Here is a 49,222-nt window from a genome sequence, read left to right on the forward strand (position 1 = left end):
CTAAATCTCCCTATTATACAAGCAGAGTGGACTAGTATAAAATCGGGGGTATGAAAATATATAATGAGCAAATTTTTTAGAACGCCAATAGAATAGAAACGAAATGATATAGGAGTGGGGTAAAATGAATCGAATTTCAATTTTAATAACTGATGACGAAGCGGAAATTGCTGATTTAATTGCGATACATTTAGAAAAAGAAGGGTATCATGTTGTAAAAGCGGCTGATGGGGAAGAGGCGATTCGAGTTATTCAGTCTCAGTCAATAGACTTAGTTGTGTTAGATATTATGATGCCAAAAATGGATGGATATGAAGTGACGAGGCAGATTCGTGCGAAACATCATATGCCAATCATTTTCTTAAGTGCGAAAACGTCTGATTTTGACAAAGTGACAGGTCTTGTACTAGGCGCGGACGATTACATGACGAAACCTTTCACCCCAATTGAATTAGTTGCGCGTGTAAATGCACAACTACGCCGATTTCTTACGTTAAATCAGCCGAAAGTGGTGGAGAATAAATCCGCTTTAGAAGTAGGCGGAGTTGTTATTGACCGTGAGCAAAGAACAGTAAATGTGTACGGAGAACAAATTGGGTTAACGCCAAAGGAATTTGATATTTTATACTTATTAGCGAGTCATCCGAAGAAAGTGTGCAGTGTGGAATATATATTTCAGCACGTATGGGCAGATGATTTTTATGAAGGTGGGAATACAGTTATGGTACACATTCGTACGTTGCGGAAGAAGCTTGTGGAAGATAAAAGAAAGAATAAGTTAATAAAAACAGTTTGGGGAGTAGGGTATACTTTCAATGGCTAAAAAGATGAGAGGTTTTCGTTCGGAGATGGTTATGCTATTTGCGTTAAGCATGATATTAGCTGCTGGCGTAACGTATATGATGCATGAGGGATTACGACTCTATTATAAATTAGGAGTTCGTTATGAGGATCCCTTAGCTCAAATTCGCTCAATGATAAGGCAAATTGGGGATATTAATTTCTTTTTAATTATATTTATCCCTCTATCCATTATGTTTTTCTTCTTCCTTACTAGACCGTATTTAAAATATTTTGATGAGATTTCTAATGGGATTCACCATCTTGCAAACGGTGATTTTACAAATCAAGTTCGTGTTACATCCAATGATGAGTTTGGATATATCGCCCGCGAAATTAATGTAGCGAGTGAGAAATTAAAAGAAGCAGTTGAACGAGGAGATTTTGCGGAAAGTAGTAAGGATCAGCTTATTATTAACTTAGCTCACGATTTAAGAACGCCGTTAACATCCGTTTTAGGTTATTTAGATTTAATTCTTAAAGGTGAGAATTTGACGAAGGAACAAATTAAACATTTTTCCACAATTGCTTTTACGAAATCCGAAAGACTGGAAAATTTGATTGATGAATTATTTGAAATTACGAGAATGAATTATGGGATGCTGCAGCTTGAAAAAAGACCGATTGATATAAGTGAATTGATTATACAGTTAGATGAAGACTTGTATCCGTTATTAGAAAAAAAGGAGTTAGAGGCGAGATTGAATATGGATCCTCATTTACCTATTAACGGTGACGGGAAATTATTAGCCCGAGTATTTGAAAATCTTTTAACGAATGCGATTCGCTATGGGTATGATGGAAAGTTTGTTGATGTGAACGGATATATTGAGAGTGAAGAGGTAGTTGTACAAATTATAAATTACGGAGATAGCGTTCCAGAAGAGGAGTTACCGTATCTTTTTGATGTGTTTTATACAGGTGATAAAGCTAGAACGGAGCAGAAAGGTGGTACAGGCCTTGGGTTATTTATTGCAAAAAATATTGTCGAGCAGCATAATGGTACTATTTCTGCTGAAAGCAATGTAATTAGAACAACATTTGAAGTGAGATTGCCAAAAGAGGAGAGCGAAGCAATTTAATAAAAATTTAAACTTTACCCCACTTTTTATTTTAATAATTTCTTCTATTCTATACGTAAGTTACGTTAAGGAGGAACTAGAAATGAAAAAGTGGGTATTTATTTCTCTTTTTATATTATGTATAGTCTGGGGAGGCTTTTATATATCACCATTATTTCAAAAGGAGATTGATGTTAAAATTGCAGAAAAAGATGATAAGGAAAAAGCTGCAAATATTAAAAAGATAGAGGTTACAGAAGAACAAATTTATAAAGGGGATTTATTATTAGTTAACAAAGATTATTCAGTTAAGGAAGATAGTGTTAGGTCTGATATTATAAATGTAGCTCAAAATAGTGAATTAGTAAGAGGCTATGGTGTATTGGATAGAAATATTCGCTTATCAAAGGATATTGTGAATAAGTTTTTGAACGTTATAGATGCGGCAGGAAAAGAAAGTGTTAATCATTTTTTGATTAGTAGCGGCTATCGGGATTTTCAAGAGCAAAGACAGTTATATGAAGAAATGGGCTCTGATTATGCACTCCCACCAGGATATAGTGAACATAATTTAGGGTTATCACTGGACGTTGGGTCAACTCAAGAGAAAATGGAGAAAGCTCCTGAAGGAAAATGGATTGAAGAAAATGTGTGGAAGCACGGTTTTGTGTTACGCTACCCGAAAAATAAAAGTAACATTACAGGCATTCAATATGAGCCATGGCATATACGTTACGTCGGTTTGCCTCATAGCGCAATCATGCAAGAAAAGAAATTTACTTTAGAAGAATACTTAGATTTCTTGAAGGAAAAAAAGGAGATTTCAACTAATGTTGAGGGGGAAGAGTATAAAGTTTCTTATTATAAAGTTTCAAACAATACGACCATTAATGTCCCGATAAATCAGCATTATGAAATTTCAGGGAACAATATGGACGGAGTAATTGTGACGGTTCATCAATAGTAGTTTATACTTTAAAAATTAAGCCAATATCATTAACTTTAAAACATTTGAGTGGTAAGATTTTTTTATTTTATCTTTAGACATAAAAACTTTATGACGAAGTAGAGAGGATTCTTAAGCTGATGGGCATGGATCACCATATCAAAAAAAGAAAATTGTTCGTTTGGACACAACTTATAGTAAGCGACAGCTAGTCTATAAACAAGCCATTTCTACAATTGCTACGTAATACATACTGGATTTATGTAAATATGTCCCGATATTATACTATTACTATATAAACTATAATATAAGTAATTCTTTTTATTGTTATATATCTGTCATTTATTGTTAAAGAATCCTTATAATAAGGATTCTTTTTTTGCATTAAATTTCTAAAAATAAAAGCTAGACCAATGCTAGTTTATTTACATAAATTTCGTTATCAGAAGTAAATGGAAACTGTTTTATAAATTTAACCACTTTTTATTATTATCATGACTACCCTTTTTATTTTTCCTAAAAACCCTAAAAACACATGTAAAGCCTGTATATACCTCCATATGCGTTTTTATAACGAATTAGACCAAATTACATCAAATTCTTCATCAAAAAGCAAAATAAACAAATTTGAAAAGTCGTTTTTAAATCAAGCCTCATTTTTTTAATACATTCTTTCAAAAAAAGGAAAAAGGGCTGGATTTTCATCACAGCTCACGTATTGATTGGCTCTGTATGTGTACATGTAGGATATTGAGAACAGCCATTAAATTTAAGCAAGAATTTTTTTCTTATTACCCTCGATACCATTAAGAATCCCTTTATATTTTCTAGAAAATATAATTGATAACATTACATAATTAAAAAATAAGTTAATAAAAACACCAAATATATTCAAGTTGAACACATAAATGGTCATAACCATCATTACAAAAGTAATTAAATTTATTATATCTGTTTTTATTAAAACATAATTACTTTGCCCTATAGTTTGTAAAGCATATTTATAAACATTATGTAACGGATTAAAGATATTGGCTATTATAATAAAGGTAAGTATACTTGTAGCATAATTAATTAAATTTGTATCATTTGCAATAAAGGCTACAACCTCATATTTTAAAAATACAAAAATAATACTTAAAACTATGTAAAATACCATAATAAGTCCTAAGGTCACCCTAGGAAGTTCCTTTAAATCCATTAATTGTTTAGATCCATACCTTTCATTAACTAGAGTTAAAATGGAAGAATAATACATATACATTGAAATTAAAATAATACTTAAAATTTGAGAAATTAATAAATATCCTGATAACTGTATATCTCCTGTTCGAGCAATCATAGCATTTACACCTATAATGAAAATACCGCCTTCTAAAATCTCTTGACCAACTAGAGAAGTGCTCTTTTTACATAAGAACTTTAAATTATTAATATATATTTTAAAGTTTAGAAAAGTAATTTTTAATTGTTTTCTACACAAATACATATAAAAAATTAAATTTATACTTAAAGCAATTATAGTTGCTATTGCCGAACCACTTATTCCTAATTTCGGAAAACCAAAGTTACCAAAAATCAGAAGATAATTTAATATTACATTCAGGATTGAGGCCACCGTTGAACCAATAAAAATCCATTCACATTACTAAAAGGTGAAATAGAAAAATTTGCAGACGGTGTTCGCGACTATGGACAGCAACTTACTGCCATGCAGGAAGGATTTAAAAACAGACTACCTGAATATAAACAAATGGCCAGTGATTTACGCTTAGTAAATCAAAATTTTCATAAGTTTGGAGATTCAGTACAAAAAACTGGGGCATCACTTCATAAACAAGCAGTAATGGCTGATGGACTAATTAATAGTGTCTCAACGCATGTTGCAGAAGCTCAACAAGCATTTCCGACACTACATACAGATATTATGTCTGGATTAGATGCTGCTAATAACATGATGGACTCTGATAATAAAATTGCGAGTTATAAAATTGATGTACCTGCAGCATCCAAAAACATTGGAAATATTGACTTGAGTAATGCACTATGTGATTTAGGTGGTGATCCATCTAGAGTATATGATTGTAAGAATGATGGAGATTTATCTTTCGTATTGGGTATTACGCCTATAATTGGTACAGGAAAAGAAATTGGACAACTCATAAAAGGGGAAGACTTAGTAACAGGTCAAAAATATGGTCCAGAAGATTATGCATGGGGGACACTGGCTGTCGTATCTGGTGGTACAACACGAGTTGTTGGTAAAGTTTTTGGAAAGGTTGCCGACCTTGAGAAGAAAGGTAAAGCACTAGAAGCGGCTGCAAAGAATACAAAACATGAAGTGAAAATATTAGGAAGAGGCTCTACAGGTAGAACTACTGCAAATACATTAGAAGAGCGACTTGCAATAATACAGACTCGATTATAAATTTAGAAATCCATAAGGAATATGTGATTTATGGTATTAGTTCATTTGATGGAGAATTAGACTATCTAATCTTAGGTGAAAATGAAAACTTGCCTTTTGGTACCCAGCCGAATTATTTGAAGTATCTAATCCTTTACAACCTTTAGAATGGTATTTTGCGGATCATAAAGATAGTAAAGCGACAACAATAGAATATATATGGGGTTATAAAGAATTAGCTTTAAATGATAGACATGCTCTTGGTTTAATGGAAAGAGATAATAAAGATATTGAAATATTTTTAAAGCGTAAAGCTGAAATTGATAAATTTGAAGAGTTGTAATAGTAATAAATCTGATTAACTTATAAAAGAGGTAGGAATTAAATATTCCTACCTCTTTTATACATAGCATTTAAATGAACACCTTATTTATTGAAAAAGTAGAAGAATTAAATTTTTATTGATGGCTTGGTGTATAGGACTTCAGATCATTATAAAACCCTTACCGAGATAAAATAGAGAGGATATTCATTATGGAAACGATACAATTAGATGGACGTAAATTTACTAGCAAAGAGATGCTGCATAAAATTTAAAAAGATCAATTAGACTTACCTGATTATTATGGGGAGAATGCTGATGCTTTATGGGATTGTCTTACTGGATGGATCGACACTTCTGTAAAAATAGAATGGGAATTTTTTAGAGAAAGTAAAGAAATGCTAGGTTCATATGCTGATTTAATTTTAGAAAATTTTCAGGATGCACAAAAAAAGTCCAGATGAGTACTATATTGTTGTAAAATAACTAAAAAGAACTTAGGTAAACATAAAAAACGTAGAAATAATTATTTTCTACGTTTTTTATTGTATCAATTTGAATACTTTCCCAGAGTGGCCCTTCATACCTCGAATCGTTTCCGTACCCCAATTACCTATGAAATTAGGTGATTTTTCTTTGTTATATAATATCTATATAGTGATAATATAATTTAGCAAAGCAGACCATGGATCCTTGTAACCATCCCATATCTCAAACATTTTTTCATAGCTAAAATATTATACACATACGTTTGGTTAATTTCCCCATAACTAACTTCTGTATCATTTAAGAAAAAAGATAAAGAAAAACCATTTACATATATTCAAGAATTATTTTTAGTTATAACATAAAATTAATTTTCTTATAGTTAATTAATCCTAAATTTAATTCCAATAATGATTGTTGAGAAATAAAAATCTTATTGTCACAACAAAGCAGTAAGCCCTAATTAGCTAATTGCTTGCTGTACAAAAGAAATTAGGCCCTAAAAGCGCGGGTATGTAACTTTAAATTACAGTTATAATATGTACAAGACATAACATTTTATGTGGAAATAACATAATAAAAATTTCATTTTATAGAAAATCAACAAACTAAAACGAGCACTTGTGCCAGAGTTCTCGTTTTATAAAATGCCGTCATTCATTATGTTATGTTTGTGAGTCATGAACAATTGAATGATGCGAAAAGTAAGGTTCAAAATAGTTTATGTCGCTGCTATTAAGTAGGTGTCCGTACTAAAAAACAGCTAGCAAAAAGCTAACTGCTCTAAAAAAAGAAGTGAAGAAATACAAGGGAGGATTATTTGAGTACCGGCTTATTGCCCATGTATAGTATGCGATATGTATTAAAGGGTATTCAGATTTGCAAAAATAAAAAGAGCACCTTTGAACAGTGCTCTTTCCTTGAGTGTATATTGCAGGGACTTTCAGGAAGGTTTTTAAGGAATAAAATGAATAAGCTCGACTCTGAATGGAAGCGGCCTCACAATAACATATGAAAAAGTCGTAGTAGGAGTGACAATGAAAGTATTCAAAACTCAACAAAGTGATCCTTTTAAGCAGCATATAAATGTTTTTGTAATTTCATAGCGAAAAATATTTTATCAAAATTGGTAGGATGCGCTAATTTACTGTCGAATTGGTACATGAACTAGAAGGAGGGAGTACAATATATGCTATATCATTTAATAAAATTAGGGGAAGCATTAGAATCTGAGGTAAAGCAATCCGAGGATAGATTATATTTTGATTCAGTAAATTTTGGAGTTTGGGCGTCAAAAAGTATTTTGTATATAGAGAAGTATCATAAAGGCTCTTTTATAGTAAATCAAATGAAGAAAAGTTATAAAGAAATAGATTATACAAATAATTATACATTTTACAAATTGATGTTAAGTACATTGAAAGTAATACAAGATGAAGAAAATGAAGAAATAAAGGAAGTTAAAGCATAATTTAAAATTAATTGAAGGGAAAGTAAAGCGTGTATCATATAAGTTTTGAGTAGAAGAATGGAAAAAAGTCCGGCTAGAAAACTAGAGGACACCAATTTTTAAAACAGTTATTACAGCTGTCTTAAGAAATGGTGTCCTCTTTTATTTTGAAAGGGGGGATGGGGAAATGAAGTCACTAAGAGATCAGCTATGTGAATGGAAAAAGCAATCAAAACAAGTTAAAAAGAAAAATAAGAAAAAACGAAAAGAGAAATTAAGCGCTCGTGAAATTGAAGATTTAATGGGGAGGAATAGATTTTGTTAGGAACGTAGACGTTGGACGTTAAGACAAAAGTAATTTAATAATACAAAGGAGTGGTCATACATAACTAAACAATTATCTTTCTTTCTAAAAATCGATAGAGAAGCAACACAAGAGGAATTAGAAAGCGTGTTGGAAAGTGTACGTATACATAGACAATTTGGGATGATGCGTAAAGAAATGAAAATCTCTCTTTCTTATGAAATGCGTGAGCACGTTCCTACACATGCAGTTGGTAAGCCATTAGAAGATGTTTCCATGACAAATATTCAACAAAGTAAACAAGAAGAATGCCTTGAAAGAATATCATTACGTATTGATCAGTTTATAAATCCATTAGGAAACGGGCATGTAGGAATTATCCAAAGGGATAATATTTATAAATGTTATTTAGAAGAAGAGGATGTATGTAGTTATATGTTTTATAACGAAATTGAAATGTAAGAGCGTACTTATAGACGTTAGAAGTCCAAAGCTTTTTATAAGCTCGCTTTTGTACTTGGATTAGAAGTTTACGAGAGAGAATGAAGGTAATGGATAATGAAATTTTTCAGTCGATACATGATCCAAAGGAAATAAAGCAGCTAAAAGAGTATTATAAGGAGAAGAGTGTACGAAATTATATTTTATTCATTATGGGCATTAATATGGATCTCAGAATATCAAATATTTTGAAATTGAAAGTAGGGGATGTCAGAGGCAGTCATATCTTTATGAGGGAAAAGAAAACAGGGAAACAGAAACGAATACAAATTACTGCAGCTCTTAGAAGCGAACTTAGTTGGTTTATTGAAGAAAGAGAAGACAATGAGTATTTATTACAAAGTGGACAATGTAGGAGTCGTAGCGTGACATATAAGATAGTAAACGGAGCAGCATCAGAGTTTGGATCAGATGAAATAGACACACATACGTTGAGAAAGACGTACGGGTATCACATGTACATGCAAGCCAAAAATGTATTACTCATGGAAATATTCAATCTCTCGTCATAGAAGGTCACGTTACGTTATATAGGTGTAAACTAAGATGTAATGGATAAAGCAATGACTAGGTTTAAAATCTAAGCATTGCTTTTTAAAAAAATCTATACAGTCACTCATAAATTGCGTACTGTGCAATTCAAAAGAGAAAGTTAAATGAATTTAATAATATCAAGGGATTCAGCGAAGTGCTCAGTTAAATGCAATATAAGATATGTGTAACTGACAAGCATAAAATGATGAGATTCTGTATAGTAGTTAAATATACTTAATATGAGGTGATGATGGATTGGCTTGCGAAGAGCTACTGTGTGAATTGGTTGAGTATAAAATGTTGCAGGGCGAAAAACCGAATCTTTTAAGGATAAATCCAAATTATTATAGAATGATATTAGAGGACTTGGCTTATCCAGAGTGGCTAATTAGAAAAAAACAAAAGGCAAAAGAGCATGAGTTATTAGGGATTAGAGTGCAAATAACAGAGCAAATTGAAAAATTTGAAATGAGAATAGTGAAAAAGTTGGCAGAGTCTTGACTGTTTCTTGGCAGAAAATGTGCCGGTTATTTTTGAATTTCCGTGTTATAGTTGTATTGTGAGAAGTGGCGGAAAACACACCTCATACAGATTTTCTGTATTTTTCCTAAACGACCTATAGTGACGGCATATAAAATCCGAAACCAGATTTTGATGGTACCAGGTTGAATGTAACCGTTGAAAAAAGAATATCCTTGAAGTGACCCCTAAAAGTTAGACACGGTTATTTCATTAGGCAGCTTGATAAAAGTGAGTCCGGTATTGTACCGGGCTCATTTTTAATTTTGCCTTAATCCGTTTCGTATTATAATAATCTATATATTTTTCTAATTCTATTTTAAAGTGCTCTACATTTTCAAATTCTTTTATGTAGAGGAACTCCGACTTCATAATCCCAAAGAAATTTTCTATTACTGCGTTGTCGTAACAGTTTCCTTTTCGAGACATACTCTGGACGATAGCTCTTGATTCAAGTGTCCGGACGTACTGTCTCATTTGATAATGCCATCCTTGATCCGAATGCATCAGTAGCTGGTGGGTTTCGGGTAAACGTTCCAATGCTTTCTCTAACATGTCTGAAACAAGCGAATACGTCGGTCTAGAACCAATTGTATAGGTAATAATTTCACCATTATACAAATCTAATACAGGTGATACATACAGTTTTTCTCCAAACAATTTAAACTCTGTGATGTCTGTTACCCACTTTTGATTCGGTGCATCTGTATGAAAATTACGCTCTAAAATATTAGGTGCAATTCTACCGACTTTTCCTTTATAGGATTTATATTTCTTCATACGCACAACACACTTTAACCCAAGCTCTTTCATAATGCGCTGAACCTTCTTGTGGTTCACTTTCTGGCCACGATTCGTTAATTCATCACGAATGCGACGGTAACCATAACGACCTTCATTTTCCTCATAAATCGCTTTAATCTCAGCTTTCAAATCGGCATCTACATCTGGACGATTCATTTTCTTTACTAAATCATAATACGTGCTTCGAGGAATAGTAGCTAGCTCCACGAGTGCCTTGACCGAATATTTATGCCTTAATTCATAGACTACTTGCGCTTTGTCTTGTTTTGTGATTTTTCCTTGTTTTGAACTAAGGCATTTAACTTTTTTAAGTACTCATTTTCCATCTCAAGCTGTTTAATGCGTGCTTCAAGTGCTTCGACTGACCCTTCAGTTAAAGGTTGTTTTAATTGTTTATTTGAATCTTTTTTCATGGACGGACGCCCCTTTTTCTTAGATTGAAGAGCATCAATTCCTTGTGTTTCGAGCTGTTTTTTCCAAACAGAAATCGTTGAAGGGGCAGGAATATTAAAGATAGCTGCCGTCTTAAATAAGGACATACCGTTTTCAATCATAAAGTTTAGTACGTCTAAGAAAAGCTTCCAGACCATTCTGTTTATATTGGTTTACCCAATTCAAAATGATTGTGTCACTTATACCGAGCGATCTACCCAGTTCTCGATAACTTTCATTTCCGTTCAAATAACGTAGAACGATTTGTATTTTTTCATCAGCTGTAAATTTAGCCATAGAAAAACTGCACCTCCAATTGTTAGACTGTGTCTAACAATTGGGGTGCAGTTCACAATAAAGTCCTATACATACATATATCATTGTATGAGATAAATCTTAACGAATTATTTCGTAAAAAAACCAGTTACGGGATCTCAATGATTATTAGGTTTATTATTATCGCGATGGAAGGTTATATTTTTTTTGCAGATACATTTTTTTGTCCAGTAGCATTCTTTCTCAAAGCGAATACATTTTGTAACACATTTACGCTGTCTCACGCGAACACGCTTTGTAACAAACGTACATTTTTTTTCGCGAATGCGTTTTGTTACAAATGTCCATTTCTTTATACGAGTACATTTTGATACAAACGTCCATTTCTTTACATGATTACATTTGGTTTTCGGGCATCTACAGCTTTCTTTTGAGGAACAATCTTCATCGCAATCAAATTGACAGGGATCCTGATGTAAAAAATCTTCCATTCCTGCACTTTTTAGTTCCTCAACTGCTTTTTGAATATCACGTTGCATAGAAATTTCCCCTCTTTCTATTTAGGATTTACATAACTATGATGTGAGAATAAGGCACTAAAAGTTTAGGACAGGAGTTTATATGTGAAAAAATGAATAAAATTTATGTCATGAAAAGAGAACAGAAATTTAAACGTGTGATGTAGCAAAATAATAATTTTGAGAGAGATTTTTTCCATATGAATCTTTTGCTCATTAATTGAAGTGAACTCCGGAAACAGTCGGTTTTCAAGTAATTGTACAAAAAAAGACACCCAAAGGTGCCTTCCTCCGACTTGAAGACCCTAATTTTTAAGCCTGTTTTGAATGTGTTCTTTTATTGTATATTTAGAGGATATTAAGGGATTTGATGCGAAATTAAGGAAATTAAAGAAATGAAAGTAAATCTTAATAAATCGATTAAGGTGAACATGGTATTTCTTTTTCACTATCTATATAAAAGCCAAAAGTATGATTTTTTTGGGATTAATATTATATGAAGTTTCATCCTCATACAACGAATCAACAATTACATCTAAAAACAAGAAAAAGACACCCACTTGATTGTCTTTTTCTGATTTAAATTACTTTTATTTAGCCCTATTTTAAACTTAAATAAAGCTTGTTTATTCTTACTCTCTATATAAGGAACAAGGTTGTATTTGCCAAAAATTTTTTCGGCTGGTTTTTAACTTTCGCTAAGCCGAATAGGGGCAAGTTGCTTGAATTGGATTAGCAATTGTACCAGCCGAATTGCTTTTTCTGTTCAAAGTACAATTCCTTTTTCATATAGTCAATGCTATGTGGAGTTTCGCCTTTACATGATGAGCCAGCACTTACACCCAAAAACAGGGGGAAGGATAATTTCAAGGTTTAATTTAGTATTTATTTTTTTGAGTAGATTTTCTCCAATCATGAAAAGATGTTGGAAATCCAGAAATCCGATTTTGTTTTGCAACAATTGTTTTTTTATTCGAGTTTTTTTCTTCAAGAGATGTCAGCTTTAATTGTAATTTTTCTAACTGTTCTTTCAATTCTTGGTGTTCTATCTTCAAATCTGTAAGTAAACGTAGCATCATATCTGAATTATTCATAAATAGCCTCCTCGTTATCACAGCATAAAATAGAATATGTAAATCACACATTTACTGTGACAAAAGCCTCCTCTTTGTATATGAATGTCTTATTTATTATGTGGGATTAATATAAAGTATTTTATCGGCAGCAAAAAAAAGCAAAATTTTGGTTCTGCTGCAAAGTTTAAAAAAAGTATACATAGGTCGATACATTAGGGATAGAATTTAAGCCATCATCATTAACTGTTGTAATTCCTGGTATGCCGAAAAGGCGAAGTCTTGTGAAAAACTTCGCCTTCGTTTGTAAAGGGCATGAATGGTTTCGATTCCTTTGATTGTACGTGAAGCATGGCGGAGGTTTTGAAATCCTGCGGATTTGACAAAACGTCGCTTGATATGTCTATGATCTTGTTCGATGAGATTATTGAAATGCTTAACAGTACAATGTTTCGTATGCACATAAAAACCATTATTTTTCAGTTTTTTGAGCGCACAAAGTAGAGCTGGAGCCTTGTCTGTTGTGAGAACTGTTGGTTCTCCAAAAGCTTTCACTAACCTTTTCATAAACATATAAGCGGCTTGATGTTCCCTTGTTTTACGAAGTTGAATATCCAAGGTGTATCCTTTTCGATCAATCGCACGATAAAGATAACACCACTCTCCTTTGACTTTGATGTAGGTTTCATCTAAATGCCATGCGAAATGTGCTGATTTATTTTTCTTCTTCCAAATTTGATAGATCAAATTGCCATATTCATGCACCCAACGCATAATGGTTGTAGGATGAACCGATATTCCACGTTCTCTCAAAAGTTCAGATACATCTCGATAACTTAAAGAAAAACGACAGTAGTAGCCGACGGCTACCAAAATAATATCTTTCTTGAACTGTTTTCCTTTAAAATATCTCATGCATCATGCTCCTCGAATCATTTTTCTTACATTTTAATTTCGTTTAGAAAACTTTGCAACAGAACCCTTGTCCGTTTTCTAATGGTAATGCGAGCTTTTGAATAAATTGAATGCGGTCTAATATTTTATGAAAAATTTTAAGTGAAACCGTTCCAGGTGGTTTTCTTAACCAGGATAAATTCGTAATATGTTTGTCGGCAGACTTTGTTAATAGCTGGTCTAATTGTAAAAGTTGTTGTGGAGATAACGCTTTTGTTAACTTTTTAAACGTTTGCCTTTCTGCACGTTCACATACTGCCCAAACTAAATGTTCTATGGCATACATGGCAGGAAGAAGGATTTTTCTTTTTCGCATTTCTTGTATTAAAAGATCAACCAAAATTAGGCCTTTCTCGGTGCCCATAGCAGTTGGAAGAAGCCAATTTGCTAATTCTCGATATTCTCGTAAGGTAAAAGAACGGAATCCAAAATGTTTTCGAATTTTGCTGATGTGTTCTCTCCTTGTTGTATCGCGAATTTTCGCATAATTATGTATAGCTGCAGGCACGATTCCTAATCTTTTTGCAAGTAACGAAACAAGAAAATCGGGTATTTTTTCTCCAGAAGCGAATGGTCGACCAGGAAATCGTAAATAGGCCAATTGAACCGCAAAACCTAATTGATTCGTTGCGCCACGTTGCTGACGGATGATTTGTATATCTTCTTCAGATAATGTGTAGTATCGTATCCGCTCTCGTTCACTCATCTGTTCTGATAATTCATAAAAGTATTCTCGTTGTGCTTGAGTAAGAACCTCTCTCGTCGCCATCTGAATTTCCTCCTATTTCTGTAAATAACGATACACTGTTGTACGAGAAATCTTTAATATTTGCGCAATATCTTTAATGGGGGTTTTCTTAGACACGAGTGTTTGTATCATTTGTTGTTCTTTTTCTCCTAATTTTTCAGGTCTTCCACCAAAACGTCCCCGAGCCCTTGCAGCAATTCGTCCCGCTTCTGTCCGTTCACGAATGAGGTTTCTTTCAAATTCTGCAAAAGAAGCAAATAAGTGAAACATTAATTGTCCTGTAGCGCTAGAGCGATCCATCGTGATATTTTCTTGTACACTATAGAAACTAACGCCCTGTTCATTTAATTCATTTACAATTTGGATAAGATGATGCATCGTTCTCCCTAAACGATCAAGTCGCCAGACTACAAGAGAATCACCAGGTCTCACATATTGAAGAGCTTTTTCAAGGCCGGGCCTTTTTCCAGCGATGCCACTCAACTTATCTTCAAATATTTCATCACATCCATACGCCTTTAAAGCATCTATTTGTAAATCCAAATTTTGAACTACAGTTGATACACGAACATAACCAATTTTCAATTTGTAGTCTCTCCCTGTTTAATAATTTAATTTTAGATGGATATCTGAACATACATAATTGTACACTGTTTATGGACACAGGTAAAATGCCCATAATTCGGGTTTCCCTAGAAAAAGTAAAATAAGTCCAATACATGTTCGGATTTATTTTCTACAATTTCTTTCAATGACGAATAATTAGATATCTACAACACTCTATTTCGTATCCCTCTCTTTTTTCGAGGAATGGGAAGAAACATCCAAGTGTGAATTTTGTTCATATAAAAGTGAATGCATCTTTCCTCACCCTTAAAAACAACAAAAAAATTGCTCTACAGAAATCTGAGGCTTTAATAAGTACATGCAATACATAAAGAGAAGGTTTAAAAGATTAATACCCTTACTAAAAATAATGGACTTATTTGTAGAAACATTGTTACAGGAATACATAGGGGCATTACGAATATATAAAAAGGCACCTGGCATATACTTGTTAGGTGTCTTAAGAATAAGGACTATATAAGGAGTGAAAAAGATGAACTCTTATCAAAATACAAATGAATATGAAATATTGGATGCCTCACAAAAAAATTCTACTATGTCTAATCGTTATCCAAGGTGCCCACTAGCAAATAATCCACAAGTTCCTTTACAAAATACAAGTTATAAAGATTGGCTTAATATGTGTCAAACTATTACTCCACTTTGTACTCCTGTAGAGACTGATAGTGATTATGTCGCTGCCTTTATAGGGGTACTTGGCTCTATATTCGGCGCTATGCCTGGTCCAGGAGCAGCTGTAGGATTATTTTTAAGTAGTTTTTCAACAATAATACCTATTCTTTGGCCAAATGACACAACACCGATATGGAAAGAGTTCACAAAACAAGGATTGCAACTTTTCAGACCGGAATTAGGCAGAGATGCAATAGAAATTATAGGGAATGACGTACAGGCAGAGTACAATGCGCTAAAAACCATGATGCAGGACTTTGAAACTAAGTTTGCAACTTGGGATCTCAATAGAACTCGAGCTAATGCAATAGCTGTCACAACTGAATTTAACTCTGTTAAAAATCAAATTATCCGACTTCAAGAGCGATTCTTAATAGCTGCCGAAAATAGACCCGCTTTTCTAAATCTCTATGCACAAACTGCTAATATTGATTTGATTTTATACCAAAGAGGGGCCGCAAATGGAGATAAATGGTTAGAAGATATAAATAACAGATCTATATCTCCGTTTAGTTCAAAAGACTATTATCAAGATTTAAAATTGAAAATAAAAAATTATACTAATTATTGTGCAGAAACATATAGAAACAGTTTAAATATCCTCAAAAATAAATCCGATATCCAATGGTCTATATATAATGGATATCGTAGAGTGGCGACTTTAGGTGCATTAGATTTAGTTGCATTATTTCCAAATTACGATATATGTATCTATCCAATACAAACACAAACAGAACTTACTAGAAAAGTTTATATGCCATCATTCTATTCAGAAAGACTTCCAAAAGGTAACATAGAAACATGGGAAAACTCACTTACACATCCCCCATCATTATTTACCTGGTTAAAAAAATTAGATCCTTATACAAAAAGTGAAAGATTCAATCCAGCTTTAGAGGTAGCTTCATTGTGTGGTCTTCATGCTGCACTTAGTTATACCCCACAAAATGGACCTGAATTTGCTGGTCCATTTCAAGGGATTCTTGGTACAAAAACAACACCACTAATAAGCTTTGATAATCAGTTTGTTTATAAATTATTTCTGACACAATATCGTCATCCAAATGATTGTTATTCAATATCCGGAATACCTAAGATAACCTTTTATATAAGTGACTATTATGGTAACTCGCGACCAAATAAAGAATATTCTTCAAATATACAATTAAGTTCTGTTATAACATCATATATGAATGGTCCACAAAATGCATCAACATCAAATAATATTTCTATTAAACAAACAAAACATATACTATCTGATATTAAAATGATATACACTCAAATTGGAGGAATATACCCATCGCATGATTTTGGATATTCATTTGCTTGGACACATACTAGTGTAGATCCTGATAATCTAATTGTTCCAAATAGAATTACACAAATTCCTGCTGTTAAAGCTTACTCTTTGACTTCACCAGCTAGAGTAATTGCAGGTCCTGGTCATACAGGAGGAGATTTAGTTGCTCTTCTAAACAATAATCTTGAAGCCGGTAGAATGCAAATCCAATGTAAAACAGGTAGCTTTACTGGAGCTTCCAGACGTTATGGTTTACGCATGCGATATGCTGCAAATAGTCAATTTACAGTGAATTTATCATATGTATTAAGTGGTACTACTTACGGTACATCATTTATTACAGAAAGTACATTTTCAAGACTTAATAATATAATACCAACAGATTTAAAATACGAGGAGTTTAAATATAAAGAGTATTCTCAAATTATTACAATGACTTTACCTGCAAATACAATAATAACTATATCTATTCAACAAGCAGTTGCGTCCTCAAATTATCAATTAATTATTGACAGAATCGAATTTTATCCAATGGATCAAGATGTAGTAGCTTGTACAGTGAACTAAAGTTTAGAAAAATCACAGACAGCAGTGAATGATTTATGTATCGAGTAGCACAAAGTATTTACTAAAGTAGATGGTATAGCTGTTCAAAAAAAGCGAAAAAGGTTGTGAATCTTATGTTTACAAGTGGGGCGAAAAACATGTTGAAAATAGAAACGACAGATCATGAAATAGATCAGGCGGCAATTTCTATAGAATGTATGTCAGATGAACAACATTCACAAGAGAAAATGATGTTATGGGATGAAGTAAAACATGCAAAATACCTTAGTCAATCTCGTAATCTACTTCAAAATGGAGAATTTGGAGACTTTTCTGGAAATGATTGGACATTCGGTAATGATATTATCATCGGATCCAATAATTCTATTTTTAAAGGAAACTTTCTTCAGATGCGTGGAGCAAGAGACATATATGGAACTCTATTCCCAACCTATATCTATCAAAAAATAGATGAATCCAAATTAAAACCCTATACACGGTATCGAGTAAGAGGGTTTGTGGGGAGTAGTAAAGATCTGAAATTAGTGGTAACACGTTACGGGAAAGAAATTGATGCCATTATGGATGTTCCCAATGATTTGGCCTATATGCAGCCTACCTCTTCATGTGGAGATTATCGCTGCGAATCATCGTCCCAGTATGTGAGCCAAGGGTATCCTATACCAGTAACAGATGGATATGCTTCTGATAGGTATGCATGCCAGCCCGATCGAGGTAAAAAGCATATGAAGTGTCACAATCGTCATCCATTTGATTTTCATATTGACACAGGCGAATTAGATACAAATACAAACGTAGGTATTGATGTCTTATTTAAAATTTCTAATCCAGATGGATACGCTACATTAGGGAATCTAGAAGTAATTGAAGAAGGCCCATTAACAGGTGAAGCGTTGGCACATGTGAAACATAAGGAAAAGAAATGGAATCAGCACATGGAGAAAAAACGCTTTGAAACACAACAAGCCTATGACCCAGCAAAACAGGCAGTAGATGGATTATTTACAAGTACACAAGAGTTACACTATCATATTACTTTAGATTATATTAAGAATGCCGATCAGTTGGTACAGTCGATTCCCTATGTAAACCATGCTGTGTTACCGGATGCTCCAGGTATGAACTATGATGTATATCAAGGGTTAAACGCGCGTATCATGCAAGCACGCTATTTATATGATGCACGGAATGTCATAACAAATGGTGACTTTACACAGGGGTTAACGGGATGGCACGCAACAGGGAAGGCAACGGTACAACAGATGAATGGATCTTCTGTATTAGTTCTATCAAATTGGAGTGCGGGGGCATCTCAAAACTTGCATGTCCAAGACCATCATGGATATGTGTTACGTGTGCTTGCCAAAAAAGAAGGACCTGGAAAAGGGTATGTAACGATGATGGATTGTAATGGCAATCAGGAAACACTGAAGTTCACTTCTTGTGAAGAAGGATATATGACAAAAACAGCAGAGGTATTCCCAGAAAGTGATCGTGTACGAATAGAGATGGGAGAAACCGAAGGTACGTTTTATATAGATAGCATCGAGTTGATTTGTATGAAAGGCTATACTAGCAATAATAACCCGCACACGGGTAATATGTATGAGCAAAGTTATAATGGAAATTATAATCAGAATACGAGCGATGTGTATCACCAAGAATATACAAACAACTATAACCAAGACACTAGTAATATGTATAATCAAAATTATATTCACAATGATGACCTGCATTCCGGTTGTACGTGTAACCAAGGTCATAACTCTGGCTGTACATGTAATCAAGGATATAACCGTTAACGATTCTAAAGAAAAATCAACATCATTGCGAAAAATAAAAACTTACTCACAAAATCTATTGCATATCATGACATAAGCTTTACAAATAACTGACATATTCTAGAAAAGGATCTCCTTCATTCTAAAATAAGGAGATCCTTTTCTTTTCCCCGAATGTTCATTAATCTTTGATTAATAAACAAACTCCTTTACAGAACGCTTTAGACTGATTGGATTTGAATGTTGTTGAACCAATGATGAATCTTGAATAGAAATTCGGTATTCAAATTTTTGACGAGGTATCTGTTCGTACGATTCAAATTCTGATTGATTATATAAGTGAAAATACAAATCAAATAAAACAAGAGACCCGTTCTAATATAGAACGGGTCTCTTGTTCCTGAATGGATGACTAGTAAAGCAACCATTTTACACATATAAATCGTATATATGTAAGTATACCACAATTTTTGGTATATAGAACCAAAAATTGATGATAGAGAGCATAATTATGGAAAAATAAACCTATTTTTAAAATTCCAAGAAAGTATCGAACAAATCCCTAACATAATCGATGTTAGGGATTTGTTTTGATAAGAAAAAGAAGACCGATTCACAATATTTTCAAAACGAAAATAAGATACAATTTATGAGAGCATTTATTAGATTCATTCTTTACAATTTCTTTGAATAGCAAATACAAGATTAATTCAACCAATTAAAGAAAAGCTTTCTTCATTTGTTTTACTTACTTAATAAAAACGGACAAAAATCACATCATTATCATAAGAAAACTGTATTTGATATCTCAGGTAGTGCATACGAACACATGCCCATCAACTTAAGGCTTTTTACTACCCCCAAGTACAAAAAAACGTTATTCTTTCTTACATAATATAAATGAGAAAGGGTGACGTTTTTTTATGAATCTCTCGATTCAAGAGGAGTTACAACCATTTGCGGAAGAATTACAGCGCTATATCACACCCGGATTTTTGGAAGAACTAGCAAGAGAGATGAAGTTTATAAAGCGAAAACGCAAGTTTTCAGGATCAGATCTAGCTACCATTTGTATTTGGATCAGCCAAAGAGTAGCCAGTGATCCTTTAGTCAGATTATGTAGCAGGCTTCACGCAGTTACAGTTACAGGTACTGTACTTAGCCCAGAGGGCTTAAATAAACGATTTAATGAAAAATCAGTGTTGTTTTTAAAACATATCTTCTCTTTTTTGTTACAACAAAAAATCTGTGAACAAACTCACATTTCTAGCCAACTTTTTGCGCATTTTAAACGTATTCGCATCATGGATGCCACTATGTTTCAAGTACCCCATACTTTGGAACATATATAGCCTGGTTCAGGTGGCTGTGCGCAAACAGCTGGGATCAAAATTCAATTAGAATATGATTTGCATAGTGGGCAATTTCTTAATTTTCAAGTGGGACCTGGAAAAAATAATGATAAAACATTCGGAACAGAATGTTTAGATACGTTACGGCCAGGCGATTTATGTATTCGTGATTTAGGGTATTTTTCATTAGCGGATTTAGATCAAATGGATCAACGGGGTACGTATTATATTTCGCGGTTAAAGTTAAATACAAACGTATATGTAAAAAATCCAGATCCGGAATATTTTAAAAATGGTTCCATTAAAAAACAATCAGAATACATACCAATCAATGTCATACAGATTTTGAATCAACTCCAACCAGGGGAAACGATAGAATATCAGCAAGCTTATATTGGAGATAAACAGCAGTTATTTTCACGTCTCGTTTTTCATCGTTTAACAGCGGCACAATTACAAAAACGCCTAGAGAAAATTGCAGAAAAAGAAAAGTCAAAACACAGAACCTATTCAGAGAAAAGTAAATTAGTAGCGGGATTAAATGTATATGTGACAAATGCACCTTGGGAGTGGGTTCCGATGGAACAAGTACATGAATTGTACACATTACGCTGGCAGATAGAAATTGTTTTTAAAACGTGGAAATCATTATTTGATATAGATCATTGTCGCACTGTCAAACAAGAAAGAATAGAGTGCCATTTATACGGAAAACTGATCGCTATTTTCTTATGTTCTTCTACCATGTTTAAAATGCGTCAACTTTTATTACAGAAGAAGCAAAAAGAATTAAGTGAATATAAAGCAATTGGGATGATTCAAGACCATCTATTTCTCCTCTATCAATCCATACAAAAAACCCAAGAGATAACAAAGCTTCTAACCCGCCTGTTCCACCTTCTACAACAAAACGGACGGAAATACCTTTGATAGCTCTTGGGTGTTTTTTTGTATAGTTTGGAATAGAAGAAGAAAATAGTCTTTAATCATATATATGGCTTTATACTCACTAAGCTCTCGTTTTTTCTTCATGAGGAGCAATTGGCGCATTTGGAACATGATAGAAGAACAGAGTAGAATGGCAATCATTTGACCATATAAATGGCACTCCAATCGTTCTGGTTTTATCTTTTTACAATGATGGATTTGAAAGAATGACTTCCACGTTTTAAATAAAATTTCGATTTGCCAACGCAAAGAATACCAGTCATGTACCTGTCCCATCGGGACAATGTCTGTAGGGGTGTTTGTCATATATACATTGATACCACTGAGTCGTTTACTACGAGGAGAATACTTCATTCCTTTCTTTTTTTCTCTTACAGCTTGATCTTGTAATCGTTTTTGTTGTTGTTCTTTTGTTAGCCGATGAACAATGACACGAGTTGGTACTTTATCAATCATTCCTACATAAGCGTCAGGTATTTCGCATGTTTGTCCCGGTTGAAGTGAGTTCATTAAAACCTCCATGTCTATCCGGATATACTCTGTACCTTTCTTGATTCTTCCATCTTGAAAATAATTAGGGCTGGGATTTTTTTGATAAATACGTGTATTGGATTTAATACGCGAGATATAGTAAGCATTTTCATTTTGTATATGCTGAAGATCTTTCAAGTGAAAATAACCTAAATCACGAATACATAAATCATTCGCTGTCACAGTTGGGACACACAGAGAACCATAGGTTCGATCATGTTGTTTACCTGGACCTGTATGAATATGTAAGAACTGTCCACTTAATAGGTCATACTCAAGCTGAATCTTCACCCCCGCTGTATGACTGCACCCTCCTGCACCTGGATAAACAGATGAAAATACATCAGGAAGTTGAAATGCAGTTGAATCTAGGATACGAATACGCTTGAAATTAGAATTGTAAGGAGAAGAGAGCAGCTTGGTTGAAGATAACTTTTGACTGAGAAGTTCAGCTAGCACTTGGTGTAGAAATTGCACGGCCTCCTTATTAAATCGTTGATTCAGTCCTTCAGGACTGATAAGAACTTCTGTTGATACTTCTAAACAGCTACATAACTGAGTTAAAGAGGTTTTAGCAACATTTTGACTCATCCATACACATAAAGCTACTAAATCTTTTGCTTGGTACTTACTGGTCCGTTGTACAAAACCAACATCTCTAGCAAGATTTCTTAAAAAATCTGGAGATAAGAGATTTTGAATTTCTTGAGCAAATAGTTGTAATTCATCAGATACAGAAATAGACATACAAAAAAGCCACCCTTTCCTATGATGATACAGCAAGGATAGCGTATTTTTTGTTTTATGTATAAGAAAAACTAGATTGAAAGAGATTTGTTTTGATCTCTAGTACACCAATTAATCAAAAATAAAATAATTCTTCAAATTTTTTATCTAGCGCTATACAGAGTACTAATGCTAACTTTGCAGTTGGACAAAATTGTCCTGTTTCAATAGAACTAATTGTTTGTCTAGATACTCCTACCATTTCAGCTAATTCTCCCTGTGATATTTTTTTCTCAGCTCTTGCTACTTTCAAACGATTTTGCAGTACTAATTCATCTTTCAATTATCATCCCTCCAGAAAGAAAACTATGGCACTTGCAATTGTACTCATTATAGCTAAAATGCTTGCAATAAGAAATTTTTGTTCTTTTAACTTTCTAAACTTATAAAAGCTTGTACTAGCTATATAACCAGAAAAAATTGAAATTAATTCGTAACTTTTAATACCATGCATCAATTTCCAAGAACCGAAAAATAGGACTAAAACAAGTACAGCTATTAAGCCGTAACTAGATGAATCTAATTCTATAAGTTCTTTACGTTCATCTCTCCCCATTTTTTTGTATTTTCTTAATATCTCTTCTTTTTGCATGATTTGTAACCACCCCTTATTAATTATATGTTTATTGTACAGTTTTATTATCGTTATGACAAGTTAACTTGTCATAACGATAATAAAACTTGTCCTTCGAGTGTAGAGGAATACAATTGGCAAAGATATAAAATTTTCATTATGGGGGTAATTAAGAAGCTTAGGTTGATAGCGATGTGGCTGAACCCCCTTATAGTTTAATTCATTAAAAATATGATATTGATTTAATTCATATAATCGGTAAGAAATCCAATAACTGTAGTATTTATTGGCTCTTTGCTAGAAAAATATGTCGAAAAAAAATAAAAGGAATTTTGGTAATAGTAGCAAATTTTTATGTATTACAAGGGAATTTTAAATTTTTAAGAGGTCTATATGGATCAATTCCGAGATAAATTAATGCTAGGTGCTATTCCCATTCATCAAATTGACAAAAATGGAATACCTTTACGTCAATTTGATGAAGAGCAATATATAGGAGAGCAATATATTATTATTTGGCATCCTACGTATGGTGAATTTTTAGCTTCTCATTGTACTGGGGAATTTATCCCATTTAATGTATTAGATAAAGTAGAATACACAAAGAATTTAAAAGATTCTTACCCAACTAAGGAAAAAATTTTTATGGACTTGTCAACATGTATTGGACACTAAGTTAGGATAATATTATGAATGGAGGAGAGAATATGAATCAAAATAACCAAAATGAAATTGAAATTCTAGATACAGCATCCAATGATCTAAGCCAATCAAGTGGATACCCAAGATACCCATTGGCTAAAGATTCAAAGGTTCCATTTGAAAATTCAAATTATAAAGATTGGCTAGCTAATTGTGAAAAATCCAATGCAGACCCATTGTTAACCGAAGAAGATTTAAGGACTGCACTTTTTACAAGTATTAATATTACGACCTCGCTTTTGAATTATCTGGGTCTTGGACCTATCGCGACAGGGGTTAATATACTAGGTAGCATATTTGGTTTTTTATGGCCAAATCCTAACGAGTTGAATTGGGTGAATCTTATACGTGTCGTTGAATCCCTTATCGCTCGAGAAATAACCCAACTTGTAATAGGCAATGCCACGTCCAAATTGGAAGGTTTGCAATCAGTTGTGTCGATATATTATACAGCATTTAACCATTGGAACGAAAGTGAAGCAAGTCGTCTTGATGACAAGCTTAAAGAGCGGGTAAGATTAACTTTTGGTAATGTGGATTCTGCTTTAGCGGAAGCTATGCCTCAATTTAGACAAGAACATTATGAACAACAACTGCTACTTGTATATGCACAAGCTGCAAATATGCATCTACTTGTATTGAGAGATGCTGTTATTCATGGAGAAGCTTGGGGATATAGTTCAGTTACAGTGGACGGTTTTTATAATAGACAGGTAAGTCTGATTGATGCATACACAGAACATTGTATGTCCTTTTATAGACAAGGTTTGCAGGATTTAAGAAACAGAGGGAACTGGAATGCGTTCAACAATTATCGTAGAAACATGACTATTGCTTTATTAGACATCATTTCGTTATTTTCAAATTATGATGGCCGTGTGTATCGTACAAGCACACCAATGCAACTTACAAGAGAGGTATATACAGAACCAATTTCTAATAATAATTGGGGGAACCTTGGTTTGACTGCGGCACAATTTCAACAAGTAGAAAACGATCTTATTCGGCCACCTTCATTGTTTTCTATTTTCAATGGAGCGACAATGGAAGCCGCACAATTATTTGTTGGAGGTTCAGGTCCTGTACACACTATCCAAAGATTTTATATTAGAAGTCGAACTAGTGGCCCTAATTCGGGGCATTCTACAAGTCCGTGGATCGGTCGTCTTAACTTTCCTACTCCATCGCAAACTTTTAATTTGGACTTGAATACTAATGAAGAAATTTTTCGGATCAGTTCAATAGCCTCTACTTATAGTACGGGATCAGGATTTGGCAACCTTATATCTGGGCTTAATCAAGTGCTTTTCTTTTCAACCCTAGGCTTATTTGATACTAGAGTAACAGATTTTAATCTAGATACTCCTTTTAGGATTGTTGAAAAAGAATCTCATTTACCGGGAAGAACAAACACTGTCCGCCCAGGCCCTATGGATTATTCTCACAGATTATCTTGGATCTCAGCTACTAGTGCAGGATTACTATCATCATCTTCTATGGTCCCAGCATATGGATGGACGCATATTAGCGCAGAGAGAACGAATCAACTTCTACCAGATAGAATTACACAATTCCCAGCTGTAAAATCATTGGCTTTAGGGGGGACTGGTTCGACAGTTGCTCGTGTAATAAGTGGCCCTGGTCATACTGGAGGAGCACTCATAGCTATGAGTGGACATAGTGCATTGGAGATGCGTTTTAACTCTCCATCTCGTCAAAAATATCATATACGTATACGTTTTGTGAATGACTTTAATGATGTTAATTGTCGAATAGATTCCATCACCATTCCCATAAATTCTGTGCCTTTCGTTATGCCGGGTAGTAGAGCTTCGGTCAACCCAAATTTATCAGTTCGTGATTTTCGCTATGTAACTGTTCCTGGAGAATTTGAGGTACCTTCTACTTCTTATGGTCATGACTTGCTCCTAGAGACGTTAAATGCCACAGGAACATGTCTAATTGACAAAATCGAATTTATCCCAGTTAATTCAACAACTTTAGAATATGAAGGAAAACAAAATCTAGAAAAAGCAAAGAAAGCGGTAGACAATTTGTTTACCAATAATGGAAGAGAGGCTTTAAAAGTAGATACGATGGATTATGATGTGGATCAAGCTGCAAATCTAGTAGAATGTGTGCCAGAGGAACTGTACACAAAAGAAAAAATGATCTTACTTGATGAAGTGAAACATGCCAAACAACTCAGTGCATCTCGTAATCTAATTCAAAATGGAAACTTTGAATTTTATACGGATGAATGGACGACAAGTAATAATGTAAGTATTCAAGCGGATAATCCGATATTCAAAGGGAACTATCTCAAAATGCCAGGGGCGAGAGAGACAGGGGGAGATACAACTAGGTTTCCAACGTATGTACTCCAAAAAATAGATGAATCAAAATTAAAACCCTATACACGCTATAAAGCCAGAGGCTTTGTCGGAAGTAGTCATAATGTGAGGTTAATTGTGGAACGTTATGGCAAAGAAGTGGATGTAATCCTAAATGTAAGAAATGATTTAGCCCTTAATACGGTAGCTCCTTTCCGTATTGAAGTTAATCAATGTCAGTCGCAAACTTATCCTATCATCCGGGATGGATGTCTCACGAATGTAATAGATACAAATTATTATGAAGGGGCTCAGTCCGGTCATGCTAACTTCAAAAAAGAACATGGAATGTGCCATCAGTCTCATCAATTTGATTTTCACATTGATACAGGGGAAGTACACCTCAACAAGAATCCAGGTATTTGGGTTCTGTTTAAAATTTCTTCGCCAGAAGGACACGCAACCTTAGATAACATTGAGTTAATTGAAGATGGTCCATTAGTAGGAGAATCGCTAACCCTCGTGAAGAAACGAGAAAAGAAATGGAAAAATGAGATGGGAACAAGATGGCTCCAAACAAAAGAAGTGTACGAAAAGGCAAAAGGGGAAATTGATGCCTTATTTACAGATGCACAAGATCAATATTTAAAATTCGACACAAACCTCTCTCACATTATTTCAGCAGAGCATCTTGTACAATCCACCCCTTATGTATATAACAAATGGTTATCAGATATGCCGGGTATGAATTATGACATCTATACAGAATTAGAACGTCGTATTACGCAGGCATACTCTTTATATGAACGTAGAAATATCATTAAAAATGGAGACTTTGATCATGATTTAAATCATTGGCACGCGACACCTCATGCGAAAGTGCAGCAAATAGATGGTACAGCTGTATTAGTGATTCCAAACTGGAGTTCCAATGTGTCTCAAAATGTATGTTTGGAGAACAATCGTGGTTATGTATTGCGTGTAACAGCGAAAAAAGAAGACATGGGCAAAGGGTATGTAACTATTAGTGATTGCAATGGAAATCAGGAAACACTTACGTTCACTTCTTGTGCTAATTATGTATCAAACGAAATCACAAATGAACAATCGGAGTATCCTTTCAGTCAAGAGATGAATGAACAACGTTGTTATAATCCAAATGAAACCATAAACGGGCAAAGAAATTATGTAACAAGAACTATTGATTTCTTCCCAGATACAGATCAAGTACGCATTGATATTGGAGAAACCGAAGGTATTTTCAAAGTAGAAAGTGTAGAATTGATTTGTATGAAGAGCCAATAAATAAAAAGTATTACTTTAAGTATAGATAAATGGTTCTGGTGCAAAAATAGTGGGATATGAAAGAAGAGTAAAAGATTCCTAGCGGAATTGAACGTTATGCTGTTAAACCAAAGAGTTCATTGATAAGATATATCTGCCTTTGGACGGTTCTGGTGCAAAGAATGAACAGAGATTACATAAGACATGGCTTCCTAACGGAATCAGCTCTTATACGTTCAATCCAAACAAGTGCTGGATAAATATATTCTGATTTTTGACAGGCTGCTCCCTTAATTTGAGTTGTCCTTTTTTGACCATATGCATGGCCTCTATTCCAGCAATCATTTTTGTAGCGGTTCGTAATGATTTTAATCCAAGCATGTTCCAGATTCGTTTTTTGATAAACCGATGGTCTTGCTCAATCATATTATTTAAATATTTTTTCACTCGAAGTGGCATACCATGTGGTATGCTTTTTTCATTTTTTAATTCCCGTATCGCAAAGGGATAGGCTTTATCACCATCCACAGTTATTACACGAGGTTTTGTGACATGATAAGAAGCCAATGTTTTCTTTAGAAAACGCTTGGCAGCCTGCGCATCTCGTTTATTACTCAAATAAAAATCAAGCGTGCCTCCCTTGGAATCAACAGCACGGTATAAGTACATGTTTTCACCTTTGATTTTGATATATGTTTCATCTACTCTCCAGGAATCATTTGTTCGTTTCAAATGTTTTCGAATACGCTCATTTAATTCAGGTCCATATTGATGAACCCATCGCATAATCGTTGTATGAACCAAGGATAATCCTCTTTCTTCGAACATTTCCACTAAATCACGAAGACTGAGGTTGTACCGTAGGTACCAACGTACCGCTAATACAATGATATCAGGCTGATAATGTTTCCATTTGAATATATTTTCTTTTTCCATACTGATCACACCTCTTTTTAAGTAGTAGTACCAGTATGGCCAAGTTTGAAAGAACATTTTCAAACCGTTTAGCTTTTTTGCACCAGAACCAATAAATCTAACATTGGTGATAGGTATAACTTCTCCTCAAATAAATTAAACTCCGTAATATCTGTAACCCACTTCTCATTTGGTTTTTCAAATTGGAAGTTGCGATTTAAAATATTCGGCGCAATTTTCCCAACTGTCCCTTTGTAAGAGCGATATTTTTTTATACGAACCAGACATTTTAACCCTAATTCTTTCATAGGACGATACACCTTTTTATGATTCACTTTGTGCCCACGATTCATCAGTTCATCGCGAATACGACGATACCCATAACACCCACTATGTTCATCATAAATAGCTTGAATCCGTTCTTTTAACTCCGCATTTGAATCAGGACGATTGAACCGTTTGATCCAGTAATAGTACGTACTACGTGGAATGTTTGCGAGTTGAAGTAACTCTTTGACAGGAAATTCATGCCTTAACTCATAGATTACTTGGGCTGTGTCTTGCTTGGTGATTGTTTCTTGTTTTGAACTAAGGCATTCAACTTTTTTAAATATGCATTTTCCATACGTAAACGCTCATTTTCCGCTTGTAGTGCTTCTATTGAGTCCTCTACTACTGGTTTTATTTTTTATCTTTCATGGTTGGACGCCCCTTTTTCTTTGAATGTAGGGAATCTAATCCTCCTGTTTCATAAGCTATTTTCCATTTCCGAAGTGTTTCATAAGACGGATTATTGAAAAGTATCGCTGTTTCTCTGATAGATGTCCCGTGTTCATTCATATAATTAAGTACGTCTAGTTTATACTGGGTAGAGTAGGATGTATAGCGTTTTTTAAAAGCATTTTCACCTGAAGATTCATATCGTCTAATCCACTCACGAAGTAAGCTAGGAGTAACTTCTATAGATTTAGCAATTGTTTTTCCGCTTTCTGTACCATCTAAATATCGTTTCATTGCTTGGATTTTCTCTGTTGAAGAAAATTTAGCCATAAAAAGTGCCCCCCAATTGTTAGACTGTGTCTAACAATTGGGGGGCACTTCACTTTTAGTAGACATTCGTTTATTTTTCAAAATATATGCACTCGTCCATACCCTTCTATAGCTATAACATATCTTATTATTAACAGTCCAAGCAATAAAATTTCACTTTTCCTGGGCTAGCTCAAAGACAACCTGCTGTACACATACCCCTATACGATTTCATTTGGATATGGATATTTTTATGGTCACAATTTTTTCTTGAAAAAATTGCGTGTGAAAAGACTAGGGAAAGTAAGATATAAACATATTGTTTAGGGGGAATATAGACATGACAATAACCATTACAGATTTAGGAGTACTATCAGGTGGTATGAATAGTTTTGCGAATGATTTAACAAATGCAAGTTTAAATCAAGTGAAAATTATTGGATCTATTGAAGATAGTTCAGGCGCTAAGGTTGCTGTTTTATGGAATAGCATCTCATCAGCACCTATAACTTTAGGAACACTAGGTGGATTTAATAGTTATGCTTATGGAATTAATAATGCTCCAACACCTCTGATTGTAGGAGCATCCGAAATAGGTGGTTCCCCTGGGTTAAGAGCTTTCGTCTATAATGGTACGATGACGCAATTACCAAGTTTAAATGACGGTTTACTAGGTGAAAAAGAAGCTATTGCTATCAGTGTGAATTTATCAGGGGAAATCGTAGGGTATGCTGAAAATGGAAATACAGAAGATACACATGCTGTTTTATGGACACCCACAGGATTATTAGGGGCTTATGTGATTCACGATTTAGGAACATTAGGAACAGGATTCAATAGTCTAGCAAATGATATTAATGAGTCTAGAACAATTGTCGGGGCATCAGAAACAGGAAATGGAAATATAGAAGCTTTTGTTAGACAAACAAATACTAATAGCCCATTAGTATCTCTCGTTGGTGGATTAAATAGTACAGCTGAGGCAATTACGATTTCAGGTACAACAACGTATGTTGTTGGGCAGTCAGAAACAGCTACAGGAAGTGCGCATGCTGTGGTATGGAAGGCGCCTAGTGGTACAACATTTGGATTGCCGACTGATTTAGGAGCACTTTCTGGTGGATTAAAAAGTACAGCTATTGATATTGCAAGTGTTGGGGGGACAGCTACAGCCGTTGGAGGATCACAAATAAGTACGGGAGCTGTTCATGCTGTCAAATTTACAGGGTTTTAATTCTATGACTTACTTATTTAGGGGTGAAGGTGATATGTATGTTTAGTAGTAATACTGGTTCAATTAGTGATCTTGGTCTTTATCCTGGTGGTGTTTGGGATCCTCTTGGGCTTGCTGACTCTTTCTAGTTCAAATGATAGACGCATCGAACAAAAAGTTTATACTAAAAATAAATAAACAAGTTTGGGGTATTTTATGGAAAAGAAAGTGCGGTTACGAAGTTTTTTAACACATAAAAAATAAGATGATTACAGTTAAATATTAGGGGTACGGCCGAGATAGATGTAATTTTGAGTCATAAGCCTACTTTTATCTCTAAACGCAATCAAATAGGGGGTTTCTCTATGATTTTTGAACTTATTACTATACAATTGAAACGAAGTGTTTTCAGTAGTTAATTAATGGATGCTTAAGGTTAACCCACAATAGGAAAATTACTAAATAAACATAAAAGAAAAAATCCTTTAATGAATGTCTTAGTTATATTGGGGGGGAGTGCTTTCTTACGTTTGCACCCTTTAATAAGGAAAAGCATATATTGAAGTAGAGGACAGGCTTTCACTCGCTTGCATCTCATTTTAATACTCACTGAAAACGCCTATCACATTCAGAGTATCTACTGACGTGGATGCTCTTTTTTCACGCATTAAGGTAGACAAACACATACTGCTTGTAACTCATTAACTGTAACTACTTTAACTTTCGTTATTGAGGCTACTCGCAATCCCTTAAAGAGCGCTCGCGGAAACGTGTGCTCTTTTTAATTAAATAAAATAGGCACATTTTTTAGGAAGTATCATTACACTGTAAAGAACAATATTAGAGTGATACAACTATATAAAGATAGAAAGAACCCTAGGAGATGAATAGTATCCCATGAAAGTTGAACATGATAGACCGCCTTGGGGTATATAAAGGATTTTAATATAGCGTTGGTCTATTTAGAAGGGAAATCATAAATGAGACAGTTACATATTAAGTGTAAATTTGAACTACCTGGATATTTATTTGAGGGGGATAATAAATAATGGAATTAACATTAGACGGATTAGAACGTTGTTTTAATATGGCAACAAGTGAGAATGCAGAATATATAGCTGTACAGATTGCAATGGATGGATTCCCTAGTGATGAATTAATTATCAATGATAAGCATAATATTGATAATAAGTTAGAGTATTATAAGAAAACGTACAATGATGATTTAAAACATAGATACGCTCCGGGTATTCGAATTGTAGGATATGCATATGGATATTCGTTTTCAGAGATTCTAATTGAATTAGGATTATTAACGGATTGATGATTCAACTGATAACAATTATCGTATACGCTGTCGTGATCTGGGTGGCGTCTTATTTGTTATTAAGGAAAGATAAGTGCAAACATGTTGCATGTATCAAAACAAACTCAATAAAAACCAAATATTATAAAAAGGAATAAAAACCATCTAATGTAACACGTAATGTGCTTTGTTACATTAGATTCAAGGAAATAAACGCTGTTACATCAACATTTTTATCTATTTTTAAAACAACTACCATATTTTATGCAACATATTGTATAATGAAGATATATCTAATGTAACATAACGTATGGAGGGGAAAGGAATGAAGTTTGTGCAACCAATTCGAGATAAGAAAAAATTAGAAGAAGTGAAAGACGTTTTACGTCGTTAATCTTATCGTGATTTATTTTTATTTGAAATGGGAACCAATACAGGTCTAAGAATTAGTGACTTATTGAAACTGCATGTGAATGATGTGAAAGAAAGAACTCACATTGTTATAAAAGAACAGAAGACCGGAAAAGATAAGCGTTTTATTATCAATACAGCGTTAAGAGAAAAATAAACGAAACGGATTGTTTATTTGCTTCTAAAAAGACAAAAAAGCCTATCACTAGAATTCAAGCTTATCGAATCATGAATACCGCTGCTGAAAAAGTAGGGCTTGATGAAATTGGAACGCATACTCTTAGAAAAACTTTTGGATACCATTATTATCAGAAGACAAAAGATGTAGTAATGCTACAAAAGATCTTTAATCATTCTGCTCCGTCTATTACATTGCGTTATATAGGAATCCAACAAGATGAGATTGATAAGTCATTAGAAGATTTCAGTTTATAAATTAGAAACAATAAAAGTAGCGAATCCGCTACTTTTTTATTTTAAAAAAGAACCTGCAAATCTGCAGATTCTCCTGACAATGATTTATATAAGTGAGACTCGAAAATGAATTCGAGGGCGTTTGTTAATTCACGCTGTTCTATAATCATTGTTTCTAATATTCTTTTTTATATCTAAACATCCTATAAACATAATTGTTATCAATACTAATTTAATCCAATGAAATTCTTGATGGAACATTAGTCCATAGAAGAACTCACAAGCGTATATTAGCCCAATTATGGAGAATAGCCAAATTATAGATTTCAAATTTTTTAAATGATATTTGTAATTGTTGATTTTTTTCACATATGTATCAGTTCCTTTTAGTATGAGTTATTTATAATACCACATTTAAATTAATAGATTAACAATAAAATACAAAGCAATTAGCGTGAGGTGGTGAAGATGGAAGAAGATAATATAAAAGTTCCTACGTGCGCAGTTTGTAATGAGTCTTGTATGTGGACATTAAAAATGCCATTAACTATTACTCATTTTGATAATACATATATCCGTGAAGCAAATACGGATAATGCTCATATATGCATTGAGTGTTTAGAGAAGGAAGTGCAAACAATTGGATAAGGGGTCAGGTGTTATGTAATTATGGCCAGACAACGAAGTCCAGACCGTAACAAAGCGTATGAAATATTTAAAGAACATAACGGAGATATTACGAATCGTAAGATTTCCGAGTTATTGTCTACATCCGAAAAAACTGTAAGTGAAAAAACGGTTGGTGGATGGAAATCCAAAGATGGATGGATAGAGCATGTGGTAGCTAGGATTGACAATAAAACGTAATTGATTTCATTATCTTTGTAGTAATGTAGTAACTGTTTTACTTCCTCATATGATAACTCCCGTTTAGGTTCATGTTGTTTATTTACAATTGTACTTAGTATTTCAACATGTAGAGGATCCTGAATATGTTGAATTTCATATAGCCACTTCAAATAAGAACAGATTACAACAAATTTTCTACTAATTGTAGAAGCTTTGTGTTTTTCTTTTAATTAATAGGAAATTGCCTCCTGGGATAACCACTTTTGATAGTTTCTGATTTGTCGCACTCTATACCATGTTAGTAAAAAGTATAATGTAAGCACATATTAATTAGAAGAATGGTTGGAAGATGGGGAGTTAACTGCCACTATACAAGAACATCGTAACCGTGAAATGAAATTTTTTAAAGAAGAAGAGTTACATCAAATTTTACATCGATTTAATCAAGTAAATGCAATATATACATACTCTCAAAAGTATAATACGATTTTGTACCAAAGATATATATAAGGTAATACAATAGTAAGGGTCATTTCGATTCCTAAGCGTTGGGATATTATGCTAATTGATGAATTTGGAAGTGAATTCACCTTGAAAGAAGCCAAAAATTTAGGATTCGTATCGGCATACGATTTATCTGATAACCCACGTAGCCACCATCAAAGATTTGTTAAATTTCGAATACCTAAATCCGATTAATTACGTAGCAGCTCGTTTCAATTGATTGACTTAATCCTTCAGTACGTTTCATCAATAAATTTGAAGTTTTGGAAGAAGAAGGTTTTTGGTATTTCAACATACGTCAATCTCTTATTGAATTACCTATGGGGATGCAGTTGGAATGAATTGAAAGCACAATTCCCTATTTAATAGAAGGAAAATTAGTAAAGCGTGTGAATAATAGCGTGTATTTAGATAGTAGCATCCTGAAAAAAAGTTACAATGTCTATCAAAGAGTATCAAGCAATCAATAAAATAGTCGAAAAAGCTAACAGTACTATTGAAGAATTCATTGCATCAGCTATTCGCGAAAAGATTCATAATTATCAGAGGTCACATAATTAAACTGTATATATAATCATTAAAAATTTTTATTAAAGGAGACTATTATATGGGAGGTGGCAGATTGGATGAAAAATAATAAGTGGAAAGTGGTTTTCCCAGAAGAAAAAGTATCTATTATGAAACATCATAACTGGGCATTTAGCACGTGACAAGGGATGGATTAAAAAATGCAATGCTGGTGCATGTATAGCAATTGATGAGGCTATTGCCCCTGGTATTTTAGAAGCTAAGGGGCTTGATTGAACTATCTAAGCTTACAAAACAATTAAGATATCATGAAAGTAGTTTGTGTAAACGGTTAAGTCAATTTGGCTTGTAAATAATAAGTTAAATGTTGTCATATGGATAAGAAATGGGAGCATTAATGACCTTCTTATAAGAATCACCTGAGAGATTAACAGGGCTTGCAGATAATACTGTAGGATGCGCGCGCACCTGTAGAATTTATCAAACGAAATTGAAATGAATAAAACATGAGAGCAGTTGCGAAAAAAGACAATCGAACGCTTACAGGAGCAAAGTTGTAAATGACTGGCAGATGTAGAAGAATGTTATGTCAAGCAATACGAGAACAAAAGAGAGTGTATCAAACTAGAAAAAATATAGTGAAAAAAACTCAAAAAATACAATCGACTTTAAACAAATGTTTGATTAAGAAAGTACATTTTTTTTTTTATTTTAACAGTATTGACTATTATTTGTTTGTTCTTCTTACCATAAAAAAGTACCTAACATCATTGACGTTAGGTACTTTACCGATACTTTCTTGGGATTTCGAAAGTAGGTTTATTTTACCATAATTATGCTCTATGTTACAATGTTTTTTGGTTCTATATACTTAAAACGTGTTATGCTTACATATATACAGTTTATGTGTGTAAAATGGTTGCTTTACTAGTCGTCCATTCAGGAAAAAAAGGCCCGTTCTGATATTAGAACGGGCCTTTTTTTAGTAATTCATTTTTTACTTGATTTATATTTGCACTTATCTAATCAATCAGGTTTCGAATCGTTTTAACAGATACCTCGCCCGGAATTTGAATGCCAAATTCCTATTCAAGATTTATCATTAATTCAACAATATCTTAATCCAATAGGCCTAAAGCGTTCTGTAAAGGAGTTTGTTCATTAATCAAAGGTTAATGAATATTTGGGAAAATGAAAGGGATCTCCTTATTTTTGTATTAAAGAGACCTCTTCCAGAATGTGTGAATTATTTGTAAAGCTTATGTTATGATATGCAATAGACCTTATGAGTGGTTTATATTTTTTCACAAACATGCTGATTCTTATTCATAATTGTTAACTGTTTTATCCTTAATTACATGTACAGCCAGAGTTATGCCCTTGGTTACATGTGCAACCGGAATGCTGGTCATCATTGTTAGTATAATTTTGATTATACATACTACTAGAGTCTTGGCTATAGTTGTTTGTATACCCTTGGTGATACACATCGCTCGTATTTTGATTATAATTTCCATTATAACTTTGCTCATACATATTACCCGTGTACGGGTTATTATTGCTAGCATATCCTTGCATACAAATCAACTCGATGCTATCTATATAAAACGTACCTTCGGTTTCTCCCATCTCTATTCGTACACGATCACTTTCTGGGAATACCTCTACTGTTTTTGTCATATATCCTTCTTCACAAGAAGTGAACTTCAGTGTTTCCTGATTTCCATTACAATCCATCATCGTTACATACCCTTTTCCAGGTCCTTCTTTTTTGGCAATCACACGTAGCACATATCCATGATGGTCTTGGACATGCAAGTTTTGAGATACCCCCGCACTCCAATTTGATAGAACTAATACAGAAGCGCCATTCATCTGTTGTACCGTTGCCTTCCCTGCTGCGTGCCATCCCGTTAACCCCTGTGTAAAGTCACCATTTGTTATGATATTCCGTGCATCATATAAATAGCGTGCTTGCATGATACGTGCGTTTAACCCTTGATATCCATCATAGTTCATACCTGGAGCACTCGGTAACCAAGCATGGTATACATAGGGAATCGCCTGTATCAGTCGATCAGCGTTTTGAATATGATCTAAAGTAATATGATAGTGTAACTCTTGTTCATTTGTAAATAATGCATCTACAGCCTGTTTTGCAGGATCGTAGGCTTGTTGTGTTTTCCAACGTTTTTTCTCCATGTGTTGCTTCCATTTCTTTTCCTTATGTTTCACATGTGCCAATGCGTCGCCTGTTAGTGGTCCTTCTTCAATGACTTCTAGATTCCCTACTGTAGCGTATCCATCTGGATTAGAAATTTTAAATAAAACATCAATACCTACGTTTGTATTTGTACCTACTTCTCCGGTGTCAATATGAAAATCAAATGGATGACGATCGTGACACATAACATGTTTTTTATCTGAACTTAACGGGCATGCATACATATCAAGAGCATATCCAGCTGTTGGTGTAGGATGCACTTGGTTCACCAAAAACTGGGACGATGATTCACAGCGATAATCTCCACATGAAGGGTTAAGCTGCATATGTGCCAAATCATTTGGAACATTCATAATGGCATCAATTTCTTTCTCATAGCGTGTTACCACTAATTTTAGATCTTTACTACTTCCCACAAACCCTCTTACTCGATAACGTGTATAGGGTTTTAACTTGGACTCCTCTATTTTTTGATAGAGATAAGTTGGAAATAGGGTTCCATCAATATCTCTTGCCCCAAACATTTTTAAATAATTCCCCTTAAAAATAGGATTATCCGCCTGGATTGAAATATTATCACTTGTTGTCCAGCCATTTGATGAATCTTCAAAATCTCCATTATAGAGTAAATTTCGTGACTGACTGAGTTGTTTTGCCTGTTTTACCTCATCCCATAACATCATTTTTTCCTGTGAATTTTGTTCATCTGACATACATTCTATCGAAATGGCCGCTTGATCTATTTGATAATCTGTCGTTTCTATTTTTAACGTATTTTTCGTACTACTTGTAAACATAGGACTCACAACCTTTTCTATTTTTTTTAATTTGTAAATAGATTATCCACCACTGCTTGTGCGGTTTCTAAATTTTGTTCCTCAGTATAATCTAATACCGATTGAGTTATCGGAATAAATTCAATTCTGTCAATAATTAATTGATCATTTGAAGACGGATTTAGTTGTCGAATATTTATAGTTACTATTGTATTTTGAGGTGAATTCATTGTAATAATTTGATTATACTCTTTATATTTAAACTCCTCGTATTTTAAATCTGTTGGTATTATATTATTAGTTCTTGAAAATGTACGTTCTGTACCAAATGTTATACCTATTGGATTCCCACCCTGTAATGTATATGATAGACTCACTGTAAATGCATTATTTGCAGCATAACGCATGCGTATACCATAACGTCTGGAAGTTTCAGTAAAGCTACCTGTTTTACATTGGATTTGCATTGTACCGGCTTGAGTACCATTGTTTAGAAGAGCAACTAAATCTCCTCCTGTATGCCCCGGACCTTTAATTACTCTAGCTGGTGCATTTAATAAACTAGATTTTACAGCTGGAACTTGTGTGACATTATCTGTGAGTATTTGATTATTAGGGTTAACACCTTTATGTGTCCAAGCAAATGAAACCCTTGCCTGGTGACCTCCTATAATATCAGTTTTTATATAACTTAAAATATTATTATAATCTTGTACAGTTGGTTGATTAGGTGGTCTGTTCGCATCTGATGAGAATCCAAAAAATGTGGTTCTTAAATTAGCAGGAACTGGCGTTATATTTGAATTATAAGATGCATTAGTGCCATCAATTTTGTAGAAATCCATTTTTGTAACTTGATTAGGGACTGCTGTAGTATCTGTGATAGAAGTTCTATAAACATTAGAATTAAGCGGAATTTGATGAGTAAGTACTGTGCCAAAAGTAGGACTTCCATAAATTCCACTATCTTCTATTTCAGAAGAATTTGTATATGAAAAACCAATTCTATTAGCAGATAAGTATCTTGTATCTGGGTACATATTATAATTAAAGGTCCAGAAATCTAATCTCTTTGGCCAAGTGAATAAATGAGGACCTCTTGTAAGTGATTCCTCCATTGCTTCTACTGTTTTACTAGGAGAAGATTCTGTTAGTGCTGTATAAATTTCTCTTGTAAGTTCTGTATTTGATAGTTTTTTTACATTTTTTTCATCTGCAGGATATCTATGCGTATCATAACTTGGAAATAATGCAATTAAATCTAGTACTGTCAAAGTCATATCCCTACGATATTGATTGAAAGCTACCCAACCTTTTGATTTTTGTGCATTTAAATTTAAATTGTACGTTTTTATACAATGAGCCGTATAATCTGTTGTAAATTTCACTTGTTCATTATGATAAGCTTGCAGAGTCTTTGAATCAAAACCTAATTTCTCCCCATAAATTGATATATCGCGCAATAGTAGTAAGTGCAGACTCGCGGCATTTGCGTATGAAGGTAGTAATATGGATTCATAACCCTGTATCGTGAAATCACTAATAATTTTTGTCGTAAATAGAAGGTGAAGAGTACTCATCTGTGCTCGTATTTCATCAGCAAGGCCGGCATACGGCTTTACAGGCGATTTCCATTGCTCAAGAAATCTGTTATATACACCTAAAGCTGCGTAGAGTGACATTACATTAGCAGTTGCTTGCCCTATTACTCTATCAACGTCTCTATTATCTATTAGATTTGCTGTATGTCTTATCAATCCTGCCCAAACTCTTGTATCTGCCTCTTGTCCTGCAATTTTTGGCCAATACGTATCCGCCAAGGAACTTAAAATGTCTCCAACTACAGGGACAAATCCAAGAAGTTTTGAAATCGCAGCCCCAACAATAGAAACCATTTGTTCATCAGTTAAAAACAATCCTTCCGCATTTCCTTCACACATAGCTAACCAATCTTTATAGTTCGTATTTTTCATTGAACCTTGTCGATTATTTGCTAGTGGGTACCTTGGATAACTATTCGTCATGTTAGAATAGCTTGGTGAAGCATCCAATATCTCATATTCATTTGTATTTTGATATGAATTCATCTTTTTCACTCCTTATATGGTCCTTATTCTTAAGACACCTAACAAGTATATGCCAGGTGTCTTGTTATATATTCGTAATGCCTATATGTATTCCTGTAACAATGTTTCACCAAATATCCCCATTATATTTAGTGAGGTATTGATTGGTTCTGTTGCAAAGTTTGAAAAAAGTATAAAAAGGTTGGTAAGTCAGGATCAATGTTTAGGAAGTAGCTAGTAATTGTTGAAGTTCATTGTACGTTGAAAAGGCGGAGTCTGTTTGAAGACTTCGCCTCTGTTTATATAAAGCATGAATGGTTTCGATGCCTTTGATTGTACGTGAAGCATGATGAAGATTTTGAAATCTTGCAGATTTAACAAAACGTCGCTTGATATGTCTATGGTCCTGTTCGATGAGATTATTCAAATATTTAATGGTGCAATGTTTTGTATGCACATAAAAATCGTTCTTTTTCAATTTTTTGAGCGCACAAAGTAGGGCAGGAGCCTTGTCTGTTGTGAGAACCATCGGTTCTCCAAAATCTTTCACTAATCTTTTCATAAACATATAAGCAGCTTGATGATCCCTTGTTTTACGAAGTTGAATATCCAAGGTGTACCCTTCTCGATCAATCGCACGATAAAGATAACAGCATTCTCCTTTGACTTTTATATAGGTCTCATCCAATTTCCAAGATAGTTGTACGCTTTTATTTTTCTTCTTCCACATTTGATAGATTAGGTGACCATATTCATGAACCCAGCGCATAATAGTTGTTGGATGAACGGAAACACCACGTTCGTTCAAAATTTCAGAGACATCACGATAGCTTAAAGAAAAACGACAATAGTAGCCGACGGCTACCAAAATAATATCCTTTTTGAATTGTTTCCCTTTAAAATATCCCATGCATCTTGCTCCCCGAATCATTTTTTCTACAGTTTAGCTTAGCTCAAAAAACTTTGCAGCAGAACCTAAAACACCTATTTTCCCGTGAAAAATTCAAAAAAAGACTGCTCAGATTGATTTTTAAAGAAAGAAGACGAGCAAGAGAATGCATTGCTATATACCTGTTTAAGTGGAAACATATATATATAATTTCACGTATCGTAATGTTTAATAACTAATAATCACAAACCATTTTCAAGGGTTGCGTCCGCTCTTCCGTATCCGCTACAATAGAGATAGAATACACACAAAGAAAGGTGACTCACTCTATGAATCAACCTTTAGTAAATTTACGAGTCGATTTTGCTTTCAAGCAATTATTTGGTGTACAAGGACAAGAGGAATTACTGATTTCTTTTTTAAATGCAATCTTGCATGAATCCTTATCTACACCAATTGTGTCTTTAAAAATTGAAGACCCACATTTGCATAAAGAATATGAAGAAGATAAATTATCCATACTAGATATATTAGCTACACTTCAAGATGAAACCAAGGTGAACGTGGAAATCCAGTTGCGAAATACACAAGAGATAGTAAAACGTTCCCTGTATTATTGGAGTAAATTGTATACATCTCAATTAGAGCAAGGGATGCCCTATCGTTCTTTACGGAAAACGATTGCGATTAATCTATTAGATTTTGATCTCTTTCCTCAATATGATGACATGCATACAGTCGGACAATTTTGGAGTCAACAACACAAGGAAGTGTTACTCGAAGATTTGGAAATCCATTTCATTGAAATTCCGAAATTGCTACAGCAATGGAGAGAAGAAAAAATTAATCCGTGGGAAAATGAATTCGCTCGTTGGTTACTTTTACTACCAGCGCATGAAGATGAACATTTAACCCACACGTTGGAGGATATAGCCATGAAACAAGATCCAATGTTACAGAAGGCAATCCACAAATGGGAAAATATGAGTCAGAGTAGCTCTTTCCGTCTCGCATATGAAGCACGTGAAAAAGTGTTATTTGATGAACAAGCTAAATTAGCACATGCACGTGAGGTTGGTATAGAAGAAGGTATGGAAAAAGGAAAACAAGTAGGGAAAGAAGAAGGGCTTCAAGAGGGTATAGAAAAAGGGAAAATCCAACTTATCCGAGGTATGCATAAAAATGGCATGGATATCGAAGATATTGCGAAGTTTACGAATATGGAACTGTCGGAAATACGCCATATTTTAGACAAGTAAAGTGTACCGTACACTTTTTAACAAGGTTAGATGATTCTTTAGGGCCATCTGAACCTGAAGAACTAATATCGAAAAATAAAACGAGTATTCAGAAAACATAGACCGAATGAATCCAGTTATGTTATAATTAGCGTAACCGATATACTGTACTACCTTTTGCTCCCTGATTTGTATAACAAGTCAGGGAGCTTTTCGTATGCTTCATGTTCTACGATTCTGTTTTCAGCAGATTCTCATATAAAAGTAATATATTGAAAGTACTGGGGTTTTCGGTATGTAACGACTATTATTTCTCCATCACAAAAGATTCAATTGTTACATTTTTAAAGATAAACTTATATTATTTTAGTATGTCATAAAAAGTGATTCTTTTCAAATTATTCTCCATGTGAATATTGATTTGCATATTCTACATAACGCTTTACTGTTAGATGAGAAAGGAATCCTGTTCTTTTTATGACTTCCTCTGTAGACATATTTCTTTCTAGACAGCTTAGAATATAGGTATTCCGTAAGTGCTGTGCTGAAATTCCTTTTCTCAGTTGCGCTCTGGCTACTTCTAATCGAATCATCTTTTGTACAGCAATGGCTGTTAGTGTTTTCAGAGCATCATTGTCATACACCCAACGAAATGTCCCTCGTTTAAAATCAAATGCAACCAATAACGGATCTGTACTGTGATATCTAGGACGAACTGGTTCAGGTATCGTTTTATAGTACGTAAATAAACGTATTTTATCCTCTTCCTTTAACATGATCCTTCTCTCTGTCCCTTTGTTATGTAAAACAGTAATCATGTTCTTTCCAAAGTGCACCTGTTGCATCTGTAACGATACGAGTTCTTGTAGTGTGATCCCATAATCCAAAAGAAGTGATAGGATGGATACATTTCGATCTATGAGAAGCGGTCGAACGGAAAGTTGTTCTTCTGACAATCCTTCAGAAGAAGAAAGAATGTTTTTCAGCTTTTTCTCTTCTTCCTTCGTAATAAAGTCCTCCTTGCGTAGGGCCCGATTCGGTGGAGTGATTCCTTGCATTTCTACAATAGGACTTGCAATATCCAAGAACTGATACAATTTCTTTAACATGACTGCAATGCGATGAATGGTCCTCTCTCCATACTTTCGTTTGTATGTGAGTTCTTGAAAATAGGCTTCAAAATCCTCTTTATCTATCTTGTTCCATAAGTTCTTTTCTTGAAAACGATTCGAGGTTTGCAGCCATCTTCCAAAGTCCTCAATATCATAGACATATCGTTTAATTGTGGATGCTTTTCTTCCACGACTAGCTAAAAAGAAAGAAAAATTTTGTAAGGTATCCTCAAATTCTTTTCTATTCATGTACCTATCACCTCACTTTTTCTGTACAATTTTCATTTCAGCTTAGCTGGGTATTTCCAATCTCGCTTATTTTGTTTATCAGGTTTTGTTTTTGGCTTCTTTCGCTCTATTTTGTTCTTCACCTGATTTTGATGTTCTAATGTATCTAACTTTGTTTGCATTTTCTCCATCTGTTCTTTTACTTCTTTAAGTTCCAACTTGATTTCTGATAACAACCTTAAAATTGCATCACCTTTATTCATAAAAATAACCTTCCTTTGTAGGATAAATATTTTCTCAATGTAAATAAGATTTAATTTTCAGTATTTTCAGGTATAATAAAGAAGAATAACTTTCATTATTTCCTTCTCAAAGGACGGACTATGCCAATAGAACCGTTCTTTTTTTTATGTTGATCCTTTTTATTATCTAGAAATTCATTATACTATGAATTTGAGTGACTTTCATTTCATCTTTTATCTATGGGCAGATTATTTCAATAGTCTGATCCTTTTTATTCGTAAAGGTACACTTTTACAGACGTATAGAAACATAGGGAAAACCATATCCATAAAAGTTGTATTTCTATTTTACAGATGTCTTTATTTTTTATATACCTTTACAGATATAAATAAGCTATAATTGTGTTCGAGGTGAAAGAATTGCAATATAAAAAGTTTGGATATGTACGGGTTTCCAGTAAAGACCAAAACGAAGAACGTCAGATTGAGAATATGAAGCATCTAGGAATAGAGATATTTTTATTGATAAACAATCTGGAAACAATATGAAAAGAGAAAATTATCAAATGTTAAAACGATTAGCTAGAACAGGGGATACAATTGTTTTTGATTCTTTAACGAGGCTAGGGCGTAGTATGAATGATGTACTTGAAGAATTTCGTTATTTTGAAACACAGCGTATTAATCTCCAGTTTATTAAGGAACCATTTATTAATGTAAACTATAATGGCAAAAGTACAAATGATTTCATTCAACAGGCTGTACAAAAAGCAACTCTTACCATTCTTTCTGCCTTTGCAGAAAAAGAAAGGAATGATATCAAACAACGACAAGCAGAAGGGATTGCATTAGCAAGGAAGCAAGGAAAACCTTTAGGTAGACCACCGGTACAAATTACAGATCAATTTATTGAGGCATATGAGGCATGGCAATCTGGAAATATTACAGCGGTCGGAGCGATGAGAAAATATGATATAAAGCGTTCTTCTTTTTACAAGTTAGTAAAAGAGTACGAAGCGCACGAAAAAACAAAATGTATGGTGAAAAATGAATAGTTTTGAGAAAGGATAAAATTGAGTTTCTTCCTATTTTTATAAGAAGTACATTTGGTATTTTAGCGTCATACGCCGTGCCTTGCAAAATTTGGAGAAGGCGTAATACCTGTTAAGGGGATTCCCTTGATAGGTCGGGGTTGCTATTACACATATTAAACAGGGTACATCCATGCCGCAATGTTTAAACAAGCGTTTGATTCGTCATTATTTGCACAAAAACAGAAGGATTCGCTATAAATAGCGAATCCTTCTAATTGAATGCACCTTTAATTGTTAGGCTTTGTCTAGGAATTTGTCGTCTTTTTTATATTTTAATACTTTTGCACCAGGACTAAAATAATGGTTTTATTTGTAGAAATATTTCTACAGGAATACATAGGGGCATAACGAACATGTAAATAGACATCTGGAATACACTTACTAAGTATCTTAAAAAAGAAAATACATGAGGAGTGAAAAAAATGAATTCATATGAAAATAAAAATGAATATGAAATATTGGATGCTTCACAAAACAACTCTAATATGTCTAATCGTTATCAACGGTACCCACTAGCACATAATCCACAAACTTCTATACAAACTACGAATTATAAGGATTGGCTGAAAATGTGTCAAAATCCTCATCAAAATCCCTTAGACATGGAAGGGTATGATAGTAATTCAGTCGTTGTGGTAAGTACAGGTTTGATTGTTGTTGGTACTTTAATTAGTATTTTGAGTGCGGGATTGGGATCTATACCTATAATTTATGGTACTTTATTGCCTGTTCTATGGAACGATCCAAACAATCCGCAAAAAACTTGGCATGAATTTATGAGTCATGGTGAAACACTTTTGAACCAAACAATATCAACAGTTGAGAGGAATAGAGCAGCAGCCTATTTGGAGGGATACACAACAGCAGTAAAAAAATGTGAAGAAGCATTAAATGTGTGGCTCAAAACTCCAAATCAAGCTAATGCACGAACAGTAGCAGATTTATACAAGGACACTGATTTTTTATTTTTTACAACTTTGCCCCACCTTAAACTTCGTGGCTATGAGACATTACTTCTGAGTTCTTATACACAAGCTGCAAATATGCATTTAATATTATTAAAGCAAGCTTCAAAATACGCTGATCAATGGAATGCTCAACTTTCTGTCTATGTTCAGAAAACAGCAAACGATTATTATACTGATTTAGTAAAACTGATAGGAGAATATACAGATTATTGTATTGCAACTTACAGATTAGGCTTAACTACAATTAAATCTAGAGCTACTTCATGGAACATATACAATATGTATCGTAGAGAGATGACTATTTTGGTGTTAGATCTCGTAGCTCTTTTCCCTGCACATGATATTAAAAAATATCCTAGTGGGACTAAAGTAGAGCTTACTAGAGAAATTTATACTGATGCACTTGGTGCTGTAGCGCTTCCACAAAACATTGATGCTATAGAGCAATTGGCGACCCGTGCGCCTAATTTATTTAGTTGGTTAAAGGGCTTTAAATTTATTACGACTCAGTCAACAAATAGGTATTATTTATCAGGTATTGCGAATCAATATAGCTTTACCAATTCTAATGGAGAGATATGGGGACCTATTTCTGGGAATCCTACTGGCGTATCGTCTGATTTAACCATAGATAATAATTTTTCTATTTACAAACTTTCAATATTACGTGGTTATCAACTCTCACCAGATTTTTCATTTCATAATCCAGTTCACCAAATTGATTTTTCTACAACGAATAACCAACAGGGACGAGTTCAGTCATATAAATCAGGCGGACCTACTCCTGTTAATCCGGAGACGACAGCTATTCATTTACCGATAGATTCAAAATGTACACAAAACTGTAATCCTACATTTAATAATTACAGTCATATATTATCTTACGCAAAAACTTTCACATCAAATTTAACCATTGGTACCACATCAAATATCACTTCGTTTGGTTGGACGCATAATAGTGTGGATCGTGAAAATACAATTGATTTAAATAATATTACACAGATTCCAGCTGTAAAGGCCAGTCAAGTTTATCCAGAAAACTCTGTAATTAAAGGTCCTGGTCATACAGGTGGAAATCTGGTTAGAATTGATAGTAGTGGTTATATGTCAATTGTTTGTAAATTCCCACTACAAGTAAAGGGATATCGTGTTCGTATTAGATATGCAGCAAATAATAGAGCTGAACTTTATATATCGTCAGCTGGAAATAGTCCAAGTAAAAATGTTGATCTAGACCCTACATTTTCAGGTACTAACTATGAAAGCTTAAATTATACAAATTTTAAAGATAAAGAAACTGAGTTTATAATAACAGAAGGACAGCTCGTTAAACAATCAATAATATTCTCAACCAATGGAAATGTTCTCCTGGATAAGATTGAATTTATTCCACTGGGAACGACAACCTATGAGTATGAAGAGAAGCAGAATCTAGAAAAAGCGCGAAAAGCGTTGAACGCTTTGTTTACGGATGGCACGAATGGCTATCTACAAATGGATACCACTGATTATGATATCAATCAAACTGCAAACTTAATAGAATGTGTATCAGATGAATTGTATGCAAAAGAAAAGATAGTTTTATTAGATGAAGTCAAATATGCGAAGCGGCTTAGCATATCACGTAACCTACTTTCGAAAGATTATTTAGAATTTTCAGATGTATTTGAAGAAAACGGATGGACGACAAGTGATAATATTTCAATCCAGGCGGATAATCCTATTTTTAAGGGGAATTATTTAAAAATGTTTGGGGCAAGAGATATTGATGGAACCCTATTTCCAACTTATCTCTATCAAAAAATAGAGGAGTCCAAGTTAAAACCCTATACACGTTATCGAGTAAGAGGGTTTGTGGGAAGTAGTAAAGATCTAAAATTAGTGGTAACACGCTATGAGAAAGAAATTGATGCCATTATGAATGTTCCAAATGATTTGGCACATATGCAGCTTAACCCTTCATGTGGAGATTATCGCTGTGAATCATCGTCCCAGTTTTTGGTGAACCAAGTGCATCCTACACCAACAGCTGGATATGCTCTTGATATGTATGCATGCCCGTTAAGTTCAGATAAAAAACATGTTATGTGTCACGATCGTCATCCATTTGATTTTCATATTGACACCGGAGAAGTAGGTACAAATACAAACGTAGGTATTGATGTTTTATTTAAAATTTCTAATCCAGATGGATACGCTACAGTAGGGAATCTAGAAGTCATTGAAGAAGGACCACTAACAGGCGACGCATTGGCACATGTGAAACATAAGGAAAAGAAATGGAAGCAACACATGGAGAAAAAACGTTGGAAAACACAACAAGCCTACGATCCTGCAAAACAGGCTGTAGATGCATTATTTACAAATGAACAAGAGTTACACTATCATATTACTTTAGATCATATTCAAAACGCTGATCGACTGATACAGGCGATTCCCTATGTATACCATGCTTGGTTACCGAGTGCTCCAGGTATGAACTATGATGGATATCAAGGGTTAAACGCACGTATCATGCAAGCACGCTATTTATATGATGCACGGAATATCATAACAAATGGTGACTTTACACAGGGGTTAACGGGATGGCACGCAGCAGGGAAGGCAACGGTACAACAGATGAATGGCGCTTCTGTATTAGTTCTATCAAATTGGAGTGCGGGGGTATCTCAAAACTTGCATGTCCAAGACCATCATGGATATGTGCTACGTGTGATTGCCAAAAAAGAAGGACCTGGAAAAGGGTATGTAACGATGATGGATTGTAATGGAAATCAGGAAACACTGAAGTTCACTTCTTGTGAAGAAGGATATATGACAAAAACAGTAGAGGTATTCCCAGAAAGTGATCGTGTACGAATAGAGATGGGAGAAACCGAAGGTACGTTTTATATAGATAGCATCGAGTTGATTTGTATGCAAGGATATGCTAGCAATAATAACCCGTACACGGGTAATATGTATGAGCAAAGTTATAATGGAAATTATAATCAAAATACGAGCGATGTGTATCACCAAGGGTATACAAACAACTATAGCCAAGACTCTAGTAGTATGTATAATCAAAATTATACTAACAATGATGACCAGCATTCCGGTTGCACATGTAACCAAGGGCATAACTCTGGCTGTACATGTAATTAAGGATAAAACAGTTAACAATTATGAATAAGAATCAGCATGTTTGTGAAAAAATATAAACCACTCATAAGGTCTATTGCATATCATAACATAAGCTTTACAAATAACTGACATATTCTAGAAGAGGTCTCCTTCATTCTAAAATAAGGAGATCCTTTTCGTTTTCCCAATATTGATTAATGAAAATAAGATACAATTTATGAGCATTTATTAGATTCATTCTTTACAATTTCTTTGAATAGCAAATACAAGATCGATCCAACCCATTAAAGAAAATCTTTCTTCGTTTGTTTTATTTACTTAAAAAAAATGGTCGAAAATCACATCATTATCATAAGGAAATTGTATTTGATATCTCAGGTATTGCATACGAACAACATCTATCAAAATAAAAAATGAAATATTTTTAAATTTTTAACCCGTAATGGCTATTTAATATGCCA

Annotated in this window: 29 protein-coding genes and 16 pseudogenes; 26 read left to right on the forward strand and 19 right to left on the reverse strand. The window is 34.0% G+C overall.

Features of this window, described 5'->3' with window-relative positions; all coding sequences use genetic code 11:
- The first annotated feature begins 124 nt into the window (after window positions 1-124).
- From AC241_RS30835 to vanY, 3 genes are all read left to right on the forward strand, one after another.
- Entirely contained in the window at window positions 125-823 is a 699-nt protein-coding gene (locus AC241_RS30835; protein WP_050845566.1) for a response regulator transcription factor, read from the forward strand.
- On the forward strand, window positions 816-1,922 hold the full coding sequence (locus AC241_RS30840; protein WP_050845567.1) for a sensor histidine kinase: 1,107 nt from the start codon (window positions 816-818) through the stop codon (window positions 1,920-1,922). Before AC241_RS30835 ends, AC241_RS30840 begins: the two co-directional genes overlap by 8 nt.
- Before the next feature lie 82 nt (window positions 1,923-2,004).
- Window positions 2,005-2,865 (forward strand): VanY-A/VanY-F/VanY-M family D-Ala-D-Ala carboxypeptidase, encoded by an 861-nt coding sequence (vanY, locus tag AC241_RS30845; RefSeq protein WP_050845568.1) that lies wholly within the window; start codon window positions 2,005-2,007, stop codon window positions 2,863-2,865.
- A gap of 751 nt (window positions 2,866-3,616) precedes the next feature.
- On the opposite strand, the gene AC241_RS30850 is transcribed toward vanY, so the two are convergent.
- Window positions 3,617-4,465, reverse strand: coding sequence for an MATE family efflux transporter (locus AC241_RS30850; RefSeq protein ID WP_230690637.1), 849 nt, complete (start codon window positions 4,463-4,465; stop codon window positions 3,617-3,619).
- Between the two features lie 315 nt (window positions 4,466-4,780).
- Between AC241_RS30850 and AC241_RS34035 the strand changes: the two are divergent.
- From AC241_RS34035 to AC241_RS30885, 8 genes and pseudogenes are all read left to right on the forward strand, one after another.
- Window positions 4,781-5,182: pseudogene (locus tag AC241_RS34035) on the forward strand (pre-toxin TG domain-containing protein); the annotation flags it as partial.
- A 53-nt stretch (window positions 5,183-5,235) separates the two neighbouring features.
- Window positions 5,236-5,597, forward strand: a pseudogene (locus tag AC241_RS34040) (hypothetical protein).
- Window positions 5,598-5,788: 191 nt separating this feature from the next.
- A pseudogene (locus AC241_RS34045) lies at window positions 5,789-6,062 on the forward strand (barstar family protein).
- Window positions 6,063-7,251: 1,189 nt separating this feature from the next.
- A complete protein-coding gene (locus tag AC241_RS30865) occupies window positions 7,252-7,533 on the forward strand; it encodes a hypothetical protein (protein ID WP_050845571.1) in 282 nt (93 codons plus the stop codon).
- 166 nt (window positions 7,534-7,699) lie between these two features.
- A complete protein-coding gene (locus tag AC241_RS35035; protein ID WP_050845572.1) occupies window positions 7,700-7,837 on the forward strand; it encodes a hypothetical protein in 138 nt (45 codons plus the stop codon).
- A gap of 60 nt (window positions 7,838-7,897) precedes the next feature.
- A pseudogene (locus AC241_RS30875) lies at window positions 7,898-8,362 on the forward strand (ArpU family phage packaging/lysis transcriptional regulator).
- Window positions 8,363-8,367: 5 nt separating this feature from the next.
- Window positions 8,368-8,862, forward strand: a pseudogene (locus tag AC241_RS30880) (tyrosine-type recombinase/integrase).
- Between the two features lie 244 nt (window positions 8,863-9,106).
- A complete protein-coding gene (locus AC241_RS30885; protein WP_050845573.1) occupies window positions 9,107-9,352 on the forward strand; it encodes a hypothetical protein in 246 nt (81 codons plus the stop codon).
- A gap of 231 nt (window positions 9,353-9,583) precedes the next feature.
- On the opposite strand, the pseudogene AC241_RS34050 reads toward AC241_RS30885, so the two are convergent.
- From AC241_RS34050 to AC241_RS30920, 6 genes and pseudogenes are all read right to left on the reverse strand, one after another.
- Window positions 9,584-10,903, reverse strand: a pseudogene (locus AC241_RS34050) (IS3 family transposase).
- Window positions 10,904-11,085: 182 nt separating this feature from the next.
- Window positions 11,086-11,421: pseudogene (locus AC241_RS30900) on the reverse strand (CotG/ExsB N-terminal domain-containing protein); the annotation flags it as partial.
- A gap of 857 nt (window positions 11,422-12,278) precedes the next feature.
- Entirely contained in the window at window positions 12,279-12,494 is a 216-nt protein-coding gene (locus tag AC241_RS30905) for a preprotein translocase (RefSeq protein WP_050845575.1), read from the reverse strand.
- A 207-nt stretch (window positions 12,495-12,701) separates the two neighbouring features.
- Complete coding sequence (locus AC241_RS30910) at window positions 12,702-13,388, reverse strand: IS6 family transposase (protein WP_050845422.1); 687 nt, start codon at window positions 13,386-13,388, stop codon at window positions 12,702-12,704.
- A gap of 67 nt (window positions 13,389-13,455) precedes the next feature.
- Window positions 13,456-14,196: pseudogene (locus tag AC241_RS30915) on the reverse strand (DUF4158 domain-containing protein); the annotation flags it as partial.
- Window positions 14,197-14,208: 12 nt separating this feature from the next.
- Complete coding sequence (locus AC241_RS30920; RefSeq protein WP_050845577.1) at window positions 14,209-14,760, reverse strand: recombinase family protein; 552 nt, start codon at window positions 14,758-14,760, stop codon at window positions 14,209-14,211.
- 514 nt (window positions 14,761-15,274) lie between these two features.
- Here AC241_RS30920 and AC241_RS30925 point away from each other — a divergent pair.
- The 3 genes and pseudogenes from AC241_RS30925 to AC241_RS30935 all read left to right on the forward strand — a co-directional run.
- A complete protein-coding gene (locus tag AC241_RS30925; protein WP_050845578.1) occupies window positions 15,275-17,341 on the forward strand; it encodes an insecticidal delta-endotoxin Cry8Ea1 family protein in 2,067 nt (688 codons plus the stop codon).
- 113 nt (window positions 17,342-17,454) lie between these two features.
- Entirely contained in the window at window positions 17,455-19,143 is a 1,689-nt protein-coding gene (locus AC241_RS30930; RefSeq protein ID WP_050845579.1) for a hypothetical protein, read from the forward strand.
- Between the two features lie 902 nt (window positions 19,144-20,045).
- A pseudogene (locus AC241_RS30935) lies at window positions 20,046-21,395 on the forward strand (IS4 family transposase); the annotation flags it as partial.
- Here AC241_RS30935 and AC241_RS30940 read toward each other — a convergent pair.
- The 3 genes and pseudogenes from AC241_RS30940 to AC241_RS30950 all read right to left on the reverse strand — a co-directional run.
- Window positions 21,396-22,700, reverse strand: a pseudogene (locus AC241_RS30940) (IS4 family transposase); the annotation flags it as partial.
- Between the two features lie 115 nt (window positions 22,701-22,815).
- Window positions 22,816-23,022: a helix-turn-helix transcriptional regulator gene (locus AC241_RS30945; RefSeq protein WP_000651002.1), complete on the reverse strand. Its 207-nt coding sequence runs from the start codon at window positions 23,020-23,022 to the stop codon at window positions 22,816-22,818.
- A gap of 3 nt (window positions 23,023-23,025) precedes the next feature.
- On the reverse strand, window positions 23,026-23,331 hold the full coding sequence (locus AC241_RS30950) for a DUF6442 family protein (protein ID WP_001168333.1): 306 nt from the start codon (window positions 23,329-23,331) through the stop codon (window positions 23,026-23,028).
- A 375-nt stretch (window positions 23,332-23,706) separates the two neighbouring features.
- Here AC241_RS30950 and AC241_RS30955 point away from each other — a divergent pair, with 375 nt between their 5' ends.
- On the forward strand, window positions 23,707-23,988 hold the full coding sequence (locus AC241_RS30955; protein ID WP_050845581.1) for a hypothetical protein: 282 nt from the start codon (window positions 23,707-23,709) through the stop codon (window positions 23,986-23,988).
- A gap of 14 nt (window positions 23,989-24,002) precedes the next feature.
- Entirely contained in the window at window positions 24,003-27,653 is a 3,651-nt protein-coding gene (locus AC241_RS30960; RefSeq protein WP_080990951.1) for an insecticidal delta-endotoxin Cry8Ea1 family protein, read from the forward strand.
- A gap of 207 nt (window positions 27,654-27,860) precedes the next feature.
- On the opposite strand, the gene AC241_RS30965 is transcribed toward AC241_RS30960, so the two are convergent.
- Window positions 27,861-28,568: an IS6 family transposase gene (locus AC241_RS30965; RefSeq protein ID WP_050845583.1), complete on the reverse strand. Its 708-nt coding sequence runs from the start codon at window positions 28,566-28,568 to the stop codon at window positions 27,861-27,863.
- 92 nt (window positions 28,569-28,660) lie between these two features.
- A pseudogene (locus AC241_RS34055) lies at window positions 28,661-29,597 on the reverse strand (IS3 family transposase); the annotation flags it as partial.
- A gap of 319 nt (window positions 29,598-29,916) precedes the next feature.
- Between AC241_RS34055 and AC241_RS30980 the strand changes: the two are divergent.
- The 4 genes and pseudogenes from AC241_RS30980 (at window position 29,917) to AC241_RS30995 (ending at window position 32,941) form a co-directional block, all read left to right on the forward strand.
- Window positions 29,917-30,810, forward strand: coding sequence for a hypothetical protein (locus AC241_RS30980; RefSeq protein WP_050845584.1), 894 nt, complete (start codon window positions 29,917-29,919; stop codon window positions 30,808-30,810).
- A 38-nt stretch (window positions 30,811-30,848) separates the two neighbouring features.
- Window positions 30,849-30,938 carry a chlorophyll a-b-binding protein 1 gene (locus tag AC241_RS30985; protein WP_016084251.1) on the forward strand — a complete coding sequence of 30 codons (90 nt, stop codon included), beginning with the start codon at window positions 30,849-30,851 and terminating at the stop codon, window positions 30,936-30,938.
- An 899-nt stretch (window positions 30,939-31,837) separates the two neighbouring features.
- Window positions 31,838-32,113 (forward strand): hypothetical protein, encoded by a 276-nt coding sequence (locus tag AC241_RS30990; protein ID WP_050845585.1) that lies wholly within the window; start codon window positions 31,838-31,840, stop codon window positions 32,111-32,113.
- A gap of 307 nt (window positions 32,114-32,420) precedes the next feature.
- A pseudogene (locus AC241_RS30995) lies at window positions 32,421-32,941 on the forward strand (site-specific integrase).
- A gap of 129 nt (window positions 32,942-33,070) precedes the next feature.
- Here the strand turns inward: AC241_RS30995 and AC241_RS35550 are convergent.
- Entirely contained in the window at window positions 33,071-33,289 is a 219-nt protein-coding gene (locus tag AC241_RS35550) for a hypothetical protein (protein ID WP_080990952.1), read from the reverse strand.
- Window positions 33,290-33,388: 99 nt separating this feature from the next.
- Between AC241_RS35550 and AC241_RS31000 the strand changes: the two genes are divergently transcribed.
- The gene (locus tag AC241_RS31000; RefSeq protein WP_050845586.1) at window positions 33,389-33,568 is read left to right on the forward strand and encodes a hypothetical protein; all 180 of its coding nucleotides are present in this window, start codon (window positions 33,389-33,391) and stop codon (window positions 33,566-33,568) included.
- Window positions 33,569-33,589: 21 nt separating this feature from the next.
- Window positions 33,590-33,754, forward strand: a pseudogene (locus AC241_RS31005) (phage terminase small subunit-related protein); the annotation flags it as partial.
- Window positions 33,755-33,756: 2 nt separating this feature from the next.
- Here the strand turns inward: AC241_RS31005 and AC241_RS34535 are convergent.
- Window positions 33,757-34,059 (reverse strand): annotated as a pseudogene (locus tag AC241_RS34535) (site-specific integrase); the annotation flags it as partial.
- Between AC241_RS34535 and AC241_RS31010 the strand changes: the two are divergent.
- Window positions 34,055-34,834: pseudogene (locus tag AC241_RS31010) on the forward strand (DNA-binding protein); the annotation flags it as partial. The pseudogenes AC241_RS34535 and AC241_RS31010 sit on opposite strands and share 5 nt — an antisense overlap.
- Window positions 34,835-36,151: 1,317 nt before the next feature.
- Here AC241_RS31010 and AC241_RS35040 read toward each other — a convergent pair.
- From AC241_RS35040 to AC241_RS31030, 3 genes are all read right to left on the reverse strand, one after another.
- On the reverse strand, window positions 36,152-37,822 hold the full coding sequence (locus AC241_RS35040; RefSeq protein ID WP_050845589.1) for a hypothetical protein: 1,671 nt from the start codon (window positions 37,820-37,822) through the stop codon (window positions 36,152-36,154).
- Window positions 37,823-37,848: 26 nt separating this feature from the next.
- A complete protein-coding gene (locus AC241_RS35045; protein ID WP_050845590.1) occupies window positions 37,849-39,888 on the reverse strand; it encodes an insecticidal delta-endotoxin Cry8Ea1 family protein in 2,040 nt (679 codons plus the stop codon).
- Window positions 39,889-40,090: 202 nt separating this feature from the next.
- Window positions 40,091-40,777, reverse strand: a complete 687-nt coding sequence (locus AC241_RS31030) for an IS6 family transposase (RefSeq protein ID WP_050845591.1) — start codon at window positions 40,775-40,777, stop codon at window positions 40,091-40,093.
- A gap of 308 nt (window positions 40,778-41,085) precedes the next feature.
- On the opposite strand from AC241_RS31030, the gene AC241_RS31035 reads away from it, so the two are divergent.
- A complete protein-coding gene (locus tag AC241_RS31035; RefSeq protein ID WP_050845592.1) occupies window positions 41,086-42,015 on the forward strand; it encodes an Rpn family recombination-promoting nuclease/putative transposase in 930 nt (309 codons plus the stop codon).
- Window positions 42,016-42,392: 377 nt separating this feature from the next.
- Here AC241_RS31035 and AC241_RS31040 read toward each other — a convergent pair whose 3' ends face one another.
- Window positions 42,393-43,355, reverse strand: a complete 963-nt coding sequence (locus AC241_RS31040) for a tyrosine-type recombinase/integrase (protein ID WP_050845593.1) — start codon at window positions 43,353-43,355, stop codon at window positions 42,393-42,395.
- Window positions 43,356-43,387: 32 nt separating this feature from the next.
- On the reverse strand, window positions 43,388-43,597 hold the full coding sequence (locus AC241_RS31045) for a hypothetical protein (protein WP_050845594.1): 210 nt from the start codon (window positions 43,595-43,597) through the stop codon (window positions 43,388-43,390).
- A gap of 399 nt (window positions 43,598-43,996) precedes the next feature.
- Here AC241_RS31045 and AC241_RS31050 point away from each other — a divergent pair.
- Window positions 43,997-44,631, forward strand: a pseudogene (locus AC241_RS31050) (recombinase family protein).
- A gap of 461 nt (window positions 44,632-45,092) precedes the next feature.
- Entirely contained in the window at window positions 45,093-48,782 is a 3,690-nt protein-coding gene (locus tag AC241_RS34070) for an insecticidal delta-endotoxin Cry8Ea1 family protein (RefSeq protein ID WP_080990953.1), read from the forward strand.
- Window positions 48,783-49,222: the final 440 nt, after the last annotated feature.

Source organism: Bacillus thuringiensis (genome assembly GCF_001182785.1).
GTDB lineage: Bacteria > Bacillota > Bacilli > Bacillales > Bacillaceae_G > Bacillus_A > Bacillus_A thuringiensis_S.

Coding starts and splice junctions, on each gene's coding strand:
- AC241_RS35040 (WP_050845589.1), bottom strand. CDS start 37,822: ATGTTTACAAGTAGTACGAAAAATACGTTAAAAATAGAAACGACAGAT.
- AC241_RS31040 (WP_050845593.1), bottom strand. CDS start 43,355: ATGAATAGAAAAGAATTTGAGGATACCTTACAAAATTTTTCTTTCTTT.
- AC241_RS30990 (WP_050845585.1), top strand. CDS start 31,838: ATGGAATTAACATTAGACGGATTAGAACGTTGTTTTAATATGGCAACA.
- AC241_RS31035 (WP_050845592.1), top strand. CDS start 41,086: ATGAATCAACCTTTAGTAAATTTACGAGTCGATTTTGCTTTCAAGCAA.
- AC241_RS30950 (WP_001168333.1), bottom strand. CDS start 23,331: ATGCAAAAAGAAGAGATATTAAGAAAATACAAAAAAATGGGGAGAGAT.
- AC241_RS30985 (WP_016084251.1), top strand. CDS start 30,849: ATGTTTAGTAGTAATACTGGTTCAATTAGTGATCTTGGTCTTTATCCT.
- AC241_RS30965 (WP_050845583.1), bottom strand. CDS start 28,568: ATGGAAAAAGAAAATATATTCAAATGGAAACATTATCAGCCTGATATC.
- vanY (WP_050845568.1), top strand. CDS start 2,005: ATGAAAAAGTGGGTATTTATTTCTCTTTTTATATTATGTATAGTCTGG.
- AC241_RS30835 (WP_050845566.1), top strand. CDS start 125: ATGAATCGAATTTCAATTTTAATAACTGATGACGAAGCGGAAATTGCT.
- AC241_RS31045 (WP_050845594.1), bottom strand. CDS start 43,597: ATGAATAAAGGTGATGCAATTTTAAGGTTGTTATCAGAAATCAAGTTG.
- AC241_RS30930 (WP_050845579.1), top strand. CDS start 17,455: ATGTTTACAAGTGGGGCGAAAAACATGTTGAAAATAGAAACGACAGAT.
- AC241_RS30905 (WP_050845575.1), bottom strand. CDS start 12,494: ATGAATAATTCAGATATGATGCTACGTTTACTTACAGATTTGAAGATA.
- AC241_RS30840 (WP_050845567.1), top strand. CDS start 816: ATGGCTAAAAAGATGAGAGGTTTTCGTTCGGAGATGGTTATGCTATTT.
- AC241_RS31030 (WP_050845591.1), bottom strand. CDS start 40,777: ATGGGATATTTTAAAGGGAAACAATTCAAAAAGGATATTATTTTGGTA.
- AC241_RS30910 (WP_050845422.1), bottom strand. CDS start 13,388: ATGAGATATTTTAAAGGAAAACAGTTCAAGAAAGATATTATTTTGGTA.
- AC241_RS30980 (WP_050845584.1), top strand. CDS start 29,917: ATGACAATAACCATTACAGATTTAGGAGTACTATCAGGTGGTATGAAT.
- AC241_RS30960 (WP_080990951.1), top strand. CDS start 24,003: ATGAATGGAGGAGAGAATATGAATCAAAATAACCAAAATGAAATTGAA.
- AC241_RS30925 (WP_050845578.1), top strand. CDS start 15,275: ATGAACTCTTATCAAAATACAAATGAATATGAAATATTGGATGCCTCA.
- AC241_RS30955 (WP_050845581.1), top strand. CDS start 23,707: ATGGATCAATTCCGAGATAAATTAATGCTAGGTGCTATTCCCATTCAT.
- AC241_RS34070 (WP_080990953.1), top strand. CDS start 45,093: ATGAATTCATATGAAAATAAAAATGAATATGAAATATTGGATGCTTCA.
- AC241_RS35035 (WP_050845572.1), top strand. CDS start 7,700: ATGAAGTCACTAAGAGATCAGCTATGTGAATGGAAAAAGCAATCAAAA.
- AC241_RS30865 (WP_050845571.1), top strand. CDS start 7,252: ATGCTATATCATTTAATAAAATTAGGGGAAGCATTAGAATCTGAGGTA.
- AC241_RS31000 (WP_050845586.1), top strand. CDS start 33,389: ATGGAAGAAGATAATATAAAAGTTCCTACGTGCGCAGTTTGTAATGAG.
- AC241_RS35045 (WP_050845590.1), bottom strand. CDS start 39,888: ATGAATTCATATCAAAATACAAATGAATATGAGATATTGGATGCTTCA.